The following is a 57671-nucleotide window of genomic DNA, read 5'->3' on the forward strand; positions in this document are numbered from 1 at the left end:
TTCGCAAGCGACCAAAGCATCCGGGAGGCAGCGTAAAGCCCAGAGTTCGCTGCCGACAAGATCGCTGTCAGAATGACGAAGTTCATCACGTCTGCCGCATACGGAATTCCGATTCGTTCGAACACCGCAACGAACGGACTTTCGAGCACGCCCTTCCCTTCCGTTGGCAATAAGACGGCTAATACGATGATCGTACCGACGAAAAAGAGGACGAGTCGCAAAATCGTTGTTCGGATCGCAAGCGGAATCGTCCGCTTCGGATCGACCGCTTCACCCGCTGCGACGCCGATCAATTCCGTTCCTGAGTAAGCAAAGTTCACAGCAAGCATCGTCATGAAGATCGCAAATGCTCCATTTGGAAACAATCCTCCTTCCGTTAAGGAAGAAAAGAATGGTGCTGGGCTACCATCTTGTAATGGGATGAAGCCAACGATGGCTCCCGCACCAAGTAAAATGAAAGCAATGATCGTTACGACCTTAATGGCGGAGAACCAAAACTCGACTTCAGCAAATACGCGGACCTTCAAGACGTTGATACCAAGGATCATCGCAGCGAATAATGCACTGAACACCCAGACTGGAATCGACGGGAACCAACGTTGCATTAAAATGCCTGCTGCCGTGAATTCTGAACCAAGGGCGACCGTCCACGTCAGCCAGTAGAGCCAGGCCACCGTATAACCGGTACCGGGTCCGATATACTTCGTTGCGTACTTATGGAATGATCCGGTTTCCGGCATGTGTACAGCGAGTTCGCCAAGACTTAGCATGACTAAGTAGACGACGACGGCTCCGATCAAATACGACAAAATCGTTCCGACACGTCCCGCTTGTTCCAACGTATAACCTGTACTTAAAAATAATCCTGTTCCAATGACGCCTCCTAACGACAGCATGATCAGATGACGTGATTCCATCTTGCGTCGAAAAGCTCCGCTCGTTTTCATGAATCCATTTCCTCCTCGTTCCACCTATTTCAAACAAAAAACGCATCCTCACGGATGCGTCGGTCGACAATTCGGAAATCTTATCGATCGGGTGCAACACCCGCAGGAATTAGCACAGTATCTTTCGACCTGTTGCTGAGGTTTCATAGGGCCAGTCCCTCCACCTCTCTGGATAAGTATGTAATTGTTCCTAACCCTATCAAGTCTTTTCCGAATTGTCAACGCAATTCAGAATACTCCTACCAAAAAACATTCCGTATCGTAATGATCCGGAATGTTAGAACGTTTTATTTTTTAGCAAATAAATCCGCTGTTTTTAAGGCTGCCCGAACCGCTTTCCGGTTCAATGTTCCTTGCTGATGCTTCATTTTCTTCGTTTGAGCAGCCAGTTGTGCTTTGAGCGCCGCAATTTCTTGATCTTTTTGAGTCGTCGTTGTCTGTTTCTGCAATGCTTTGATTTTCTTATCTTTTTCGGCCAATTGCGCTTTTGCCTGTTTTTGCGCATCCGCGATTTTTTTATCTTTTTCGGCTAATTTCTCTTTTGCCTTTATTTGTGTATCTGCGATTTTTTTCACTTGTTCTGGGAAGAAGCGTTCGAAACGAGCTACTGCTTCTTCGAGACTCACGCCAGAAATCGGTTGAACCGGTGGAAGTAGTTCCGCTTGCGCCATTTGACGGTCAAACGGTACATTCTCAGGATAGTTCGTCTCTTGATAAATGTGTTCAAGATCATTCACGTTCAAGAAATCAACGAAGTTGTCGAAGTTACGTGCTTGAACACGTACTGGACTTTGGAAATCAGCATTGGCTACGACGTCGGATAATTGTGTATCCGCTTTGATGTCGTTCGCCCAAATATGCGTCAACTGATGATAATCCGTTAGTTCGCGCATTCGTGCATCCTTTGGAATGAGGATACTCGGCGTACCCGCAAGCGTTGCTGTGATATTTCCATGCAAGCGCGCACCAAAACTGAGGTCTGCCTGCCCGATGAAATCGAACCATGTTTGTGCGTTCAAGAAGAAACGAACACGATCGTTCATGTAAGCAGGATCCGACATCTTCACCGGATAGTTCGTCACGGACAAATCTGCGATCGGATGCGTTCCTGTATACGTCAATTTCAGTTCCTTCATCCATTGGGGAATGAAGTAATGATTCGGATACTCTTCCATTCCGCGCGTAATGAAATCAAGAACATTTTGTGGTGCTAAACGTGACGAGTTGACCGTAATCATCGACTCGGGCGTAATGTTCGTTTCACGAATATGTAAGTCGCGACCAAACGCGTACATCGAAGGACATCCGATGACACGATGATCAATGCCTTCGCGAAAACCAAGACGCGTCAAGTATTTCGACGTGATTTCCCCACGAAGACCAAGCATGCTTGAGCGCTCGAGAACGGCACTGACGAATGCTTTAACATCTTCATCGAACGGGAATCCACCATCTAAGTCTGGTTCAAACGGTGCACGTAATCCTACACCAATGACGACGACTGGAATTTTTAATTTCTTGATAAGGCGGGTGTACTTCCGCAACGTCGGTACGAATTCTTTTCGGAATGCGTCCGCTAACGGAATGACATAAAGATCAAAGTTGGCATTGATTTCGTCCGCCCGTTCTTCATCGTAATAGTAATAGTCCGGTGTAATCGTCGTACCTTCTGTCATCAACGTCCGAAAGATACTGTATTGATAAATGAGATTTCCAACGTTTCCTCCAATGGAATTATGTTTCATCAAATAAGGAGCATCGAACTGTTCGAATGGTGTCATACCTGCACGAATAATAATACGTTTCATAATGGATAAACTTCCCCTCTCGTCTGCTTCATTCGTCCTTGCAAGAAAAAATGCGGAAAAATATATTATCACTTTTTTTCAATCTCATTAACAATAGATGAATTTTATTTCGGAAGTCAACGATTCCTAGGGGAAACAGGTCTTTCGTCATCAAAACGAAACATTTGTACTACTCCATTATTTTTCTAAAATAGAAAAATGTAACTATTTAATCGTTCCAAGATACATGCGTAAGTTTGCTTCGACTAATTTTAAAGCTCTGAACCGTTCTGTCGAAGTAGGTTTTAACAAGGCGCTGAAAAAATGTTCCACTTCGACTGGCTGACCTTTTTCCATATCGCGCAACATCGACGATTTCATCGTATCTTCCATCGCATGCATCTGCTTCAATAGCACCGTTTCTGTATCGTCATTGAAGACCGCGCCCTGTTCTTCCATCGCCTGTTTCGCTTCGTTCATGACGTCTACAATCATCTGACGCCCGACAGCTTCTTCCCGAATCGAACCAATCGCTGAACGAAATAGCGTCGTCACACCCGCAAATGTCGAAATGAAAAGATACTTTTGCCACATGTCATCCATGATATGCATCGAGTACGCCATCGGTGCCTTCGCTTTCGCAAAACGTGTTGCGATCTCCTGCAAACGAGCTGTTGGTTTGCCGGTTCGTGAGCCAAACAACAGTCGATGTGACGGACTCGTCTGTAAAATGCGTCCTTCTGCATCAAGCGTCGATTCAATGAAGCAAAGACCGCCCAGTACACGCTCTTCTCCGAAGACTTCTGTTAACCGACGAATATGTTGCATGCCATTCAATAAAGGAATGATATACGTCTCGTTCGAAACGAATGGCGTAAGATCCTTTAAGACATCATCTAAGTGATAGGCTTTCGTCGAAAGCAAAACGACATCAAATACGTGATCCGGTCGCATGTCTCGTGTCACTAACTGAGGCGTGATCGTGATATCGCCATGAGGACTAGTGATCTGTAGACCTGTTTTTTGTAATTGTTCATATCGCTTCGGACGGACGAGAAAGGTCACCTGTTCACCTTGCTCAGCAAGACGGCCCCCGAAATAACCTCCGACTGCTCCTGCACCTACAACTAAAATGTTCATATGTACTATCTCCTCCTTACCCGTTCTGGTTATTGATTACTCCTTCACCCTAACATATTTGGAACCGATTTCCTGATTGCCAGTTGATCTCTAAGATTTAAGTGAAGCGTTTGCATTTTAAAGAAAAACGTATATACTAACTTGTATACAAGTATACTCACTCTAGAAATCAGGTGATTTTATGTCAGAACTGTTATACCCCTTGAAGTGGTTGTCAAAAGCTTCTGCCGGAGATCGTGTCGCGCACGAACTACGAATGCGGATCATTTCAGGAAAAATTGAAAGCGGTACCATCTTATCCGAAAACAAAATAGCCTCTGATTTTTCAGTCAGTCGCTCACCTGTCCGTGACGCGTTAAAGGTGCTTGCAGCCGAACAGTTGATTCGTCTCGAACGAATGGGAGCGGTCGTCGTCGGTTTATCCGAGCGCGACATTCAAGAAATCTATGATGTCCGGTTACTCATCGAAACGTTCGTCTTCGAGCGACTTGTTAAGGTCGAACGGGCAGAACTCGTCCGTGAACTCAGCAAAATTCTCGAAATGATGAAGGTTGCCATCAAATATAAGGATGCTGATGAATTCTCTTTCCAAGACGTACTGTTTCATGAAACGATCATCCGCTCGATCGATCATGGGTATGTCAGCATGATTTGGCAAAATCTCAAACCAGTCATGGAAAGTTTCATCCTCCTATCAATGCGGGTACGATTCGAGGAAGACATCGAAGACTTTGAACGCATCCTCGCGAACCATGCCTTGTATATCGAAGCGATCGAGACAGGAGATCGTGAACGGATGGTTGCTTCCTTACATCAGAACTTTGATGATGTTCAGGAAGTCGAAGATCTCTGGAAAACGCAACAAATGATGTCGAAAGGAGTCGATTCACATGACTGAATACATGTTAGGCGTCGATATCGGAACGACGAGTACGAAAGCAGTCTTATTTACGACAAAAGGAGAGGTCATCGGACAAACGAACGTCGGTTACCCACTCCACACACCGAACCGTTCGACGGCGGAACAGGATCCGGAAGAAATTTTTGATGCCGTACTCGAATCCATCCGATTGATCACAAAACGTCATCCGAGCATGCCACCGAAGTTCGTCGCGTTCAGTAGTGCCATGCACAGTTTGATTGCGATGGACGCACAACATCAACCGTTGACTGCCTGCATCACATGGGCGGACAGTCGGAGTGAAGCATGGTCGAACAAGATTAAGGAACAATATGGTCTCTCGATCTATCACCGGACCGGGACACCGATTCATCCGATGTCACCGCTTAGCAAAATCAGTTGGCTCGTCGAAGATCGTCCGGAGCTCCACGCTCAAACGAAAAAATATGTCGGGATCAAGGAGTTCGTGTTCCAAAGACTGTTCGGAACATATGTCATCGACCACTCTCTCGCTTCAGCAACTGGTCTCTTTAATATTCATGAATTAGGTTGGGATACGGGCGCACTGCATGTCGCGGGTATCGATGCAAGCTATTTATCGGAACCCGTACCGACAACGACGTCATGTACCGGACTTAATACTGATTACGCACGACAAATGGAACTATCCGTCGATACGCCGTTCTTAGTCGGTGCCAGTGATGGTGTCCTCTCCAATTTAGGTGTTAACGCGATTCGCAAAGGGGAAATCGCGATCACGATCGGAACGAGCGGTGCCATCCGAACGATCATTGATCGTCCACAGACGGATGAAAAAGGACGAACGTTCTGTTACGCACTGACCGAGGACCACTGGGTCATCGGCGGCCCCGTCAATAACGGAGGAATGGTCTTACGGTGGATTCGTGACGAACTCGCTTCAGCAGAAGTCGAGACAGCAAAACGCCTCGGCATCGATCCGTATGCTGTCCTGACGAAGATTGCCGAACGCGTCCGCCCGGGGTCCGACGGTCTGTTGTTCCATCCTTACTTGTCCGGTGAACGAGCACCGCTATGGAATCCGGACGTCAGCGGTTCATTCTTCGGTTTGACGCTCTCACACAAAAAAGAGCACATGATCCGGGCAGCACTAGAAGGCGTCATCTACAATCTGTATACCGTCTTCCTCGCACTCGTCGAATGCATGGATGGTCCTGTGACGCGGATTCAGGCAACCGGTGGATTTGCCCGGTCTGAAGTCTGGCGCCAAATGATGGCGGACATCTTTGAGTCGGAAGTCGTCATTCCGGAAAGTTTCGAAAGTTCATGTCTTGGCGCTTGTATTCTCGGACTGTATGCGACAGGGGAAATCGATTCGTTCGAAGTCGTATCCAAGATGATTGGGGAAACACATCGCCATGTACCAAATGAAGAAGCGATGCATGAATATCGTCAGCTTTTACCGATTTTCATTAGTCTAGCGCGGACATTATCCGAAGACCACAAACGAATTGCTATGTATCAACGGAGCTTGATTCAAGAGGAAAACTAACTTAATCTTTTGGGGGAAGTCATCATGCCTTTAGTCATCGTAGGAATTGGGATCGTCGCATTGCTCGTTCTCATCATGGGGTTAAAATTAAATACGTTCGTTTCACTCATCATCGTTTCCTTTGGCGTTGCACTATTACTCGGTATGCCGCTCGATCAGATCGTCAAGACGATCGAAGCCGGTATCGGAGGAACACTCGGTCACCTAGCTCTGATCTTTGGTCTTGGTGCGATGCTTGGAAAGCTAATCGCTGACGCCGGGGGGGCGCAGCGAATCGCGATGACGCTTGTCGCACGATTCGGGGAAAAGAACATCCAATGGGCGGTCGTCGTTGCTTCGTTCATCATCGGAATCGCACTCTTCTTCGAAGTCGGACTCGTTCTGTTGATTCCAATCGTCTTTGCGATTTCACGCCAGCTCCGCGTCTCGATCTTATATCTTGGGATCCCAATGGTCGCAGCACTGTCTGTCACGCACGGCTTCTTACCACCTCACCCAGGTCCGACCGTCATCGCAGGGGAGTATAAAGCCAATATCGGGGAAGTCTTATTGTATGGTTTCATCGTTGCTGTTCCGACAGTCATCATTGCTGGTCCTGTTTTTACGAAGATCGCAAAACGACTCGTACCTGAATCGTTTACACGCACAGGAAACATCGCGTCACTCGGGGAACAAAAAGAATTTGATTTAGACGAGACGCCAGGTTTCGGTATTAGTGTCTTCACTGCGATGCTACCGGTCCTCTTGATGTCGGTCGCAACGATCTTCACGCTTTTACAAGAAACACTCGGCTTGGGTGAGAGTAGCGTCATCTCGGCGATCGAGTTCATCGGGAACGCCTCGACGGCGATGTTGATTTCGTTACTCGTCGCGGTCTACACGATGGGGATCGCCCGTAAGATTCCGATGCAAACGGTCATGGAATCTTGTACGACGGCCATCGCCCAAATCGGGATGATGCTATTGATCATCGGTGGTGGCGGTGCCTTCAAACAAGTCTTGATTGACGGCGGCGTCGGTACATTCGTCGCACAATTATTTGAAGGATCGGCGTTATCTCCGATTCTGCTCGCTTGGTTGATCGCTGCGATTCTGCGAATCTCACTTGGTTCTGCGACAGTCGCTGCCCTTTCGACAGCAGGTCTCGTCATTCCGTTACTGGAGCAATCTGACGTCAACTTAGCGCTCGTCGTCCTTGCGACTGGTGCGGGTAGTCTAATCGCTTCACACGTCAATGATGCGGGCTTCTGGATGTTTAAAGAATATTTCGGTTTATCATTAAAAGAAACGTTTGCGACATGGACTGTGCTTGAGACGATCATTTCCGTTTGTGGACTTGGGTTCGTTCTTCTCCTCAGCCTCGTCGTCTAAGAAAAGGAGTCGTTCTACTTATGCAACATTCTATCGGAGTCATCGGGCTTGGCGTCATGGGACGCAACTTAGCACTGAATATGGCAAGTCATCAAGAAGAAGTCGCCATCTATAACTACACACGTGATTTAACGGACGATCTCGTTGCACACGATGAGGGATTACCACTTCATCCGTACTACGATATCGAAGCATTCGTACAGTCACTCGCCCGTCCGCGTAAAATCTTCATGATGGTCACGGCCGGCAGCGCGATTGATTCAGTCATCGAATCGTTACTTCCACATCTCGAAACAGGCGACATCATCATGGATGGTGGGAATTCCCACTTCCTTGATACGGAACGTCGCTTCGACGAACTCCAACGACACGGCATCGAATACATCGGCGTCGGCGTATCGGGTGGTGAAGTCGGTGCACGGACCGGTCCTGCGATCATGCCGGGTGGATCGAAAGAAGCCTACGAACATGTCGCACCGATCTTGACGAAGATCGCCGCTCACGTTGAAGGCGATCCATGTTGTGTCTATATCGGTCCGAAGGGCGCTGGTCACTTCGTCAAGATGGTCCATAACGGGATCGAGTACGCTGACATGCAACTGATCGCTGAAGCTTACAGCTTCCTTCGTTTCCGCCTTGGACTCGACGTGACGGAAGTTGCAGACATCTTCGCCGAGTGGAACGCAGGCGAACTGAAAAGTTACCTGATTGAGATCACAGCGGACATTCTCCGGAAAACGGATGACGAGACAGGGCAACCGTTGATCGATGTCATTCTCGATCAAGCTGGTCAAAAAGGAACCGGAAAATGGACAAGCTTACAAGCAATTGATAATGGAATCGCCTCTTCGATCATCACGGAAGCCTTGTTCGCTCGTTACCTTTCAGCTGTTAAAGAAGAACGCGTCGCAGCGTCTGCTGTTCTGAAGGGACCAGAAGACTTGTCATCGCTTGAGCGGGACGCGTGGATCGAACGGATTCGTCAAGCGCTTTATATGGGGAAAGTCGCAGCTTACGCGCAAGGCTTTACCCAGTACCGGACATCGTCTGAACTATACGACTGGAACTTACGCCTTGAGGAGATCGCCTTGATTTTCCGTGGTGGATGTATCATCCGGGCAGACTTCTTGAATGTCATCAGTGAAGCGTTCAAAAACGACGCGAACCTCTCGAACTTAATGCTCGCCCCATTCTTCGCTGAGAAAGTACAGGCGTATCAAGAATCGTTACGCCACGTCGTTGCCGAGGGTGCGCTATCTGGTTTTGCGCTCCCATGTCTATCGACGTCGTTGACGTATTATGATAGCTACCGGACAGCAAACTCGAATGCCAACATGTTGCAAGCCCAACGCGATTATTTCGGTGCGCATACGTATGCTCGAACAGACCGCGAAGGGATCTTCCACACGGACTGGCAATAAAGAATACAGCTCCCGACTCCTGTTTCATTTAGGAGTCGGGATTTCTTTTTTTGTTCACACAATTTTTTCTGAAATAAGAAATTGCCGATTATACCTTGACAAAAGTGTTGGTCTATATGAAATTAGTATTAGATTAGAATTATTCTAGTGTGATAAATACAGATTATCTGTATGCACTAGAACAGATTCTAAATATAGAACCCTTGAGGAGGATTTTTATCATGTCTTTAATCGGAAGTGAAGTAAAACCATTCAGTGCATCAGCATTCCACAACGGAGAATTCGTTGACCTAACGGATGCCAACCTTCGCGGTAAATGGAGTGTCGTATGTTTCTACCCTGCAGACTTTACATTCGTTTGCCCGACAGAACTCGAAGATCTCCAAAACCAATACGCAACTCTCAAAGCGCTTGACGTTGAAGTTTACTCTGTTTCAACAGATACGCATTTCACACATAAAGCATGGCACGAAACGTCAGAAACAATCGGTAAAATCGAGTACGTTATGATCGGTGACCCATCACACGTCATCTCACGTAACTTCGAAGTCTTGAACGAACAAGATGGTCTTGCTGACCGCGGTACGTTCATCATTGATCCAGACGGCGTCATCCAAACAGTTGAAATCAACGCAGGCGGCATCGGTCGTGATGCGAGCACACTCGTCAACAAAATCAAAGCAGCACAATACGTACGTAACAATCCAGGCGAAGTCTGCCCAGCGAAATGGGAAGAAGGCTCTGCAACACTCACACCAAGCCTTGACCTCGTCGGAAAAATTTAAGGAGCGGATTCGCGATGGCTTTAGCACCAGACATTAAAGCACAACTCGCGCAATACCTCGAGCTTCTCGAAGGCGATCTCGTCCTAGCCGTTAGTGCTGGGACAGACGCCGTCTCGCTTGAGATGAGCGCACTCGTCGAAGAGATCGCAAGCATGACACCACGCATCTCCGTCGAGCAGGCAAGCCTTCCCCGGACACCAAGTTTCACAGTCAACCGTGTCGGTGAGACAAGCGGCATCACGTTCGCGGGAATCCCACTCGGTCATGAGTTCACGTCCCTCGTCCTCGCACTGCTTCAAGTCAGCGGTCGAGCACCGAAGGTCGACGCGGACGTCATCAAGCAGATTCAAGGCATTCAAGAAACGTACCACTTCGAGTCGTACATCAGCTTGAGCTGCCACAACTGTCCAGATGTCGTACAAGCGTTGAACGTTATGAGTGTCCTCAACCCGAACATCAGTCACACGATGATTGATGGTGCAGCATTTAAAGCAGATGTCGAACAAAAAGAGATCATGGCTGTTCCGACGGTCTTCGTCAACGGCGAAGCATTTGGTAACGGACGGATGTCACTCGAAGAAATCCTTGCGAAGCTTGGCACAGGTGCCGATGCTGCTGATTTCGCCGACAAAGATCCATACGACGTCCTCGTCGTCGGTGGTGGTCCTGCAGGATCGAGTGCTGCGATTTATGCAGCTCGTAAAGGGATCCGGACAGGAATCGTCGCAGAACGATTCGGTGGACAAGTCATGGATACGATGAGCATCGAAAACTTCATCAGCATGAAGTACACGGAAGGACCAAAACTCGTCGCAAGTCTTGAGGAGCACGTCAAGGAGTATGGCATCGACGTCATGAACCTGCAACGAGCAACTCGTCTTGAGAAGAAAGACCTCCTTGAGCTCGAGCTTGAGAATGGTGCTGTCTTGAAGACAAAGAGTTTGATCCTTTCAACAGGTGCACGCTGGCGTAACGTTGGTGTCCCAGGTGAACTCGAATTCAAGAACAAAGGCGTCGCCTACTGCCCACACTGTGATGGTCCATTGTTCGAAGGAAAACGTGTCGCAGTCATCGGTGGCGGAAACTCAGGGATCGAAGCAGCAATCGACCTCGCAGGAATCGTCAAGCATGTCACGGTCCTTGAATTCGCACCGGAACTAAAAGCCGATGCTGTTCTTCAAGAACGCCTCGCTTCTCTTCCGAACGTCACGGTCGTCGTCAACGCACAGACGAAGGAAATCACGGGAACGGATAAAGTGAACGGAATCACGTATATCGAGCGCGAAACGAACGTCGAACGTCACGTCGAGCTCGAAGGTGTCTTCGTCCAGATCGGTCTCGTACCGAACACGGACTGGCTCGGTGAAACGGTGAGCCGTAACAAGTTCGGTGAAGTCCAAGTCGATCGTCACGGCGCAACGAACGTACCAGGCGTTTTCGCTGCAGGCGACTGCACGGATAGCGCGTATAAACAGATCATCATCTCGATGGGATCTGGTGCAACAGCTGCACTCGGTGCTTTCGATCACTTGATCCGGAATTAATGCAAAAGAGCGGAACTCAAACGAGTTTCGCTCTTTTTCTATTTCAATAGTAGATTTCACCAACGGATGAACAATGAAATTCTTTTGTGATGTGGTGCTTTGTTAAGATGCCTTGCTTCGCGTATGTACCACTGACCGTTACGACCATCGTTTGTCCTGCATCGATTGGAGTACCAGAGAATCCGGTTTGCGTCCACTTTCCATCATCGACGGCAAGAGATGTCATCGAAAAGACATCGGATAATCGTTGTCGTTTACTCTGTTCCAAGAGTTCTGTCTCGAAATTTCCCATGATCCGGACTTCGTTTTCCCGTTGCGTACGTTCGAGCGTCCGTTCACTATCCCACTCTAGACTCGTTTGAACACGTAACGGCTTTAACCGTTTGACTACCCGTTCCTGAAAACGTTTCGGTGAAACCCAGTCCTCGTCTGCGAATTTATCTGCTGCAAGCAACGTAATGTCCGTATTTTCATTCGTCCGATTTATTTTCTGTACGATTTTCTCGTATGCTACGTAATAACGCTGATGTTGTGTCGTCTGATCCTTTGCCTCCGTTTTGACTGGTAACAATGAAGCAAGTATGACAATGGCTGTTGCGATCTGATATTTCATTGACTTCCCCTTCCCTTCTCTATTCATTGTATGAAAAAAATGACGGGTACATTCGAAAAGAGCGACTGTTTTATAGATTTTTTCATTCTGAACTGTATCAATAGATCGTATTCTTCTGGAATTAAAAACAGATGAGGATTTGTATTCAAATCTGACCCCTATAAATAATTCAAAGTTGACACTTTTGACTAGTCCAGTCATCTGATAGATTGAAGATATCTTAAAATCTATCATAAAGAAGGTTAGCCACATGCAAAAAGCAGCACCGTATTCTAGCACTCGTACCCGCCAACTCGTCATCACTGCGATGTCGATCGCACTTGTTCTCGTTGCGACGATGTTGATCAAGATTCAATTACCAATCGCACTAAACGGTGGTCTCATTCATATGGGAACAGCGATGCTCTTTCTCATCGCGATTTTATTCGGTCCACGGACAGCATTGATTGCCGGTGCTGTTGGAATGGGGTTATTCGATCTTCTAACGGGCTATGCGATTTGGGCACCTGGTACGATCATCGCACGTGGACTTCAAGGATTGATCGTCGGTTACATCGCGTGGTCAGGTGGTCGTAACGGAACGAATGTCACGTTCAACTTGATCGGGATGATCGCTTCCGTTCCTGTCATGCTACTCGTCTACTTCGTGCATGAAGGGATTATGTTCAGCAACTGGGTCGCACCAGCCACTTCAATTCCAGGAAACATCACACAAAACGTCATCGGCATCCTCGTTGCGATTCCAGTCGGGATTGCACTGAAGAAAACACGTTTCTTCCGTAACTTCCGCTAAATCAAAAAACCGTCCGGCTCCTCGTGGAGTCGGACGGTTTTCGTTTAGCGAATCGGTTGACCTTGTTCAAGCTCAAGCGTTTTAGCTGTTTCGGCATGGATCTGTTCGAACAGCTCCGGATGTTCGACGAGTGAGATCCCGTAAGACGGAATCATCTCCTTGATTTTTGCTTCCCACGTCGGTAATTCGGACGGGAAACACTTTCCGAGTACTTCGAGCATGACCGGTACCGCTGTTGAGGCACCTGGAGACGCCCCGAGTAAGGCAGCGACAGATCCGTCGGCTGCACTGACGACCTCTGTTCCGAATTGGAGTGTCCCTTTTCCTTGCGGTGTATCCTTGATGACCTGGACACGTTGACCAGCGACGACGACATCCCAGTCTTCCGTCTTCGCATTCGGGATGAACTCTCGTAATTCGTTCATCCGTTGCTCCGTCGACAAGAGGACTTGTTCGATCAGATACTTCGTCAATCCCATCTCTTTCGCTCCCGCAGCAAGCATCGTCAAGACGTTGTTTGGTTTGACGGATGCGATCAAATCAAGATTTGATCCTGTCTTGAGGAACTTCGGTGAAAAGCCAGCGAACGGTCCGAAGAGGAGCGATTTCTTTCCATCGATATACCGTGTATCCAAGTGCGGCACCGACATCGGTGGTGCTCCGACTTTTGCTTTTCCATAGACTTTCGCATGATGCTGTTCAATGATCTCAGGATTTTTACAAACGAGGAACAAGCCGCTGACCGGGAAACCACCGATTTGCTTCGATTCCTCGATACCAGTTTTTTGGAGCAACGGTAGACTACCACCGCCACCCCCGATGAAGACGAACTGCGCCGTATGATGCTCAATCCGGTGATCCCGTTCATTCTTCACTTTGACTTCCCAACCCCCGTCAACACGCTTCAAATCCTCGACACCGTGCTGGTAGTTGATCTCTACATCGTGCTGTGTGAGATATTCAAACAAGATTCGTGTCAACGCACCGAAGTTGACGTCCGTTCCTGAATCGATTTTTGTCGCGGCGATCGGCTCTGGTGACGTCCGACCGTTCATGATGAGTGGAATCCACTCGGCTAGTTTCGCTGGATCCTCTGAATATTCCATCCCTGCGAACAACGGATTCGCTGATAGCGCTTCCAATCGTTTTTTCAGGAATTCGACGTTTTCCGTTCCTTCGACCATACTCATATGTGGAATCGGCATGATGAATTCTTTTGGATTCGGCAAGACACCTTCCTTGACGAGATGCGACCAGAATTGACGCGACAGTTGGAACTGTTCGTTTACTTTGATCGCTTTACTGATATCGATTGAACCATCGGCGTTTTCCGTCGTATAGTTCAGTTCGCATAGTGCGGCGTGACCTGTTCCTGCATTGTTCCACTCATTCGAGCTCTCTTCCCCGGCACTCGCGAGTTTCTCGAATACCTTGATGTTCATCTCAGGCGCGAGTTCTTTTAACAAGACCCCTAACGTCGCGCTCATGACTCCGGCACCAATTAAAATAACGTCTGTTTTTTTAGGCATACTGCTCATGATATCCTTCCTATCCCCGTTGATATTATGGACTACCTGTCATGAAAAACTTCCCCCTCATGACGACAACTTACCTTTCCATTATAACCCTATCATAGCTTGTACAGAAAGGAACTTCTTTTACATTAAGAAATGTGCAAAAGCGATGATTCAGAATAAGAAGATGTTCGTCAGCCGGCACACAATCAGGCATGACTTTGACGAAAAACGGTAATCATATAACGAAAGTAAAAGGAGGAACACTCATGGCGACACGCTGGATATTCGGCAATCAATTGAATCACGATCTCCCTTTATTGAAGGAAGCAAACAAACAAGACGACGTCATCATGATGGTCGAAGCGACCTCGCGCTCCAAGTGGAAGACGTACCATAAACAAAAACTTGTCCTCGTCTTCTCAGCGATGCGACATTTTGCGGAAGAACTGCGCGAAAAAGGCTTCACCGTCGATTACCGGGAAGCGGATTCGTTTGATCAGGCATTTAAGGCGCACCGGAAAGATCATGATCCGGATCATGTATTTTATACGGCGATCACGGACGAACCGATGCGCAAGGCGATGCACAAGTGGCAAGACGCTTTACCGAAGAAGATCACGGTCGAGGTCTGTTCCGACGTGCCGTTGTTTTTACTGACACAGGAAGAAGCGGTCGAAGCAATTGGCGACAAGCCATACAAGATGGATCGGTTTTATCGCAAACTGCGCAAGGAACGAAACGTTCTCATGAACGGCTCTAAACCGATCGGTGGAAAGTGGTCGTTTGACGCCGAGAACCGGAAACCGGCGAAGTCGGGGACGACGTTTCCGGATCCAATTCAGTTTCGTCCCGATCGCATCACAAAGGACGTCATCGACAAGGTCGAGCGTGATTTTTCCGATCATCCAGGAGCACTTGATTCCTTTCATTGGCCGGTTACGCGAAAGGAAGCGATGCAGGCTCTCCATCGTTTCATCGAAGAGCGGCTTGAGACGTTCGGGACGTATCAAGACGCCATGCTGACCGGGGAAGATACGTTATCGCATTCGCTCTTGTCAGCAGTAATCAATCTCGGCTTACTGACACCGGAAGAGGTCATTCGTCAAGTCGAGGCAGCACTTGAAGAACAGGATGCTCCGCTCAATGCGGTCGAAGGTTTCATACGCCAAATCCTCGGCTGGCGCGAATACATGCGTGCCGTCTATCTAGCTGAGATGCCAGACTACGCTTCCGTCAATGCGCTGCGTCATGAAGCGGATCTACCGGACTTTTTCTGGACCGGGAAGACGAACATGAACTGTGTCGCTGAATCGTTACGTCCTGTCGTCGAACATGCCCATAATCACCACATCCAGCGCTTGATGGTGCTCGGGAACTTCGCCAATCTGTTTGCGATCTCGCCGCAACAGACAGCAGACTGGTTTAACGAGATGTACATCGATGCCTACGACTGGGTCGTTTTACCGAACGTCCTCGGAATGGCGCTACATGCCGACGGGGGAACGTTATCGACTAAACCGTACATCGCTTCGGCGAATTACATCCATAAGATGAGTGATTATTGCAAGGGATGTCCGTTTCATCAAAAGGACATGCTCGGAGAGGATGCCTGTCCGTTTAACGCCTTGTACTGGGACTTCATCGATCGGCATGAAAAACGCTTCGCTGATAATCAGCGGATGTCGATGATGTATCGGCAATGGGGAAAGCGCGATGCGGACAGCAAACGCGATATTCGAAAGAAAGCTAAAGCACTTCGGAAACAACTACAGGATGGTGCTTTCGATACACCATGAAACAAGCCGGTCGGATTAGGTCCGACCGGCTTGTTTTGGCTTACGCACTTTTTTGATTAGCTGCTTGTTGTTTCTTTTTCCGGAGGTGATATAGTCCAAATAGTCCGAGGAACCAGACCGGTGTCAGCAACAAGGCTGGACGTGTATCGTCAGCAAATAACATAACGACGAGAATGACGGCAAACAATCCGAGCACGAGGTAATTGACGAGTGGTGTCAATGGTGCTTTGAATGTCGATGCTGCATGTAATTCCGGATTTTGTTTCTTGTACCGGAGATGACAGACGAGGATGACACCCCAGACCCAGATGAAGCAGATTGCACTGATCGTCGTGACGATACTGAACGCTTGTCCCGGTAACAGCTTACTGAGCAAAGCACCGACTGAGACGACGATCGTCGAGACGAACAAGGCGTTTGCTGGAACATGATTTTTGTTCAACTTCGAGAACTTGTTCGACGCTTGCTGTTGATTTCCCAGGTTATACAGAATCCGGCTCGTCGAGAACATTCCGCTGTTACATGCAGAAGCAGCGGATGTCAGTACGACGAAGTTGATGATTCCTGCTGCGAGCGGAATCCCGATCAAACTGAACGTCTTCACGAACGGACTTTCTGTTGCACTTAATCCTGTCCATGGGTTGATCATCAAGAGAATCAGCAAGGCACCGACATAGAAGAACAGAATCCGGAGCGGAATCTTATTGATCGCGGACGGGATGTTCTTCTTCGGATCCGCTGTCTCCGCTGCGGATACCCCAACGAGCTCGACGCCGACATAGGCAAAGACGACCATTTGGAACGATAGCAGGAATCCAGAAATCCCGTTTGGCATCCATCCGCCATGCGACCAGAGATTCGAGACCGTCACGGGACCGGCGTCCGTTTTAAAACCGATTGCGAGCAAGACGATTCCGACACCAATCAAGGCAAGAATCGTCACGACTTTGATCAAGGCGAACCAAAACTCAAGTTCACCGAACAATTTAACGGTCAATAAGTTAAAGCCAAGTAAAATCAAGAGCGCGAGTACGGCTGGAATCCATTGCGGGATATCAAACCAATACTTGACGTACACACCGACAGCGATGATGTCCGCCATCGCTGTCATAATCCAACAGAACCAGTACGTCCAACCGGTCACGAATGCGGCACGTGGTCCGAGATAATCTTCTGCGATATCCGTAAGTGACTGATAACCTGCTTTTGACAATAACAATTCCCCAAGTGCCCGCATGACGAAGAAGATCGCGATCCCGACGAGTAAGTAGGCAAAAATGATCGATGGTCCGGCGAGTTGGATCGCTTTACCTGATCCTAAAAACAAACCCGTTCCGATCGTTCCACCAATGGCAATCAACTGTACATGACGATTCGATAAATCCCGTTTTAATCCTTGCTGTTCCAAACCTGAACTCCTCCTTGTGATGGTTTCTCTAAGCTTCAGACCGTTCTGTCGGTCCTGAAAAAGAAAAAAAGAGACTGGACGAATGTCCAATCTCAACAAAATCAAAGGAATAACCCATACACGCCACTACGACATTCCACGAATGCCCGTCGCTGCATGTGATTACTCTTCTGTCCGTTTGCCTGAGATTGTGAACCCTTCGGCGCCGTGTCGACACGGTCTCTCCAGAAGCTGCTCCTGCCATAGTGTGACCCATGACAATCATAGCTTTCTCTTTATTTGATTATCCGATGCGTCGCTGCATCGATGAATTGTTTCTAATTCTAGTAATCTCGACAGCATTTGTCAACGCCTTTTTCAAAATGATTTTTCAATCTATGAAAAGGACTTTACCATCTTTTCCAGAAATCATACAGCACCACTTGATCACGAAAGGATGAAACATTCATGTCGACGATTTACTTGATTCGCCACTGTGAAACGACTGGTCAAGCACCGGATGCCCCGTTAACACCTCGTGGAGAAGAACAGGCGCAACGACTGTGTACGCAGTTATTTGAGCTTCCAATCACACATCTTATTTCGAGTCCGTATCGCCGAGCGCTCGACTCGATTCAACCACTTGCGACTGCTCTGAAACTACCCGTTACACAAGAAGAGGACTTAAAAGAACGACGGTTAAGTGCTATTCCACTTGACGATTGGCAGGACCATCTTCGTCGAACGTTCATCGATCCAGACTATACGTGTCCTGGTGGTGAATCTAGCCGGATAGCAACTAAGCGCATCACGCGTGTCGTCGATGAAGCGTTGCAACAGCATGATGGATCCATTCTCGTGACACACGGGAATTTGTTGTCTTTATATTTGCATTCGATCGATCCAACATTTGGATTCGAAGAAAGTTTACAGCTTAAAAATCCGGATATTTTTAAGGTGACGCAAGTAGATGATGTAATATCCTTTCAACCAATCGATCTACATTAACGGAGCCTGACTAAAATATGCATAACGCTTCAATTCTAATACGGTTTGTTCAAAATTAATTTTTTGATCATCAAAGACTTGTATGTAATCGGGGCGTTGTGCAATCGTCATCGTTTTTCCACTACGAACACTTTTTGGTCGACTTAAATTCAACTCATTTTTTTGAGAATACTTCAACAATGCTTGCATGCACTGATCCCGATACTCTCTTATATTTTGACTATCAGCAGCTTCTACCTTTGCTTTTAACATTGATTCTTCTAACTGCCAATAGTGCGGTTGACTATCGTCTCCTTTCCACCAGAATGCCCAAAATCCTCCACGTGCATTTACAACGCGTCCCCATTTTCCGTTCTTCAATTCTTTTTGTAAATCTCTATAGAATCCTTGCCAAGAGAAGGTATTCCATTCGGTAATTGGTAGTGATTTATACGATTCGATCGAGGTGTCGATCTGCTTGAGATAATGAAGATAATCATTCAAAATATCATTGGTCGTCGAAGTATGAGAGCCGCTCAGTACTTCGATCATCTTCGCTCGCGTAAATACTTGATATCCTGCTCCTGTAACGCCGGAGTAGTCGCCTTGTTCTACGATTTTGTAATAAATCGGTATTGGCTTTAAATGTTTGGTTTCTGGGTGAGTTTGGACCATTTTAAGATATCGACTTAGTTGATCTGAATGATGACTTGTAAATACTTTGTCCTCAATCATAATGGCATATGTCTCATTGATGATCGCTAATATATCTAGACTGTTAAATTGTCTTTTAATATATACACTTTGAATCAATTCGTTTAATTGACAGTTATGAAGGTCAAAAATTTCTTTAACAAATACATTCGCAATCGCATGGAGTTGTGGATCTTGACTTCGTGCTTCTTCTTCCGCCCATTTCAATAACCAACATAGAAAGGCATCTTGCGATAACTCACTGGTAGCATAATCAAAAATATTAGGTTTCAAACGAATACCTCCTTTTATACAATATAACCATTTAAATTCCTATCATTATTTAATTGAAGAATAATAATTAACTTTACTCATTCAATTTACTTATAGATTTCATAAGAACTATCTATTTACTTCCCTTCGAAACGGCTTTATATTAAACGAATTGATAACAAACATTAAGTAGTTTTTGATTTATGTATGAAGCGAAACTTCGAAAAATCTGCTCAATCAATCAACAAGCCCTTCCAGTGATCTGAAAGGGCTTATTTTTATACTTCATTATGTGCGCCGTAGCTATGACGAAGGGCAAATAACAGTCGAATCAATGATTCATGATAACCGATGAACCAGCCTTCTTCGATCCCGTTGACAATGGCTTCTTCTGTCATCCAAGCGACACGCTGAACTTCTTCTTCCTGTAACGTCAAAGTCGTCAGATCCACTTCCCGTTCGACGAGATAATAATCATCAAAACCGATTTCAAATGGAATCGTCAGATGGGGGCGGACACCCGTGAAATCAATATCGAGTCCAAGCTCTTCCGACAGTTCCCGTTGCGCTGCCATCTGACTCGTATCCCCGCTGATCGCACTGCCCCCGACCGTCAGATCCCACATGTTCGACCAACCAGATTTGAACGGTTGCCGTTGTTGGACGAGCATCTCTCCCTTGGCGTTAAAGACACAGACGTGAATCGTCATATGATAATCGCCGGCTGTATGTGGCGTTCCCCGTGTCCAGAGCCGTCCTGTTTTCTTACGATCTGCTGTGTATACATCCCACTGTTCCATCTTGCATCATTCCCCTTTTTAATTGATGAAAGACGAGTTATTCGAGCTTTCCTCCGCTTTGACGCAATCAATCGCGACGACGAGGGCGATCAATAATTCTTCCATCGCTTCATCTTCGACTTCGATCATGTACTGATCGGTCCAAGAAATCCACTTTTTCTGCACGCGACCAATCCGTTGTCCCTGTTGCAGGACTTCAAAATCGACATCCCACCAGTCGCCTGTGACTTCGAACTGATCCGAGTTGATTGTATAACGATCCTTGAAGAACGTGAACTCTTTGATGATTTCGAATGATTGTCCCACTGCTTCGACATAAAAGACCGGACGGAAACTAAACGTTTTTTTCTCGATTTCAGCAACGACTTCTCCGTTTCGGTTCGTTACGGTGAAGGTCTTCGGTAATTTCATAAAACTTCCCTCAATGTGATACGCATCGTGTCCTTCTTCGTCCTGAATCGCAAATCGTCCACGCAAACTGAAGGCTTTTTGTTTCATATAAAGTGTATGCATACCGGTCTCCTCCTTTAATGTATAGTCTTATTTACGACATTACTGACAGAAAAGATTCAAAATCTGGAAATAGCCAGTTGGTGCAGTTTGTAACAGAAGCTTCAGTGGTATCAACTTACATAACACGAATCTACGGGAAAGAAGGAATTTTGATGTCTATCGATACGATTGTGCTCTTCATTTTACTCGCCATCGCCCTGTTGATCATCCTTGTTCCCCCCCTCCTCTTTTGGCACGTCTGGCGCGCCGATCGTCGCCAACAAGAACATGCGGTCCTGCGCAACTTCCCCGTCCTCGGAAAGATGCGCTATATCCTCGAAAACATGGGACCGGAACTCCGCCAATACTTATTTCTCAACAATAACGAAGGCAAACCCTTCTCTCGCAATGAATATAAGACAGCCGTCCTTTCTGGCAAATACCAAAGTCGGATTCTTGGTTTTGGCTCGGAACGTAATTTTGAAGAAGCTGGTTTTTATGTACAAAACGCCCTCTTTCCAACGAATCGACAGGAATTACGGATCGATCAATCAGAACGTGTCGATACGCACATCTATCAGATTGATCGCGATGAACTGTTTACGCGGAAAGAACATCTCGTTGCCAAGCAAATCTCACCCTATCTCTTGAAAATGGAGGATGCACCAGTCATCGGGGCGACGACGTGTCGGCACCCTTATCAAATCCAAGGGCTGATCGGTCAATCGGCGATGAGTTTTGGTGCACTCGGTGACCGGGCCATCACCGCTCTATCGATTGGACTCGGTCGCGCTAAAGGAAGCTGGATGAATACTGGTGAAGGCGGGCTATCCGACTTTCATCTCAAAGGTGACGTCGACATCATCTGTCAGATTGGTCCCGGTCTGTTCGGTGTCCGGACGGAGGACGGCGACTTTTCGTTCGACGAGTTTCAGAAAAAAAGTGAGTTACCACAAGTCAAAGCCTTCGAACTCAAACTTGCCCAAGGGGCTAAAACGCGTGGTGGACATTTAGAAGGCGCAAAGGTCACGGAAGAGATTGCCGCTGTCCGGAAGGTCAAAGTCGGTGTCGGCATCGATAGTCCGAACCGGTTTAACGAATTCACGACACCAGAGACGATGCTCGACTGGGTCGAACGTCTACGTGAGATTGGCGGAAAACCAGTCGGGATCAAAGTCGTCGTCGGTAATCTTGAAGACATGCGTCAGTTGATTGCTTATATGAAAGAATCCGGTCGTCATCCAGACTTCATGACGGTAGACGGTGGCGAAGGAGGGACAGGCGCGACGTTCCAAGAACTTGCGGATGCTGCCGGCCTACCACTCTTTTCCGCATTACCTTTCGTCCATCAACTTTTGACAGAAGCCGGTTTACGCGACAAGGTCAAAGTGTTCGCATCTGGTAAGCTGATCAGTGCTGATAAGATTGCGATCGCTCTCGCCCTCGGCGCTGACTTCGTTAACATCGCGCGTGGTTTAATGTTTAATGTCGGCTGTATTCAAGCCCAAGTCTGTCATACGAATCACTGTCCAGTCGGCGTCGCGACGACTGATCCGAAACTGCAGAAGGCGCTGATCGTCGACGAAAAAAGTTTCCGCGTGACGAACTACATCATCTCGTTACGAGAAGGACTCTACAATCTGACGGCGGCAGCAGGACTCGTCTCACCGACGGAACTTCGCCCAGAACACGTCATCTATAAGGACGAAGCCGGACACCTGATTCCGGGTCCGGACTGGATGAAGCAGCATATGGTACACCAATCTCTTTCCTCACGGTAACGAATAGCACTCACTTGCACTTTTTAACGAGAGCGCTTAAAGTGTATAGTTGATGAAATTCTTTAACCACACATGTGCATTACCTTAAGGAAAGGGTTTAATATACTATGAAAAAGAACTTTTGGCAGGACCTACCACGACCATTTTTCGTCTTAGCACCGATGGAAGACGTCACCGATGTCGTCTTCCGCCACGTCGTCGCAAAAGCGGCGCGTCCGGACGTCTTCTTCACGGAATTCACGAATACAGAAAGCTATTGTCATCCGAAAGGCAAGCAGAGCGTCCGCGGACGTCTTGAGTTCACGGAGGATGAACAACCAATGGTTGCTCATATCTGGGGCGACAAACCGGAATATTTCCGCGAAATGAGCATCGGCATGGCAGAGATGGGCTTTAGCGGAATCGACATCAACATGGGCTGTCCCGTCCATAACGTTGCTGTTAACGGTAAAGGCTCCGGCTTGATCAATCGTCCGGAAGTCGCAGCTGAACTGATCCAAGCTGCAAAAGCGGGCGGTCTCCCAGTCAGCGTCAAAACGCGTCTCGGCTATACGAAGGTTGAAGAGTGGCACGATTGGTTGCGCCACATCCTCGAGCAAGATATCGCGAACCTCTCGATTCACCTCCGGACACGTAAAGAGATGAGTGCCGTTCCAGCACACTTCGAATTGATTCCGGAAATCAAGAAGTTACGTGATGAGATTGCACCACAGACGTTACTGACGATCAATGGGGATATCAACGATCGCCAACACGGTCTTGAACTCGTTGAGAAATACGGTGTCGACGGCGTCATGATCGGTCGCGGGATCTTCCACAACCCGTTTGCGTTCGAAGTCGAGAAAAAAGAACATTCTAGCCAAGAATTACTCGATTTGTTACGTCTACAACTCGATCTACACGATCATTACTCGGCTCAATTCGAGCCACGTCTCTTCAAGCCATTACGTCGGTTCTTCAAGATTTACGTCCGCGGATTCCGCGGCGCGAGTGAACTTCGGGTCAAATTGATGGAGACGAACTCAACGGACGAAGTCCGTGCTTTACTCGACGCCTTCGTTGAAGAAGAAGGCATTCACGAGGTCAACTCGTTTTCAATCTAACAGCAAAGCACGCCTCCTCGGCTTGAGGAAGCGTGCTTTTTCGTGTCACCAGCGTTCGACGGTTTGCCGCGTATCTGCACACCATTGTTCAAAATCAGACTGATGCGTCAGCGATAGGAAACGTCGTTTGCCGAGTCGCCGATCGAGCCGTGCGATACCACGGATGAAAGGATGTGGATGAACGAGTGCTTGTTCAAACGCAAGATTCGGATACTCTAACAAATCTTGTTGCATCTCATAGTTCTCTAGATACCCGTCTTGTTTGACTTGTCGTTCGATCTCAGCCGATAACGCATGCGACTGTTCCAACCAGTCGGACTGCCATAACGCTCCGTCAGGTTTTTCCGGTAACTGTGCAGCCCGGAACGCGTAACGCCGATCGACTTCCCGTTCGAAGCGAAAATCGTCTGCTCCAAGAATCTCTTCTCCGTCAAACGTCACCCAGACACGACTAGGACTGTCTTGAATCCGGTAGACAGCTGCATGAAAAGCAATCCGTCCCTGTAACGACGGGGAAAGCAGTTGCTCGACCCGTTTTTTGATGATGGAAAACTGCACACAATCCGTCCTTTCCGTCCGGCTAATCTAATCAGCCGTTCTTCATATGAAACGATTCCGCAAGCGTAAACGTCAACTCTTTTAACTCGAGACCACCGAGTGCAAAGTAGAGTTTTAAATAGTTGTGTGGGTTGAAGACGAAGACGTCCTTCGTCTGGCTGACCCACTCGCCGTTCGTCCCGTTGAAGGTAAAGGTCGCGACCGGCATGTTGTTCGCAAACAACGTCACTGGCATCTGCGCCAGTTCACCGGCATTCGAACGTGCCGTCAACGTGACCTGATACATCCCTGTCTCTTCTGCTGTGACAGCGAAGACGTGACTACTGCCCGTCGTCGTCGCAACATCCGTTAACGAGAACGCATTACCACTGACGAGACGCTGGTGCGAGACAGCTTGATCTTCGAGTGCCTCTTCTTCAACCGGTGCCCCGAGGACCTCGACGGGTGACGCCGTTCCCATCACACGATCCATGACCGGTGACCGCAGTAGAAACTGACAGATGTTCGCCGCACTCCGCAATAACTCGGAGCGTCGAAGTGTTCCGTCTGCGAGAGCCGTCAATGTATCATCCTCGAACGGATTCGTTCCCGGTTCGCCGACGACCATATAGAGATCGTTTTGCGAACGGACCATCGTCGCCGTTTGCTGCCGGTTTGCTTCCGTTCCTTCGGCGTTGATTTTCGCCCACCAGTCGGTCATGACGATTCCGTCAAAGCCCCACTCATCGCGCAAGATGCGTGTGTTCTGATCGTATAAGCCGGCAGTCCAGATGCCATTGACGGCACCGTACGTCGTCATGATCGAGTATGCTTTCCCTTCCTTAACTGCCATCTCGAACCCTTTCAAGTACAACTCACGTAACGCCCGTTCAGACACGATCGAATCCAGATCATGCCGGTGGAACTCTTGGTTGTTGGCACTGAAGTGCTTCAACGTTCCCGTCACACCAACCCGGTGCATCCCGTCGAGCTGTGCCACGGCCATTTTTCCAGTCAGATACGAATCTTCCGAGAAATACTCGAAGTTCCGTCCGTTGAGTGGATGACGGTGGAGGTTCATCCCGGGTCCAAGCAACGTATCAATCTCGTTCTTCCGTAACTCAAGACCTGTCATCTCAAATAGATCGACAATCAATGTTGTGTTGAACGTCGAGGCAAGCAATGTTCCGTTCGGTAACGAGAAGGCTTTCGTCCCGATGTCCATCCGAATCCCAGACGGACCATCCGCGCAGCAGCCTGCTGGAATGCCGAGTGCTTCGAGTTCTGTCGTCACGCCACCGAAGGCGCCCGCCGTTCCCGGTGTGACGCGCGGTGAGTTCATCCCTTCCCCCCGGACGATTGCCGCGAGATCTGCATCCGTCAATTGATCGAGGAACGTCTCAAGCGTGACACGCTCTTCTTTGACGTCGCGTAACTTCCAACCGGCATCTTCCGTCTGCGTCCGTTCAACAGGACGCTCCTGTTGACGGCGCTGTTCCGGATCGATCGTCCGCAGTGGTGTCGCTTCATACGTCACCGTATATCCCGTTTCGGTCGCTTGCGGTTTGATGCGTTCAAACGCCGTCACCGGTGCCATGTTCTCCGTTAAGACGTCCGTGACGTCAAGCGTCTCGACAGAATGGCTTGCGACTGGAACCGCCGACCGGACGTCCGTTCCGAGATAGAGCTGATACGTGCCAGGTTCGACGACATAAGACGACTTATGCCCGGTAACGCCACTATCGTCATAACTCGCGAACGAGGCGAACGGTACGACGAGTGTGAGAGATTCTTGCTCGCCTGGTGCGAGTTCTTTTGTCTTGCCGAACGTAACGAGTTGACGCGTCGGGTTTCCAAGTTGTCCTTGTGGTTTCTCGAGATAACCTTGTACGACTTCCTTCCCGCTCGTCTGACCGGTATTCGTCACCGTCGCCGTCACCGTCCAGGCGTCAGCTGACGTCGTCACGTCTGTCGTCAGGTCGAACGACGTGTACGATAATCCGTACCCGAACGGATACAAGACCGCTTCCGGTGCGAACGTCTCGAAGTAACGGTACCCGACATAGATGTCTTCTTGATACAACGCGCGATCAGCATGACCGAAGTATGGTGTCGACGGATAATCATCGAGTGAACGAACAATCGTATCCGGTAGTTTCCCAGACGGCGAGACGCGGCCGAGCAAAAGATCACTCAGTCCAGTTCCGCCTTCCATTCCTCCTTGCCACGCGTAGAGGGCAGCACTTGGCGTCGTCTCTTCGACCCAGCGCATATCGATGATATTCCCGACGTTCAAGACGACGACGGTCTGTTTGAAGTGTGTCGTCACGAGTCGGAGCATCTCCTGTTCCGTCTCCGTTAAAAAATAACTCCCTGGATCCGCTGTATTGTCGCGGTCTTCCCCAGCCGTACGACCAATCATGATCAAGGCAACATCGGAGTCAAGCGCTGCTTGCTGAACGAGTGTCGCGTCAAGCGGCATCTCTTCTTGCGACCACGGTTCGGCTGCCCAGCCTTCACCTTGGTCAAACGGATGGTCTTCAAGCCATGTCTCGTACGCCTTGAGGACGTCTGCATTCAGCGTCACGTCTTCGCGTAGCATATCGAGCGGACTGACGACGTTCGTAACGTTGACCATTCCGCCTGATCCTGTACCACTTTTATAGTAGTTGAACTGATTACGTCCGAAGACAGCGACCGTCGATGCAGGTTGCAACGGGAGCACACCATCATTGTGTAAGAGGACCGCCCCTTCCGCGACGGTTTGTCGTGCGAGTTTTGTATAGGCTTGCCAATCGAGTGTGTATGTCATGCGTCATCCACCTTTGTTAGTTAGTTTGAGAAAAGAGTCGTTTTAAGTCCTTCGCGATTTCGTCTAAGCTGTCTTCGGCTTGCGGATACAGACCGAGTTTATCAAGAAAGGCATGTTCCATCCCGCGGTAGTGGAGATAACGGGTCTTGACGCCAGCGCGCGCGAGCTTTTTCGCGTACGCTTCTCCTTCGAGACGTAAGTAATCAAACTCTCCCGTAATGACGAGTGCCTCTGGTAGATCGTCGAGCGTCGCGAACAACGGTGAGATTCGTCGATCCGTCGAATCACTTGCTTGAACGTACCATTGCTCGAGGATACCTTCTTCATCTTGAAGTGAGAGAATGATCCTTTCGAGTAACTGCGATTCCGTTTGTCGATCATACGCTTCAAGCGTCCAGTCATATTCCGGATTCGGATGTTCCCCGACATTGACGACTGGATAATATAAAACTTGATAGTGGATATACGGCGTCGGACGCTCGCGGTCGAGCAAACAACAGACCGTCGCCAAGTTCCCACCGGCACTATCACCGGCGACAGCGATCGCACCTGGATCAATCCCAAGTCGATCAGCGTGTTCGACTGCCCAATCGATCGATGCATGACAATCCTCAAGTCCTGTCGGAAACGGATGCTCGGGTGCCAATCGGTAGCCGACCGACAAGACGGCGACGTTCCCTTTATCGGCTAATGCCTTACATGGATTCTCGACCGTCTCGAGCGTGCCACCGAAAAAACCACCGCCATGGAAATAGACGACGAGCGGGAGCGGACGCGCCGCTTCCGGACGATACAGCCGTGCTTCGATCGTGGTATCGGGTCTTGGGATCGCGAGGACATCCGTTGAGATTTGCCGAGTCGTCACGTCTTCGTTGTCCCACCCCATGCCGGCACGTGCCAGTTCGACTGGCGACGCCCCTTCTGGAATCGAGACCGATGGACGCTGCGTGAGGACGACCTCACGGACACGCGGATCGAGTGTTCCCGGAGTCGAGACGTCAGGAATCGGCTTATCGACGATTTCGAGTCCGTCTTGATGGATAGATGAACGATTTCGTAACGTCCGCAGTAAATCTTGCATCGAGGCGGTAGACAAATGGATCGCTTCCTTTCTGGTTAAACCGTTATCGAAAGCGCTTTCGATAACTACTAAAAAAATTTCGAATGCCTCTTTTTCAAAAAAAGAGACCGCTTACATCACAATATACCTGTCTTTGACAGGAGAAGCAAATGTTTCACCTAAAAAAATCAGCGCAGTCGCCTGCGCTGATCCTTATCGTAATTGTTCTTGTGAAACGATTGTAAAACCATCAATGACCGTGTCTTCCTCGACCTCGATCAACAAGCAGCGTTTTCCTTGATAGTTGACTTGTTTGACGTACTTCAAGTCTTGCGGACTGATCGCGATGTTTGCGACCTTCGTATTGATTTTAATCGATTTCGCTTCATAGTTCGGGACGATGTTACTCGCTTTCATCTCGTATGTCGGATCGTCAACGACCGTCTTGAACGCCCGTTCGACCTGCTCCGTGCTGACGTCTTCGACACCGCTTGCCTTGAGGACACGTTCGACTTCCTGAACGTCGAGCATTGGCACTTCTTCCTCATCTTGATCCTCTTCGACGACGATCAACTGATTGATGTTTTCATAGACACCGGCTAACGTCTTCGTATCCATCGATTCACCAACGACCGATTTGACGATTTCCTCGAAGATCGCTTTATCCTCATCTGCCGTGACGATCGGTTGACCGTTCAAGACATTTTCAAGGAAGCCGAAATCCGGTTTATTCGGCTTGCCCGCCGCATACAAGACATGATTGACGTCTGCAGCATTGTCGGTGAAGGTCGGGAAGAGGAATCCACCGATTGGCGACGCCAGTTTGATGACCGGATTGATGAATAAGTTCGACTTGAATTCCCGTTCAACGAAATCAAAGACGAGTGATTGTTTTGGTAGCTCCGTTAAATTAAGGCTACCGAGGATGAACGGCGTCGTATAAACGTCGTCATTTGGATCGATCTCTGTCTCGTCCGCTTGGCGCTTCGTCGTTTTATAGTATTGACCGCGAATGAACGTGACGACGAGATCATTCTCGTACTGGACGTCCTGGACCATCTTCAACGCCATCGTCTGCATCTGCTCGACCCAGTCCTCCGGCTCTTCCGCATACAGTCCTTCGTAGAGCAGCTGTTGCGTATGACCCGTCTCCCCTTCTTCCGGATGCGTGAACTTGACCTCGAACAGCTTGACGTCGAGTTTTCCACCTAGTACCTTCTTGAAGTTCGCAAGGAACAGCTCCTGTTGTTCCGGATCAAGCAATGGAAATGGTCGGGCTTCCTCATGATAGATTTCGCTCGTCTCTTTTCGAATATAGACGTTGTAGATTTCATGGATTTTTAGTAAATCGGCATCCATCTTAAAGTGACGACGGATGTCGGCGATGTCTTTTTTATTCATGCATACCAGCTCCTCGAATCATTAAAATCCTGCTTCCTGAAAAGCGTACCATATGCGAGATGACCCGACATCTTTTAGAAAATCAATGCGCACGGAATGAATACGCGCGTGTGACAGGATTAACGATTTCATATTCATATTCTTGGTGGGCAGCGCGAGCTTGCGCGATGCAATTATCTAGTTCTTTTGTGTTGAAATAACGTTGCGCTTCCGTCAACGCGCCACTTACGACTAAAAATACGCCGAACACGATCAACCATCCTCTAATTCGTTCGTTCATGATGTAGTCTCCTTTCTTCTACACCTAAATCCTAACATCAGACCCTTCAATATAATGACAAAAGTTTAATTTTAATAACATTTACACGATATTCATTTTCTCCTAAATAAGTGATGCCATACTAAAAATTGTGAAGGGTGTCTTCACATCATCTCGTCTCATACATAGGAGGAATGACACGTGTTCAAAGCCATCAAGTCCATCGTCATCACTACGCTCGTCTGCCTGACCGCTTTCCAATTCGATACGACGTCTGTTTCCGCATTACCATCGGGCATCTCGTCGAAAGCGACGGCCCAGTCTCAACTCGATGCCTTAACGGTTAAAACAGAAGGCAGCATGACCGGTTATTCGCGTGATTTGTTCCCGCACTGGAGCAGTCAAGGAGGCGGCTGTGATACACGACAAGTCGTCTTAAAACGTGACGCCGATTCATATGTCGGATCGTGCCCCGTCACATCCGGTTCTTGGTATAGTTACTATGACGGACTGACATTCACGAACCCGTCTGACCTCGACATCGATCATGTCGTTCCGCTTGCGGAAGCATGGCGTTCAGGAGCAAGCAGTTGGACGACGACAACACGTCAAGCGTTCGCAAACGATTTGACAGGTCCACAATTGATTGCTGTCTCTGCAAGCTCGAACCGTTCAAAAGGGGATCAGGATCCGTCGACATGGAAGCCGACACGGGCAGGTGCGAGCTGTGCCTACTCGAAGATGTGGATCAATACGAAGAGTCGTTGGAACCTCAGCTTACAATCAAGTGAAAAAACTGCCTTACAGACGATGTTGAACACATGTACATACTAAAAAGGAGTCGATTCGATGGAAACGAAAACCTCTACTTTTACCGCCACACATGGTGTCATGACGCAAGAAGTCGGTGTCATCAGCGGTGAACTCGAACTCCGGACGACCTGTCAGGAGGACGGAAGGTTGGAACTGAAGATTGCTTACGTCGGGGCGATAGACGTCTATACGTTACCCGGCAGTTATCGTGTCCATGACGTCCGGGATCATGACGTCATCCATCAGATGCTCGTCAATATACTAGAGCGAACATAATGAAAAACAGACGCTGTCCAAGTAATGGACGGCGTCTGTTTTCGTTCTACATATTCAAAATCAGATTGTCATTATTTACTAAAGCATGCGTTTTATCTGACGTTCTATCCGGTATAGTGAGAACAACGCCATCATCCGTTTAGGGGGTATAGCTCATGCGAAACGTTTTGATCCCAACCGGTGTCATCTTAAGTGGTGCAGGTCTCTACATGGCACTAGAAAGTCACGTGCCGGCGTTACTCGTTACCGGTATCATCATGCTATTTGGTTGTGGTATCGGTATCATCACGAAAGCAAAGTCAGAGTAATCCATAAATCTAGTTAGGAGGACAACTATGATTCAACAGTTCATCAAGGAACAGCAGTCACACTCCATTATTGGAGGTTTTATCGCCAAGTCTGCCGACCCGATCCTAGCCCACGTCAATCCATCGCGTTTACAAGAAAAAGACCTCGTGGTATTGATTCAAGCTGATCAATCGATTATTGTCTCTTTCACTAATTCACAAGATCAATCAGATTGGACGCCACTATCACGAGAGCAGATTCATCGATCGAAAAGTCTACTCGCACCTAGGACATGCTATTTCAAAATTAAGCACGGTGAATATGCCGGAACCTATTTGATTTCACCAGATTTGATTGTGAATGATCAATTCAAGAGTGAGAAAGATTATTTAGAATTTCTAACATCAACAACGAATAAGTGACTCATAAATGTTTTATCAAGACGATTTCGTCTTTAATCGAAACTCCCTTTTCATTGTACAACGGAATTTCCGGTTTTATTTTGCGTGCAAGTTCTACAGCATTCGGAATCACCTGCGATATTGTATATCCCCGATGTTGATAGAAACGTATCGCACGTTCATTGTCGTTTGTCGTAACGAGCGTCAGCAAGTTGCATTGTTGCTGTGTTGCCTTTTCTTCTACCATTTGCATCAATTGCGAACCGATTCCTTTGCCTTCTTCAAGACTATCCAGTGAAATGATTTCGCATGTCTGCGAAGTCATATGATAGGTGATCAGTCCAATGATTTCATGATCATCGTTTATGGCATAAAACCCGTCTAACAGACTGCAATCATGAACACCTGTTGACGTTACCATTTGTGAACTGCCCCAGTGCACAGTAAAAAAGTCTTTAATCTGACTACGTGTTTTCTGTTCTATAATCTGAATAACCATTATGTATACCTTTCATTTATATTTATTATGTTAATTGTGATATAAGGGTTAATCTTATTATTTAAAAAAGACCACCTCGAGTATCAGTTACTACACTTAAGGCGGTCATCTAAATACTGTTTATTTATGATAAGGCTCATTCCGATTAATCCGGTACGCCCGATAAATCTGTTCACAAAGGATCATCTTCATCAATTGATGCGGGAATGTCATCTTCGAGAACGAGATTGTATCATTCGCACGTTGCATCACTTCTGGTGCAAGACCGAGCGAGCCACCGATGACGAAGGCAATCTTGCTCTTGCCATATGTCGCGAGTTGATCGAGTTCTTTTGCAAACTGTTCACTCGTCCGTTGTTTTCCTTCGATAGCAAGTGCGAGGACATGAACATCCGGTCCGATCTTCGCTAAAATCCGTTCGCCCTCTTTTTTCTTCACTTGCGCCATCTCCGCTTCACTCAACTGCTCTGGTGCCTTTTCGTCCGCGACCTCGATTTCTTGGATCGAACAGTAGGCGCCGAGACGCTTCGTATATTCGGCGATACCTTGCTTCAAATACTTCTCTTTTAGCTTTCCGACCGTAATGATGGTAATTTGCATCTTTTTTCTCGCTTTCTGACAGAAAATTCAGGAGTTATCCACAGAGTTATCCACAAATCCACATGTTGATATTTATTTTTTGCTTGACACAAGATATGTTGCCGGTGCGTCACAGTATTCACACGTGATGTTTTTTTCTGGATTTAGCTGATCAAGAATCGGGTATTGTTCTGTTTCATCTACGATTTCGTCAAGCGCGAGCTCGACATGTTCTAAACAAACGTACTTATCCACAGGTGGTCTCCTCCTTTCACTTATCCACATTTATCCGCTTCCAGTATAACAAATATCAACCTTCCTGACCGGAAAAGCCGCAGGTTTCCTCACTCAAAAAAACCATCCACAGGTGGATGGTTTTTCAGGTTATGCCTTATTGAACAGTTGGTGACTGAGCCGACAACTTCACATCTGCTGTCTGTTTTTCACCGCCACGATAGAACGTGACTTTGACTGTTTCGCCGACTTTTGCATCCCGGTAGAGGACACTTTTTAGATCGGCGAACGATGCGATCGCTTTTCCGTTGATCTCGACGATGACATCGTTTGCCTTCATTCCCGCTTTTTCGGCGCCGCTGTTACGGGTTAGACCGACGACGACGATTCCTTTCGTGACATCATTCGGTAATTTCAAACGATCTTCGCGATATCCGCTTGGGAATTCCTGCACATCACGAATCTGAATCCCGAGCTGTGGACGAACGACTTCACCATTTTGCTCAAGGTCACGCATGATTGGTAACGCTTCGTTGATCGGAATCGCAAATCCGACTCCTTCAACACTTGCTTCCGCAATCTTCATCGAGTTGATCCCGATCAATTGACCGGCTGTATTGATGAGCGCTCCCCCCGAGTTCCCCGGGTTGATCGCTGCATCGGTTTGGATGACTTCCGTATTGAAGTCTTGCTGTCCATCCTTGTTCGTATCAACTGGAACCGTCCGTTCCTGCGCACTGATGACACCGCGCGTGACGGAGTTCGCGAAGATTCCGAGTGGGTTTCCGATCGCAAGCACCGTTTCACCGGCACGTAACGTATCCGAATCCCCCAGTTTTGCGACTTGTGTCACTTTCGATGAATCAATCGACAGGACCGCTAAATCGTACGTCGGATCTTCGCCGAGGACTTTTGCCTCGAGTGCTGTTCCGTCGGATAACGTGACAGACAAGCGACTTGCCCCTTCAACGACATGGTAGTTCGTGACGACGTAGGCTTTATTGCCGTCTTTTTTATAGATGACGCCGGACCCTGCACCCGTTTCCTGATCGGTTCCTTGGAACGAGCTCTGAAGGTTCGTTACGCTCACGACGGCTTCCTTCGTCTTACCGACCGCACCGACGATGTCGGCTTCATCCTCTGTCGTCTGTGTCGCGGTCTGTTCCGTTGCCGTCGACGAAACCGGAGTCGGACTCGTCATCTCATCACGGACGAACGGCCACGCGATGAGGGCAATCAACAAGGCTCCGACGATTCCACCGATCAGACCGACGAAAAAGGCTTTTCCGGCACCGCGACGACGCGGCGGTTCTGGTTGTTCTTCATATGGTTCACGATAAGGGCTGACCGGTTCGCTCGTTGCCGGCTGACGGGGCGGGAAGCCGCTCTCATCGGATGACTGTTCGTATCGTTCGAATTCGTTCCGTGGTTCTTCCGGTCGATCCATCGACATACGCCTCCTTTATGACTCTCTTTACACAAGTATACCCCCATCACGTGGCAAGTGAGCCAAATGTGGGGGTCTTTTGAGCATATTCAGTAATTTCCCATAATCAAAGCTTCAGGAGCGGCGTCGGAATGACCGGGTCCGTGTCGAGGAGCTGAATCTTACTCAGATCGACGTCACGGCTCGCGAGCGTCTGGGAGACGCTCATCCGGGCGAGTTCCTTCATGTTGTTATCCTTGCTCAAGTGGGCCATGTGGATCCGTTTCGTCCGGTCGTCAAGGACCTCGCTCATCGCGATCGCAGCGTCCTCATTCGAGACGTGTCCGTAGTCGCCGAGGATCCGCCGCTTGACGCTCCACGGGTAATGTCCCATCTGGAGCATACCGATATCGTGGTTCGCTTCGAAGATATAGGCATCGGCGCCCCGAATGACACCTTTCATCCGGTCCGAGACGTATCCGGTATCGGTGATGTGTGCCAATCGTTTTCCTTCATGCGCGAACTGGAAGAACATCGGATCCGCTGCATCATGACTGACGTTGAATGATTCGACTTCGATGTCACCGAACTGCTTGACCTCTCCGACTTCCCAGAGGAACTTCAGCGCCGGATCAATCTTGCCGATTTTCGCTTCCATCGCCGCCCATGTCTTTTCATTGGCATAGAGCGGGATGTTGTACTTGCGTGCCATGATGCCGACGCCTTTGATATGGTCGGAGTGTTCATGGGTGACGAACAGACCATCGATGCCTTGCGGCGACCGGTCGATCTGGTCGAACAAGGCGAGCATCGCCTTGCCGGTCAGTCCGGCGTCGACGAGCAAACGGGTCTGTTCACTTTCGATATAGAGGGCGTTCCCCGTCGAGCCACTGGCCATGACGCTGTAGTGTAGGCTCATCGTGCATTCCTCATTTCTCTGAGACTGTATCCAATCGTTCAACGGTTTGGACACCGCCATCAATTGCATTGACAAAGTAGACTTCCTCGTTGTCGAGTTCGATTTGCCACGTCGGCGGCAGGATTTGAACGGATTCCGTGCCTTCCGTGACGAGACAGAAATACCCGAGTTTATGACTCGTCAATCGCTTCGATGCCGGGAACAAACCTTGCTCCGACAACTGGACGATTGCTTCACTTGCCGATAACAACGTCACGTCCTGTGCTTGCCGGACGACCTTGTTCAAGTGGCGTTGTTTGTAGCTGACGATTTCCTTTGCATCGTTGAGTTGCAAGACGAGCAGGGACGGTCCGATCATCGCATCGTCCTCACGCGACTGCTGTGGTGTCGAATAGAGCGGCTGTCCCTTATACGTCTGAACGAATGTCATCTCCTGATACTTACTATCATACTTCCAAAATGTATATTCGGCACCATACCGAACGGACGCTTGAACGAACGATGAAGCGGAATCCCGCATCGTCTTCGTTTCGAGTCGATACGGTTTCGTCAACCGGACCGACCACTCGACATTATTCTTGACGGAGGCGACTGCATCCTGAATCGGTGAACTTGCAAGTGGCGCCAGCGTCCGCGCATCGACTTCGGCCGTCAAATAACCAATGTCCCGCGTGACCGGTTGCAGTTTCTTCTCGTCGATGTGACGATCCTTCAAGATCGACTTCCCGGTCGCACTCGTCGCGACGATCCGCGGCTCGACCATCCGGTCCATCAATTGAATGGCAAGGTAGACGTTCAGGATCAAAAAGGTCAGCATCAATAAGGTCTTCGCTTTACTCCAGTCCATTCGTCCTCACCCCTCATTCCCGACAGCTTGATTGATCGATTGCCAAACCCCATCGACCTTGATGAACCACGTCGGCTCAAAGACAGCGTAGCGGCTCGTTGAAATTTTATACGTCATCTCATATCCGACCCGGATCCCACTGATTTCTTTTAAGAGATCGGCGCGTCTTAGACGTTCAAGAACCGTTTCGACAGCCGGCACCGTCTCTTCCCGAAGGATCAACTTCCGCTTTGCTCGAAGCATGCTGCGGCTGAGCGACCGGACTTGATTTTCTTCATACATGATTTTCAGTGTCGCGAGATCGAACTTCGTCTGTTCGAGCAACGGACCGCTCTCCCCGAACACCGGATACCGGTTCAAGTACAACCGGAACGTCGCCGTCTGTTCCTCGCCCTTCTTACTCATCTGATCGAAGTAATAGCGGAAACCACTCCGTTGTGTCTCTTGATCAAGCCAGCCTCCATGAATGTTGACGTAGCTAACGAGCGTGCTGTAATCAACGGTCGAGCTTTGGGTGTTCGGCGATAACGTGTTGAAGCGATAGACATTGTAGTTTCGGTCGTACGTCGAGACGCTGACGCCATCCGTCAAGACGTCGAGATCATCGCGACTCTTGATTTGCTGGACGTTCGAATTTTCGGCAAAGAAGGCACTCCGGATGCGATCGAGTGGTTGCGGCGATTGCCCGACCTCGTCATAGACGAAGACTTGTTCCAGCCGTGTCGTACCACTCGCGACATACGTATAATCGCCCCCTTTGAGTTCGACGCGCGTCATCGGTTTTTTCTTATCGTACGCGAACAGTCGTTTCAGAACCGTCTCATCGCCGACGAGTTTAAAGTCCTTTAGGCGCCCCGTCGCCGACTCAAGACGGAGAATCGGACCATCGTAATCGAGGAGATAGAGCCGTTTGATCGGTTCTGAGAACGCGATCTGTTTTTCTCCGAGTAACTCCTCAAGCATCGTCGCGCTGATCGGTGTCGGAAAAATCATCTCGACGCTCCGCTCGCCGATCGGTATGTTCTTTGCTTTATCCGTCAGGACAAGGACCCCGATATTGAACGATGCACCGATCCGGTTGAGGAAGGTCCGCCCGATGATTTGTGTTTGGTACGTCCCTTCCTGATCCGAATAGACAAGTAGTTCCGGATTAATCAGCTGGTTGCTTTCAATCGTCTTTGAGGCATCGATCTCGTTGAACGAGACTTGTTCCCGCTCGATCGATTCACTGCTTGGATGATAGGTCCAGAGCATCGCTGTCTGAGCGATCGAACCGGCGACGAGCAGGACGAGTAACAGCGAACTCCAGTGTTGTTTCTTCATCCGGCATCCACCTCTTCGATCACCTCATACGGAAGCGTGAAGTAAATCGTCGTACCGCGTCCCCATTCGCTTTCTGCCCAGATGTCGCCACCGTGAGCCGAAACGACATCTTTCGCGATCGACAGACCAAGACCGGTGCCGCCGATTTTACGGGCACGGGCTTTATCGACACGATAGAAGCGTTCGAAGATTTTTTGGAGATTCGCTTTCGGGATTCCGACACCTTCATCCTTGATGCTGATGACGATCCGTTTTGCCCGGAGCATCGTCCGGACGGTGATTGTTCCGCCTTCCGGTGAGTATTTGATCGCGTTCGTCAGGATGTTATCTGCGACCTGAATCAATTTATCCTGATCCCCACGGATATAGACTTTCCGCTTCATGATCTTACGACGGAAACGAATCCGTTCCGGCTTCGTCATGTCATGGCGATCGAGAATCTCATTCAAGAACTGAATGTAATCGAAGCGGACCTTGTTCATCTTGTATTCCTTACTGTCCATCTTCGACAGCTGTAAAAGATCGGTGACGAGGCGAATCATCCGCTCCGTCTCGTTTTGTGTCGTCTCAAGGAAACGCGGTGCGAGTTCCTCATCCTGATAGGCGCCTTCTGCCAAGGCTTCGAGGTAGCTGCGCATCGTCGTCAGCGGTGTCCGGAGCTCGTGACTGACGTTCGCGACGAATTCACGTCGATCCTGTTCGACCTGCTCCTGTTCCGTGACGTCATGTAGGACGACGATCATCCCGGTAATCGGTCCACTGTGTTTCTTGACGGGCGAGAAGAATGCCCGGACGAGGAACAGTTCGTCCTCACTACTGAAATCGAGCAGACGCGGTGGCATCGTGCCGTCTTCCGGAATCATGAAATCGTCACCGAGTGCCAGTAGGTCCTTCAAGTTCGTTCCGACGACACTCGCATCGTCAGCGCCGACGATATCCTTCGCTTGATCATTCATCAAGATGACGCGCAGCGTCCGGTCCGTCGCAATCACGCCGTCGGTCATGTTCTCGAGGACACTCGTCAACTTCCGCCGTTCGGCTTCCGTCGTCGCGTTCGCTTCGAGCAGCTCATCCGTCAATTCATTGAACGAACGAGCAAGTTGCCCGATCTCATCATCCGAATAGACCTTAACCTTCCGCGAGAAGTTCCCGCGTCGCATCTCGATCGCTTGACGCCGCATATCCGAAATCGGACGCGTGATCGTCCGCGACAGCAAGACTCCGAGAATCGACGTGATGACGAGGGCGATGACTGTTCCGGTCGCCAAAATCCGCGTGACCTGTTGCATCTGCGAATAGATCGACTCCATCGAGGCACGGACATAAATCATCCCGGTCGTCACACCGTCTCGTTCCGAGGTGACGGGTACGGCAAAGATCCGGATCTTATCTTCTGATTCCGGATCGAGTACGGTGTCCGTCCGGGTCGAGCTCGTTGCCTGCGCTTTTTTAATCAGTGAATTCGTCGCCCGTTGACCGACCGCCGACTGGTTCTCGTCATCCGATGTCGCTTGGATGATCGAGTCCTGATCGATAATCTGGACTTCGAGGATGTCGTTCCTTGAGGTGGAGCCATTACTAAACTCAGACAGCAGTTGCCCTAATGATTGGGACAACTGCCGTTTGGAGGCTTCATCATCGCCTGTTTTATCGAATTCCTTCCCGACGTTATAGGCGACAAGACCTGCCCGGTCCTCGACCGACTTCGAGAAGTTCGTAATGTACTGCTTTTCAAGGGAACGAACGAAGTAGACACCAATGACCTGCATCGCCACTAAAATCAATAAGGCATAGATGACGACAAGCTTCCATTGGATGGATTTAAAGAAGTTCGTTCCTTTTAACATCGTTATTCATTCTCCCCGTCTTGGAGATAGTAGCCGACTCCACGACGCGTCATGATATAGACCGGCGTACTTGGGTTATCTTCGACTTTTTCACGAAGACGGCGCACTGTCACGTCGACTGTCCGGACGTCACCAAAGTAGTCATAGCCCCAGACCGTCTGCAACAAATGCTCACGCGTCATGACTTGACCGATGTTTTTCGCGAGGTAATGCAACAATTCGAACTCACGCTGCGTCAGCTCGATCTTTTGATCCTTACGTGTCACTGTATGCGAATTCGTATCGATATACAGTTCTCCGACTTTGAGTGGACCTGGTCCAACCGGTTGTGGTGTAGCTTCCGGACTCGTATTGCGCAAGTGGACTTTAACGCGGGCGAGTAACTCACGTGAGCTGAATGGCTTCGTCACGTAATCATTCGCACCAAGCTCAAGACCAAGTACCGTATCAATTTCAGAATCCTTTGCTGTCAGCATGATGATTGGAATCTTCGACGTCTTCCGGACTTCCCGGCAGACCTCCATCCCGTCCATCAACGGGAGCATGATATCAAGTAACATCAAATCCGGTTTGAACTCCTCGAATTTTTCTAATGCCTCCACGCCGTCGTTTGCGATCGCGACCTGGTAGCCTTCTTTTTCTAATTTAAACTTGAGTATATCTGCAATCGGTAACTCGTCATCGACGACTAGAATTTTACGTTCCGTCACTGGGTGTGCCCCCTTAAAAATTTCTATTCAATCTATTTTACCTGTTTTTTCGGCATATAGAAAGGTGGCGACGGAAACTCCCGGCGCCACTCGCTCTACTGTTCGTCGTCTCACGGGAGAGGTTCCACGTGAAACACTGTATTCAGTATACCTGTTTTTGCTTCCGTTTGTGAACCATTTCGCACAAAAAACAGCCTCTTGCAGGAGGCAAGAGGCTATTGAGACTTATGCTTCTTCGTAGAGATCACGCAAGACGACGGTCTGTTCACGACCCGGTCCGACCGAGAACGTGACGAGCGAGATACCTGTCAGATCCGCGATCCGCTTGACGTAGTTCTGTGCGTTCAACGGTAGATCTTCAAAGCGACGGACACCTGTGATGTCCTCTTTCCAGCCTGGAAGCTCTTCGTAAACTGGGACACATGCTTCAAGATCACGGAAGCTTGCTGGGTACTCATCGATCTGTTTACCATTGAATTCGTACGATGTACAAATCTTCAACGTTTCGAGTCCTGTCAGAACGTCGATCGAGTTGAGCGAAAGATCCGTCAACCCACTTGTACGGCGCGAGTGGCGAACGACGACAGAGTCGAACCAACCAACACGACGCGGACGTCCTGTCGTCGTCCCGTATTCACGACCGACTTCACGGATTTGATGACCGATGTCATCGAACAATTCCGTTGGGAACGGACCGTCACCGACACGTGACGTGTACGCTTTACAAACACCAACGACGTGATCGATCCGAGCTGGACCGACACCGACACCTGATGCGACACCACCGGCAGATGCGTTCGACGATGTAACGAACGGGTACGTTCCGTGGTCAAGGTCGAGTAAGACACCTTGTGCGCCTTCAAACAACACTTTTTCACCGTGATCAAGGCTATCGTTGACGACGACGGATGTATCGCAGACGTATTTCGCGAATTCTTGTCCATACGCATAGTACTCTTCGAAGATATCGTCGAACGCGATTGGTTCTGCGTCATACATCTTCGTGAACATGCGGTTCTTTTGGTCGAGAACGATCTTTAACTTCTCAGCGAACGTTTCTTTGTCGAGTAAGTCTGCCATCCGGATTCCGATTCGTGCGGCTTTATCCATGTAGCACGGTCCGATTCCTTTTAGCGTCGTTCCGACTTTTGCGTCGCCTTTCGCTTCTTCTTCTAACTGATCCTGCAACTGATGATACGGCAAGATGACATGCGCCCGATTCGAAATTAACAAGTTATCCGTTGAAACACCACGATCGTGCAGATACTTCAATTCCTTGACGAGTGATTTCGGGTTGACGACAAGACCGTTCCCGATGACACATTTCTTATCCGAGTAAAAAATACCTGATGGGATCAAGTGCAATTTGTACGTCTCGTTATTGAATACGATCGTATGTCCTGCATTGTCTCCACCTTGATAACGTGCTACGACGTCAGCTTGTTTTGAAAGAAAATCGGTGATTTTCCCTTTTCCTTCGTCGCCCCACTGTGTTCCGACTACTACTACTGATGACATCTTATCATCCACCTCCACGTACGATTCAAAACCACGACTAAGTGTAACGCGATAAAAAAAAGAAGTCAACCAAATACCGAACAATTAATTGTTACAATTCTCTTTCGTTCGTTTAATTATCGTTTTTAGTGAATAAACTGAGAATCTTTAGGTGAAAATAAAAAAAAGCTACGTTTTGCCTCCGATTCATCGAGGGCAAGACGCAGCTTGGATTAAGCAGGTGGCGCGTACGAGTTGCTTGGCTCGAGATCCACGAACTTGTTGAATTCTTTTCGGAAGGCGAGCTTGACGGTACCGGTTGGACCATTCCGCTGTTTCGCGATGATGATCTCAATCGTATTCGCATCTTCCGTTTCTTTATTGTAGTAATCATCACGGTACAAGAAGGCGACGATATCGGCATCTTGCTCGATCGCTCCCGATTCCCGGATATCCGACATCATCGGTCGCTTATCTTGACGACTCTCCACCCCACGCGAGAGCTGCGATAAGGCGATGACGGGGACTTCAAGTTCACGCGCGAGTGATTTCAAGGAACGGGAAATTTCCGAAACCTCTTGTTGACGATTGTCGCTAGAGCGACCATTCCCTTGAATCAACTGCAAGTAATCGATCATGATCATCCCAAGACCATGCTCCTGCTTCAAACGACGGCATTTCGCCCGGATATCATTGACCCGAATACCTGGTGTATCGTCGATGTAGATACCGGCTTGAGACAAGTTACTCATCGCAAGCGATAACTTCCCCCAGTCCTCTTCTTCGAGTTGACCCGTCCGCAGACGCTGCGCGTCGACGTTTCCTTCGGCACAGAGCATCCGCATGACGAGCTGTTCGGCACCCATCTCAAGACTGAAGATGGCGACGTTCTCGTCAGCGCGTGTTGCGACGTTTTGCGAGATGTTCAAGGCGAACGCGGTCTTCCCGACCGACGGACGTGCTGCGACGATGATTAAATCGTTGCGCTGGAAGCCGGCCGTCATCTTATCGAGATCTTGGAAACCGGTCGGAATCCCCGTCGTCTCGCCGCTCTGCTTATGCAATTTATCAATCGTTGCATAGGCACTCGTCAAGACGTCCGAGATCGGGATGAAGCTCGCGCTTCCTTTTCCTTGTGATACTTCGAGAATCTTCCGTTCTGCCTCATTCAGCAGGACATCGACCTCATTTTGCCGTTCGTATCCATCAGTGACGATCTCGCCTGCCGTCCGAATGAGACGCCGGAGCGTCGACTTCTGGTCAACGACGTTGACGTAATAATTGATGTTGGCTGCAGTTGGTACCCCTTCTGCCAGTTCCGCTAGATAGGGTAGACCACCAATCTCATCTAGAATCCCGAGCGTACTGAGCTCGGCTGTCACCGTAACGAGGTCGATCGCTTCGCCTCGGTCGGACAGCACGAGCATCGCTTCAAAGATCCGTTGGTGAGAGGCACGGTAAAAGTCCTGCGGTAACAGACGTTCCGATGCACTGATCAAACGATCCGCATCAATCATGATCGCCCCTAGGACGGCTTGTTCTGCCTCGATGCTTTGGGGAGGCATATTTTGCATGACTTCACTCATCACCGGTCCCCTTTTCTACTCACGCCTCTTTGACCTGAACGTTCAGTGTCGCTGTCACTTCGTTGTGTAACTTCAATGGTACCTTCGTAAAGCCAAGTGCCTTGATCGGGTGCTCGAGCTCGATTTTGCGTTTATCGATCTTGTAACCCATGCTTTTAAGTGCTTCTGCGATCTGTTTACTTGTGACTGATCCGAAGACACGACCGCCTTCACCGGCTTTCGTCGAGACGACGATCGTCTCTTTTTCGATTTTTTCTTTTAACGCTTGCGCGTCAAGCAAGTTCTGTTTCGCTTCTTCTGCTGCTTTACGTTCGTGTGCTTCATGTTGCTTCAAGTTGCCAGTCGTCGCAGGGCGCGCCAACTTTTTCTTGAAGAGTACATTATTTGCATAAGCATCGGCCACGTCTTTGACGTCTCCTGCTTTCCCTTGTCCTTTTACATCCTGTAAGAAAATAACCTTCATTCTGATTCCTCTCCTTTTGTCTCATCTTCTAAATATTGATCGATTGCTTTACGCAACGCATCCGCCACGGTGACGACTGATTCTGACATCTGTGTCGCCGCGTTCGTCAAGTGACCGCCGCCACCGAGCGTCTCCATGATCAACTGAACGTTGACATCCCCAAGCGAACGGGCGCTAATCGCCGTTCGTCCGTCTTGAAGTTCCGCGATGACGAAAGCGGCGCGAATGCCTCGAAGCGATAACAATTGATCGGCTGCTTGCGCAATCAATACTTGATCGTGAATGACGCCTGGCTCTGCTGTCGCAATCGCCATCCCTTCCGTATAGACTTCGGATCGCTCGAGGATATGTGACTGCTCGACGTACGTCTCAAGATCCTGACTGAGAAACTCTTGTACGAGCACTGTGTCAGCACCTTGTGAGCGTAAATAGGATGCAGCATCGAACGTCCGAGAACCGGTCCGCAGGGCAAAGCCTTTCGTATCGACGATGATCCCAGCGAGTAACGCCGTCGCTTCAAGCATCGCCAGTTTCTGATTCGTCGGTTGGTACTCGATCAGCTCGGTGACGAGCTCTGATGTCGAAGAAGCATACGGCTCAAGATACACGAGAACCGCATCTTCGATGAAATCTTCGCCCCGACGATGATGATCAATCACGACCATATGCTCGAATCGATCGAGCAAGGCCGGTACGACAACAAGCGATGGTTTGTGTGTATCGACGACGACGAGTAACGTCTGATCGTCGATCAATTGATCAGCTTGAAACGCATTGACGAATCGTGTCTCGAGTTGTGGTACTTCGGCAATCTCATCCATCATCCGGCGAATCCCGCGTCCGATTTCTTCCGGTGGTAAGACGATATGTGCTTCCTTATCGTTCATTTCCGCAAGCTTCAAAATGCCAATTGCTGATCCGAGTGCATCCATGTCTGGATTTTTGTGACCCATGATCAGGACACGGCTCGATTCCTGCATTAAGTCACGAAGCGAATTAGCGATGACCCGGGCCCGGACGCGCGTCCGTTTTTCCGTCGGATTCGTCTTGCCGCCGTAAAAGCGGACCTTCCCATCACGTTTGATGACGACTTGGTCGCCTCCTCGTCCCAGCGCAAGATCGAGACTCGACTGAGCCATCTGACCAAGCGCCGGAATCGGGTCACTTCCGCAACCAATTCCGATGGATAACGTCAACTGGACGCCGCGTTGACTCGTCTCTTCCCGAACCGTATCCAGAATCGTAAACTTCGATCGTTCGAGAATCCGTAGATTCTCTTCTGTCGTAACGATGAAATACCGATCGGACGCGGTCCGCTTGATATACGTCCCGTGTTCCGCTGCCCAGTGATTCAACAACTGCGTGACCCGGCTGTTCAGTTCACTGCGTAACTGATCCTCGATGCCTTGTGTCATCTCATCGTAGTTATCGAGATAGATGACACCGATGACCGTCTGATTATCGACGAGTTGTTGTTCAACTTGTGCTTCTTCCGTCATATCGAACAGGTAAAAGGTCCGGTTCTCATGATTCGAAAAGACACGATACACGGCATCGCCGATTTCAAGCGTCGCTTGATCCTCATTCGTCGCGACCATTTCGATGAATAAGGGATCGAGCTCATTGAGCGTCTGTCCCATTGCTACATCATCAAAGATATCCCGCATCGGATCATTGAACCAGGTGACAAGCGTTTCCTCATCGTATAACAAAATCCCGATTGGCATGTTCGTCAACGCATCTTGTCCCGTCTCCTCGACTTGCATCGAGATTCCGGCGACGTACGTCTCCCATGCCCTGCGTGCACGACGTTCTTCGAATAGGTGCAATCCGAAGAGGAGGGCAGTCACGACGGCTCCGATGGCAGAGATGACCGGTTCGCGGACAGCGACGACGAGAAGCAGACCGACGATTAATAGATACGGAATGAAGCGAACGATACGTCGTTCGCGTTCCGGTGATACTTGTTGACCTGACTCCATCGTGTCCTCCTTATATGCTCTATAGGGTTAATTAAAATTTTTAGTAACTTGTTTATTATAACCGAAAAGCAGGAGGGGATGAAAGAGAAGCGAAAAAAAGCACCACCCTCACGCTTGAGGATGGTGCTACGAAATCAGTCAGCCACGTATGGAATTAAAGCCATTTGACGTGCGCGTTTGATTGCGATTGTAAGTGGACGTTGGTATTTCGCTGAAGTACCAGTCACACGACGTGGAAGAATCTTACCGCGTTCCGAAATGAAACGTTTGAGAAGTTCTACGTCTTTATAATCGATATGAGTGATGTGGTTCGACGTGAAGTAACATACTTTACGACGACGTTTTCCACCTGGACGACGTGCCATGTGATTAACCTCCTTTTTAACTTGGATTTTTCAGGACGATTTCCTTAGAACGGGAGATCGTCGTCTGAAAGGTCGATCGAACTACCGCCGCTGAACGGATCAGCGCCGAAGCCCGAATTCGATGAAGCGGGTGCTGGCGAGGAAGAGTTGTTCTGCTGTTGCTGTGAACCCCATCCTGCAGCATTCCCGTTTCCACCAGTTGATGAAGCGTAGCCTTCGCTACCATCCGAAGAACGGCTCGCGTTACGTGATTCAAGGAAGCGGACGCTATCAGCGACGACTTCCGCACGGTAACGGCGTTGCCCTTCTTTATCGTCGTAGCTGCTAATCTGGAGGCGACCCTCTACACCAGCAAGACTACCTTTCTTCAAATACTGAGCAACGTTCTCTGCTTGCTTGCGCCAAACGACGCAATCGATGAAATCAGCTTCTCGCTTCCCATCTTGCCCTGTGAAAGGACGGTCACATGCGAGTGTGAATCGCGTTACCGCAATCCCGCTCTGCGTATAACGCATTTCCGGGTCACGAGTTAACCGACCGACTAAAACGACGCGGTTAATCATCAGAATCACTCTCCTGTTTCAGCTTATTTCTCGTCTTTTGTGATCATTAAGCGAACGATATCGTCACTGATCTTCATGAGACGGTCAAGTTCTTTTGTAGCTGCTGGTTCAGCAGTAACGTTAAGAAGAACGTAGAACCCTTCACGCATATCATTGATTTCGTAAGCGAAACGACGTTTACCCATTTCAGTTGTTTTATCAACTGTACCACCGTTATCAGTGAGGACTTTGTTAAAACGCTCCACTGTTGCTTTGCGTGTTTCCTCATCAAGTTCCGGACGGATGATGTAAAGTACTTCGTATTTACGCATATCTGTCACCTCCTCTTGGACTGGCGGCTCGAATGTTCGAGCAAGGAGCAATAATTCATTACTCACATTCGTTAATACTACCAAAGTATTTTGCTTTATGCAATAACGATTCGTTTTCGATTAGACGTTGAAGCGGAACGTGACGACATCGCCGTCTTGGAAGACATATTCCTTACCTTCTGAACGGTAACGACCTTGTTCCTTGACTGTCGCCATGTTACCTGCAGCTGCTAGATCTTCGTACGAAACGACTTCTGCACGGATGAATCCGCGTTCGAAGTCCGAGTGGATGACACCCGCACATTGTGGAGCTTTCATGCCTTTTTTAAACGTCCAAGCGCGTACTTCTTTTTCACCTGCTGTGAAGTATGTCGCAAGACCAAGCGTGCTGTACGCCGCATGGATCAATTGATCAAGACCCGACTCTTCGATTCCGAGATCGACGAGGAACTCTTGACGCTCTTCCGGCTCAAGCTCTGCAATTTCTTCTTCGATCCGAGCACAGATGACGATGACTTCTGCGCCTTCTTTTGCTGCGAATTCACGGACGAGACGCACGTTCTCATTGCTGTCTGCATCTGCGACTTCATCTTCGCCGACATTCGCGACGTAAAGCATCGGTTTCATCGTCAACAATTGGAAGTGTTTGACGAGTGCTGCTTGATCTTCGTTCAATTCAGCGAGACGTGCTGGTTTCTCATCTTCGAGCAACGCTTGCACGATTTCAAGTGCTTCAAGCTCAGCCGCTGCGTTTTTATCGCGCGACTTGACTTGTTTTTGGACACGCTGAATCCGTTTTTCGACCTGCTCAAGATCTGCGAGGATCAATTCGAGGTTGATCGTCTCGATATCATCGATCGGTGAGACTTTTCCGGCCACGTGTGTGATGTTTTCATCTACGAAACAACGCACGACCTGACAGATCGCATCTACTTCACGAATGTTCGCGAGGAATTTATTTCCGAGCCCTTCCCCTTTAGACGCACCTTTTACGATACCGGCGATATCCGTGAATTCGAATGCTGTCGGGATCGTCTTTTTCGGGTTGACGAGTTCTGTCAATTTCCGAAGACGTGCATCTGGTACTTCAACGACACCGACGTTCGGGTCGATCGTTGCGAACGGATAGTTCGCTGCCTCGACACCTGCTTGTGTGATGGCGTTAAAAAGTGTTGATTTTCCTACGTTTGGTAAGCCAACGATTCCTGCTGTTAATCCCACTTGGAATTCCTCCTTTTCGGTATTTCCTAGGAAATCCGTGCTAGCGGCCGCAGTGGGTAGAATGATTACACCACGTCAGCACATCTTTCACAATTATAGATAGTTCATTTTTTTTAAGCAAGGAGCTCGACCGTCTTTTTTAATCACGCTCTAATCGAACACAATCACTTCGCTTATGAAAGACAACGAAAAAGCGGATGTGATCACGAGAATCACATCCGCTTTTTCGTCACTCTGGTAAGACTTTTTTCAATCGTTTATCAAAATCACGACGTGGCATTAAAATGCTCGCCCCGCAACCTTGGCATTTGATTCGGATATCCATGCCGACCCGAATGATCTGCCATCGGTTCGTTCCACATGGATGCTGCTTCTTCATCTCAACATAATCATGGAGTTGATACGTTTTTGGAATCATCCGTCTGTCCACCATTCTTTTGTTCTGGATTCATCATGACCATCCGTGGATACGGGATCTTGATGTTTTCTTCTTCGAGTCCTTGCTTCAATTCCTTCCGGATCAGACGACCAGCTTGGAAATGTTGCATCGGTGGTACTTCTGCCATCAAACGATAGACGACTTCTGAAGGACCAAGTGTCTGAACACCGAGCATCTGAATCGGCTCGACGAACATATCGACATACTTCTTCGTCGTCCGGTCTGCAATCTCATGCAGAACTTGTTCGACGCGTTCAAGATCCTCATCATAGGAGACTTGGACATCGACGAGTGCGAAACTGTTGTCGACCGAATAGTTCGTGACTTGCAAAATCTGACCGTTCGGGATGATGTGGATTTCCCCGTTGAGTCCTTTGAGTTTTGTCGTCCGGATACCAAGTTCCGTCACGACGCCTTCGATTACACCGACGCGTACATAATCTCCGACTTTAAACTGACGTTCGAAGATGATGAACGCTCCTGTAATGATATCTTGCACCAAGTTCTTCGCACCAAACGAAATCGCGAGACCAGCGATTCCGGCACTGGCGACGAGACCGGTGATGTTGATTCCGAACTGACTAAGCACTGTCAACAACATGATGATTCCAAGTACGTAACGAATCGCATTTTGGAGCAACTTCAACAGCGTCTCGTTCTGTCGTTGCGCCAAGTAGTCCTGTTCATTGATTTTCCTGATCGTAAAGAGACGTGAGACTGCCCCAGTCAAAACGCGCGTCAACACGTAGAACGCCGCGATAATGATGAGCGCAATCAGTAGTTTCATCCCAAAACGAATCCACATATCCGCATCCATTACTTGATTGATCAATTTATCGACTTGGGCGACGGATTCTTGTACATCTTGATTGGTAGCCATTCTCTCATCCTTTCTTATTCTCTCTATTACGACAGTATACGTGATTTTAATCGAGTTTCAACCAAAGAGCCGATTTTGACGTTAGATTTCTGGAAAAACCGGGAAAGGAAAATCATCTAAGAACCCTTCACTCTTGCCAATCCACCACGACACCGACATCAAGAGAAGAAAGGATGATTTCGATGAACTTCCGCTTTCATTCGCACGAGCCCAAGCCCTATTCTTTCTTTTTAGAATATACGGAACCGTTCGCGAAAGAACGCTTAGCTGAACAATTATTCGAACAAGTCTCTGCCGTCCAAGAAAAACGTCCGATCGTACTCGTCTGCATTGGTTCTGATCGTTCGACAGGTGACTCACTCGGTCCACTCGTTGGGACATTCCTCGAGAAACAAGCGCCTGCTCATCTTCACGTCTACGGTACACTCGCTAAACCCGTCCATGCACTGAATCTCGCAGAAACCATTCACTCGATCCAAACGACACATTACCGTCCACTCGTCATCGCGATCGATGCGTGTCTCGGTCGCCTTTCAAGTGTCGGACATGTCTTTTTCTCGGAAGGTCCACTCGCACCCGGCGCCGGCGTCCAAAAAGAATTGCCTGCGGTCGGTGACTTCAACATTAAGGCTGTCGTCAACGTCAGTGGATTCATGGAGATGATGATTCTCCAGAACACACGGTTACACCTTGTTTATGAACTAGCGGAACTCGTCGCGAACAGCTTCCACTTACTTGATGCGAAACTCTCCGCTGAATCCACACGGACGACGATTTCTTTCACGCCGCGTTCAATGTAAGCAAAAAGAAGCGAACCGTCGCCCGGATCGCTTCTTTTTAGTGATCCGATTCAGGTAACAACAAGTCGAGCAACCGATTGAGGTCATCTTCGTCTATAAAATCGATCTCGAGTTTCCCTGCTTGTTTTCCTTGTTTAATCCGAACGGTCGCCCCGTATTTTTCGCGAAGTGATTCCTCGACGAATTGAACAGCGGTCGCTTGTTGCGGACGGGCGGCTTCCTTACGTTCCCGAAGCGCCTGCTCTAACCGACGGACGTTCCAGTTCTCCGCCATGACCCGTTCTGCCATCTGTTCGATCTTCTTTGGATGTTTCAGCGACAGGAGCGCGCGGGCATGTCCCATTGACAACCGTTCGTCCATGACCGCTTGTTGAACAAGCAATGGCAACTGTAACAGTCGAAGGCTGTTCGTAATGTGCGAACGACTTTTCCCGACACGCTGTGCAAGCTCTGCTTGCGTAATGCCGAATTCCTCGATCATCTCCGCATATGCCATCGCTTCTTCAATTGCAGATAAGTCTGCTCGTTGGATGTTTTCGATCAAGGCGAGCTCCATGACGCGTGTCTCGTCTGCTTCAATCACAAGGACCGGTACACGTTCGAATCCTGCGCGACTCGCCGCCTGATAGCGCCGTTCACCGGCGATGATTTCGTAATAGCCATCTCGTGGTCGGACGACGATCGGTTGGATCATCCCGTGACGAACGAGCGATTGGGCTAACTCTTCTAATGCTTTTTCATTGAATCGTTTCCGAGGTTGAGTCGGATTCGGGCGAATCGCCCGAACAGGTAATTCATTCACGTGCTTTCTCTCCTAAACGTAGCGGAAGGCACGACCGCTTATTCCGGACGTGCCTTCACGATGCGAATTCGCACCTCTACATATTCTTCGCAATCGACTTCTTCTTTTTCGATCGTCAATCCAGTCTGCTCGATCATATCGACGGAATCCCGCAAGGTGTTTAACGCGATTCGTGTATCTCGTGCAAAGCTTTTATGACGTTTTTTCTTCGGTGGCTGTGGTGTCATCAATCGTTCCACCCGGCGCTCCGTCTCCTTGACGTTCCATTCCCGTTCCAGAATTTCAGCGAGTACCGTTACTTGTAACGCTTCATCCTTAAGCGGCAATAACGCTCGGGCGTGACGTTCCGTGATTGTCCGTTGCTTCAATGCTTCCCGGACATCCGTTGGCAATCGGAGCAAACGTAATTTGTTGGCAATCGTCGACTGACTACGTCCGAGCTTACGGGCTAACACTTCTTGCGTGATGTCTTGTAATGCAAGCAAACGCTCATAAGCTTCCGCTTCTTCGATTGGTGTCAAGTCTTCGCGTTGCAGATTTTCAATCAATGCCAGGGAAGCAGTCGTCTCGTCCGTCATCTCTTTGACGATGGCAGGAATCGTTTCCCAGCCAAGCGAGCGCACTGCTCGGTACCGTCGTTCTCCGGCAATGATTTCGTACCCTGTTCCTTGTTTTCGAACGACGATCGGCTGGAGTAACCCGTGCTCTTCGATCGTAACCGCTAGTTCTTCAATTCGGTCCCCGTCAAACACAGTCCGTGGTTGGAACTGATTCGCGACAAGTTCTGTCAATGGTAATTCCTGAACCGTCTCTTGTGGGTCAAGCTCGATCGTAGCAGGTTTACCGAGCAGTTTGGCAATTGCATTTCTCACGTTGGCGCACCTCACCTTTATCAGTCACCGTTTCACGTGAAACGGTGTTTAGCTTAATGGATCTTTCGCAGGCGTTCCCGCTTTACGCGGATATTTCCCGGGTGTTGTTCGTTTTTTATCTACAATAACGATATTACGCTCACTTTCCTCGCCTGGCAATTGGAACTGGAAACTTTCCCGTAAATTCCCACCGAGTACTTTCAAGGCAATCGCACCATCCTCAAGCTCTTCACTGACTTTCGCCGCCTTCAAGGCAACGAATTGTCCTCCGACTTTCGCAAGTGGTAGGCAATATTCCGCGAGAACGGACATCCGGGCAACCGCACGTGCGGTCACGACGTCAAATCGTTCGCGGAATTGTTTATTTTTACCGAACTCTTCTGCGCGTCCATGATGGAACGCGACACCTTCGAGTCCAAGTTCCGTCGCTAAATGATTCAGGAAGCCAATTCGTTTGTTCAGTGAATCGACGATCGTCACTTGAAGGTGCGGGAACATGATTTTGATCGGCAGACTCGGGAACCCGGCACCTGCTCCGACATCACAAACCGTCGTGACTGTCGTGAAATCAAAATAGAACGCTGCTGTGATCGAGTCATAGAAGTGCTTTAAATAGACACCTTCTTCATCGGTAATCGCCGTCAGGTTCATCTTTTCATTCCACTCGACGAGCAGTTCATAATACCGCTTGAATTGATGCAACTGATGTTCTGAGACCTCAAGTCCCTGTGCTGCCAATGCTGTTACGAATTGCTGTTGGTTCATCTCGTTCACTCCGCAGTCAATGCGTATTGGCCTTGTTCGATATAGACAAGCAGGATCGAGATATCAGACGGGTTAACCCCTGAAATCCGGGATGCTTGTCCGATCGAGAGCGGACGCACTTGGTTTAGTTTTTGTTTCGCTTCAATCGCTAATCCACTGATCGCATCGTAATCGAGACGATCCGGAATCCGTTTTTGCTCCATCCGCATCATTTTTTCGACTTGATCGAGTTGTTTATCGATGTAGCCAGCATATTTGACTTGGATTTCGACTTGTTCTGCTGCTTCTGCAGACAATGGTGTTTCCGGTGGTGTCATCTGCGCGATCATCGCATACGTGATTTCCGGGCGTTTCAGCAACGTGATCGCATGCAGAGCTTCCTTAAGTGGCGATGCACCAATCGCTTCTAGCTGTGCATTCACGTCCGGTGTCGCTTTGATGACGACCTTCTCAAGACGTTTCATCTCAAGACGGATTTGCTCTTGTTTGTCGAGCAACTTCGCTTGGCGTTCTTCCGAGATCAAACCGAGTTCATGTCCGATTTCCGACAGACGAAGATCCGCATTATCATGACGGAGCAACAAGCGGTACTCGGCACGTGACGTCAAGAGGCGGTACGGTTCGTTCGTACCTTTCGTGACGAGATCATCGATCATGACACCGATGTAGCCTTGTGAACGTGACAAGATGAGTGGTTCTTTGCCTTGAACTTGTAGTCCAGCATTGATTCCTGCCATGATCCCTTGTCCCGCTGCTTCCTCATAACCACTTGTTCCGTTGATTTGACCCGCTGTGAATAAACCAGGAACACGTTTTGTTTCGAGCGTTGGCCAGAGTTGTGTCGGAACGACAGCATCGTATTCAATCGCATAACCAGGACGCATCATTTCTGAATTCTCAAGCCCAGGAATCGAGCGGAGAATATCGTGTTGAACGTCTTCCGGTAAACTTGTCGATAACCCTTGCACGTAGACTTCTTCCGTATCGCGACCTTCTGGCTCAAGGAAGATTTGGTGACGCGGTTTATCGTTGAACCGGACGACCTTATCTTCGATCGATGGGCAATAACGGGGACCTGTCCCTTTAATCATCCCAGAGAACATCGGTGAACGGTGTAGATTCGCATCGATCAATTGATGCGTATACTCCGTCGTATACGTCAACCAGCATGGAATTTGTTCCGTGATCATCTGTGTCGTTTCATGACTAAACGGAAGCGCTACTTCGTCACCTGGTTGGATCTCCGTCTTCGAGTAATCGATCGTTTTCCCGTCGATGCGCGGTGGTGTACCTGTCTTGAAACGTGCGAGCTCAAATCCAAGTTCTTCAAGATGTTTCGATAGATTGATCGATGGCATCTGATTGTTCGGACCACTCTCGTACGACAATTCACCGATGATGATTTTCCCGCGCATGAAAGTTCCTGTCGTGATGACGACCGCTTTTGCCCGGTATTCCGCTCCAGTATTCGTGACGACACCAACGCAGCGTCCTTCGTCGTCAATCAACAACCGTTCGACGAGCGCTTGACGTAAGAGCAAATTCGGCTCATCCTCAAGCGCTTTTTTCATCCGGTTTTGGTATTCGAATTTATCTGCCTGTGCGCGTAATGCTCGCACGGCAGGTCCTTTTGACGTGTTTAACATTTTCATTTGAATATACGTTGCATCGATCGCGCGTGCCATTTCACCACCGAGCGCATCGATTTCCCGGACGACGATCCCTTTTGCAGGACCACCGATCGACGGGTTGCAATACATGGATCCGACCATATCGGGATTCATTGTCAACATGACCGTTTTCGAGCCCATTCGTGCCGCAGCAAGAGAGGCTTCGATGCCGGCATGTCCGGCTCCGACGACGATGACGTCGAATTCACCTGCTTGATAAGCCATAGTACTGGTTCCTCCTTCTTATTCCACACGCAGTCGTCTCGAATTATTTCCCGAGACAGAACTGCGAAAACAACTGATCCAATAAACTATCCTGTGCTGTATCTCCATTGATTTCGCCGAGCGTGTCCCATGCCCGTCGTAAATCGATCTGTACCATGTCAATCGGCATCGCTGCTTCTGCTGCACCGAGGGCATCTTCAATCATTTGACTCGCGCGTTTGATCAGTTGGATATGTCGTGCATTCGAGACGTACGTCATATCTTGACTCTCGACACCCTGTTCAAAGAACAGACTCGCAATCGCCGCTTCAAGATCGTTGACCCCTGCTTCTTCGAGCAAGGACGTCGTAACGATTGGTCGACCATCGGCAAGTTCCGTGACACGTACCAAATCAATCTGTTGCGCCAAGTCACTCTTGTTGACGATGATGATTGCGTTCATCCCTTTAATCGCTTCAAACAGCAAAACGTCCTCATCCGTTAGGACATCGTTCCCGTTTAGGACGAGTAAGATCAAATCGGCCGTCTTTAAAGCCTGACGCGACTTTTCGACACCCATCCGTTCGACGATATCTTCCGTCTCTCGAATCCCTGCCGTATCAATCAACTTTAGTGGTACACCACGAACATTGACGTACTCCTCGATCGTATCGCGTGTCGTTCCCGCGATATCCGTGACGATGGCCTTCGCTTCTTGCACCAATGTGTTGAGCAAAGACGATTTACCGACGTTCGGACGACCGATGATCGCTGTGGATAACCCTTCACGAAGGATTTTTCCTTGGCGTGCCGTTGTTAATAACTCTGCCAGAATCGCGCGGACAGCTCCAGCGTCACGTTCGACGATCTGTTGTGTCATCTCTTCTGCGTCATATTCCGGGTAATCGATGTTGACTTCGATCGCAGCAATCGTCTGCAACAGTTGTTGACGTAAGTCTTGGACGAGTTTTGAGAGACGTCCTTCAATTTGACTGACGGCGACATGCATCGCTCGATCCGTCTTCGCGCGGATGAGATCCATGACAGCTTCCGCCTGCGACAAATCGATTCGTCCGTTCAAGAACGCACGTTTCGTGAATTCACCCGGTTCCGCTAATCGGACTTCCGGTTGTGCGAGGATGAGTTCGAGGACACGATTGACCGCGACGACTCCCCCATGACAATTCAATTCGATGACATCTTCACGTGTGAACGTCTTTGGTGCGCGCATGACACTCACCATTACTTCATCAACAACACGATCCGCCTCGTGATCGACCAATTTCCCGTAATGAATCGTATGGGTTGGTACTTCCGTCAAGCGGTTGGTTCCTTTATAGACGCGGTCGGCTACAGCGACTGCATCAGGACCCGATAAGCGCACGATTGCAATCGCCCCTTCTCCCATCGGCGTCGAAATCGCGGCAATCGTATCAAATTCCATCATCCGTTCTTCCACCTCGTTTTTCTTCTGTCTTTTTATACGTGTTCAATCCTTAATCGTTGCAATGGGTATAACGAAACAACTATACACGAAATGACGCAAAAGAAAAAGAGCGACACTCTGTCAAAACAAAGCGTCGCTCTTCACGTATTAGCGTTTCTTTTTCGATTTTTTAGGAGCCGGAGCTGCTTGCGCCGCTTCCTTATCGCGTTTTGCTGCAAGTGTTGCCTCTGTCTGCACTTTGATCTTTTCACGCATTGGCTTCATGATGACGACCGTGACGATGATCGAGAAGATGTAACCGACGACCCAGTAAAGAGAAAGGGCAGATGGGAGTGTGACCCCCATGATGAAGATCATGATCGGGAAGACGTAGAGCATGATTTTCATTTGTGGATTGTCTTCTTGACCTGCCATCGAGATTTTTTGCTGTAGATACGTTAGTACCGCAGACATGATCGGCAAGATGAAGAATGGATCCGGTTTTCCGAGGTTAAACCAAAGGAATGTGTGTTGGAAAATAGCCGGCGTATAAATAATGGCGTTATAGAACGCAATCAAGATCGGCATTTGGATCAAGATCGGTAAACAGCCAGCAAGCGGATTGACGTTATGCTCTTGGTAAAGCTTCATCATTTCCTGTTGCAATTTCTGTTGCGTCTCTTGGTCTTTCGAGCTGTATTTCTCACGAAGTTTCACCATTTCAGGCTGAATGACTTGCATTCCACCCATACTCTTCGTTTGTTTGATCATCAACGGAAGGATGACAAGACGAACGAGAAGTGTCGTGATGATGATTCCGATTCCGAAATCATTTCCGACAAGATGCGAAATTTCGCGAATCAACCACGCCATCGGCCAAACAAAATAATGTTTCCAAAAACCATCAGTATTTGCTGTGATCTCTTCGTGTGCGCCATAGTTCGTCGGTGCACAACCTGATAACACGATCGCGAGCACAGACATGAGCCCGAGAGTTAACCAAATCTTAGTTCTCTTGTTCATAATTCCTCCTAGAAATTGTTTACGCTTTGTCGAACGCCATCTTCTTCTATAGTAAGGCAAGGAAAGGGAGCGCCGTACAAATCAACAGGATGCATTGCTACGATTCATTTTTTTGATCGCATCCAGACACCGGAACGTTTGAGGACGTGACGGAGACTGTCAGCCACTTCTTGCGCGGTCATCTTAGCGGCCGGATTACGCGCGATGATCACCAAATCATAATTCGGGGCAATCGAGGCTTCATGCTGCTGGCATGCTTCCCGAAGATACCGTTTCACCTGATTCCGGACGACGGCATTCCCGATTTTCTTGCTGACGGATAAACCAACCCGAAAGTGAGTCTGTTGCTCCTTTTTCAAGGCATACACGACAAATTGCCGATTTGCGACAGAGGCTCCTTTAGTAAACACCGCTTGGAACTCCTTGTCTTTCTTGACGCGGTATTCCTTCTTCACCTTATTCACACTCCATCCTGACACTACGAAAATTCGTCGTCTCTCATCATATCATAGAATAAACATGCGACGCGATAGGGCGCATGTGACAAAAGCACGAACACACTAAAAAACATAAAAAAAAATCACCTCGGATCATGCCCGAAGTGATGGATGCATCAATGCATTAGACAGTCAAGGCTTTGCGGCCCTTAAGACGGCGAGCAGCCAAGATACGGCGGCCACTCTTCGTAGCCATACGCGCACGGAATCCGTGAACTTTTTTACGCTTACGGTTGTTTGGGTTGAAAGTTGGTTTCATTCGTCTGCACCTCCTTTAAAAGATCTTTATAACCAATTGTTATTTTCTACTTTAAGGCAGTCTTGTACATTATATAAACTGATTGTGGCATTGTCAATGAAAGTTCGGAAGATTTCTCGCCTTGCGTAAAGGTTTGTTTCTTAAAAACAGGCG

57 protein-coding genes and 2 riboswitches (1 of these 59 running past the window's edge) are annotated in these 57671 nt (G+C 48.8%); of the genes, 16 read left to right on the forward strand and 41 right to left on the reverse strand.

Annotated features, from left to right (window positions below; genetic code table 11):
• The 3 genes from B3S86_RS13615 to B3S86_RS13625 form a co-directional block, all read right to left on the reverse strand.
• A protein-coding gene (locus B3S86_RS13615) for an amino acid permease (RefSeq protein ID WP_290753703.1) crosses the window boundary here: on the reverse strand, positions 1–947 show its 5' portion. Its footprint begins 457 nt before the window's first position; only the first 947 of its 1404 coding nucleotides appear in the window; the start codon lies at positions 945–947; its stop codon lies off the left edge, out of view.
• A 77-nt stretch (positions 948–1024) separates the two neighbouring features.
• A riboswitch (SAM riboswitch) is annotated at positions 1025–1126 on the reverse strand.
• 108 nt (positions 1127–1234) lie between these two features.
• Positions 1235–2755 (reverse strand): polysaccharide pyruvyl transferase family protein, encoded by a 1521-nt coding sequence (locus tag B3S86_RS13620; RefSeq protein WP_290753706.1) that lies wholly within the window; start codon positions 2753–2755, stop codon positions 1235–1237.
• 204 nt (positions 2756–2959) lie between these two features.
• A complete protein-coding gene (locus tag B3S86_RS13625) occupies positions 2960–3874 on the reverse strand; it encodes a ketopantoate reductase family protein (RefSeq protein WP_035411800.1) in 915 nt (304 codons plus the stop codon).
• A gap of 181 nt (positions 3875–4055) precedes the next feature.
• Between B3S86_RS13625 and B3S86_RS13630 the strand changes: the two genes are divergently transcribed.
• The 6 genes from B3S86_RS13630 (at position 4056) to ahpF (ending at position 11427) form a co-directional block, all read left to right on the forward strand.
• Entirely contained in the window at positions 4056–4772 is a 717-nt protein-coding gene (locus B3S86_RS13630) for a GntR family transcriptional regulator (RefSeq protein ID WP_035411797.1), read from the forward strand.
• Positions 4765–6306 (forward strand): gluconokinase, encoded by a 1542-nt coding sequence (gntK, locus tag B3S86_RS13635; protein ID WP_290753714.1) that lies wholly within the window; start codon positions 4765–4767, stop codon positions 6304–6306. Before B3S86_RS13630 ends, gntK begins: the two co-directional genes overlap by 8 nt.
• A 24-nt stretch (positions 6307–6330) precedes the next feature.
• Positions 6331–7677 (forward strand): GntP family permease, encoded by a 1347-nt coding sequence (locus tag B3S86_RS13640; RefSeq protein ID WP_035411791.1) that lies wholly within the window; start codon positions 6331–6333, stop codon positions 7675–7677.
• A gap of 20 nt (positions 7678–7697) precedes the next feature.
• Positions 7698–9098 (forward strand): decarboxylating NADP(+)-dependent phosphogluconate dehydrogenase, encoded by a 1401-nt coding sequence (gene gnd / locus B3S86_RS13645; RefSeq protein WP_290753718.1) that lies wholly within the window; start codon positions 7698–7700, stop codon positions 9096–9098.
• Positions 9099–9319: 221 nt separating this feature from the next.
• On the forward strand, positions 9320–9883 hold the full coding sequence (gene ahpC / locus B3S86_RS13650) for an alkyl hydroperoxide reductase subunit C (RefSeq protein WP_012371860.1): 564 nt from the start codon (positions 9320–9322) through the stop codon (positions 9881–9883).
• 14 nt (positions 9884–9897) lie between these two features.
• Entirely contained in the window at positions 9898–11427 is a 1530-nt protein-coding gene (gene ahpF, locus B3S86_RS13655) for an alkyl hydroperoxide reductase subunit F (RefSeq protein ID WP_290753726.1), read from the forward strand.
• A 43-nt stretch (positions 11428–11470) separates the two neighbouring features.
• Here the strand turns inward: ahpF and B3S86_RS13660 are convergent, their stop codons facing one another.
• Positions 11471–12040, reverse strand: a complete 570-nt coding sequence (locus B3S86_RS13660) for a hypothetical protein (protein ID WP_290753729.1) — start codon at positions 12038–12040, stop codon at positions 11471–11473.
• 250 nt (positions 12041–12290) lie between these two features.
• Here B3S86_RS13660 and B3S86_RS13665 point away from each other — a divergent pair, with 250 nt between their 5' ends.
• On the forward strand, positions 12291–12833 hold the full coding sequence (locus tag B3S86_RS13665) for an ECF transporter S component (protein ID WP_050678560.1): 543 nt from the start codon (positions 12291–12293) through the stop codon (positions 12831–12833).
• Positions 12834–12877: 44 nt separating this feature from the next.
• Here B3S86_RS13665 and B3S86_RS13670 read toward each other — a convergent pair whose 3' ends face one another.
• Complete coding sequence (locus tag B3S86_RS13670; protein ID WP_290753734.1) at positions 12878–14371, reverse strand: malate:quinone oxidoreductase; 1494 nt, start codon at positions 14369–14371, stop codon at positions 12878–12880.
• A gap of 245 nt (positions 14372–14616) precedes the next feature.
• On the opposite strand from B3S86_RS13670, the gene B3S86_RS13675 reads away from it, so the two are divergent.
• Positions 14617–16146: a cryptochrome/photolyase family protein gene (locus B3S86_RS13675; protein WP_290753737.1), complete on the forward strand. Its 1530-nt coding sequence runs from the start codon at positions 14617–14619 to the stop codon at positions 16144–16146.
• A gap of 40 nt (positions 16147–16186) precedes the next feature.
• Here B3S86_RS13675 and B3S86_RS13680 read toward each other — a convergent pair whose 3' ends face one another.
• Positions 16187–17554 (reverse strand): amino acid permease, encoded by a 1368-nt coding sequence (locus B3S86_RS13680; RefSeq protein ID WP_290753740.1) that lies wholly within the window; start codon positions 17552–17554, stop codon positions 16187–16189.
• A gap of 160 nt (positions 17555–17714) precedes the next feature.
• Positions 17715–17792: riboswitch (glycine riboswitch) on the reverse strand.
• Between the two features lie 209 nt (positions 17793–18001).
• On the opposite strand from B3S86_RS13680, the gene B3S86_RS13685 reads away from it, so the two are divergent.
• Positions 18002–18541 carry a histidine phosphatase family protein gene (locus B3S86_RS13685; RefSeq protein ID WP_290753746.1) on the forward strand — a complete coding sequence of 180 codons (540 nt, stop codon included), beginning with the start codon at positions 18002–18004 and terminating at the stop codon, positions 18539–18541.
• On the opposite strand, the gene B3S86_RS13690 is transcribed toward B3S86_RS13685, so the two are convergent.
• The 3 genes from B3S86_RS13690 to B3S86_RS13700 form a co-directional block, all read right to left on the reverse strand.
• Positions 18533–19507, reverse strand: a complete 975-nt coding sequence (locus B3S86_RS13690) for a PD-(D/E)XK nuclease family protein (RefSeq protein ID WP_290753750.1) — start codon at positions 19505–19507, stop codon at positions 18533–18535. The two genes, B3S86_RS13685 and B3S86_RS13690, sit on opposite strands and share 9 nt — an antisense overlap.
• A 257-nt stretch (positions 19508–19764) precedes the next feature.
• Positions 19765–20286: an NUDIX hydrolase gene (locus tag B3S86_RS13695; RefSeq protein WP_290753753.1), complete on the reverse strand. Its 522-nt coding sequence runs from the start codon at positions 20284–20286 to the stop codon at positions 19765–19767.
• Between the two features lie 18 nt (positions 20287–20304).
• Positions 20305–20799, reverse strand: a complete 495-nt coding sequence (locus B3S86_RS13700) for an LURP-one-related/scramblase family protein (protein WP_290753756.1) — start codon at positions 20797–20799, stop codon at positions 20305–20307.
• 152 nt (positions 20800–20951) lie between these two features.
• On the opposite strand from B3S86_RS13700, the gene B3S86_RS13705 reads away from it, so the two are divergent.
• The gene (locus tag B3S86_RS13705; protein ID WP_290753760.1) at positions 20952–22559 is read left to right on the forward strand and encodes an FMN-binding glutamate synthase family protein; all 1608 of its coding nucleotides are present in this window, start codon (positions 20952–20954) and stop codon (positions 22557–22559) included.
• A gap of 107 nt (positions 22560–22666) precedes the next feature.
• A complete protein-coding gene (locus tag B3S86_RS13710) occupies positions 22667–23662 on the forward strand; it encodes a tRNA dihydrouridine synthase (RefSeq protein ID WP_029343007.1) in 996 nt (331 codons plus the stop codon).
• A gap of 45 nt (positions 23663–23707) precedes the next feature.
• Here B3S86_RS13710 and B3S86_RS13715 read toward each other — a convergent pair whose 3' ends face one another.
• From B3S86_RS13715 to B3S86_RS13735, 5 genes are all read right to left on the reverse strand, one after another.
• Positions 23708–24220, reverse strand: a complete 513-nt coding sequence (locus B3S86_RS13715; RefSeq protein ID WP_290753763.1) for an SF0329 family protein — start codon at positions 24218–24220, stop codon at positions 23708–23710.
• A gap of 31 nt (positions 24221–24251) precedes the next feature.
• Positions 24252–27011: a glycoside hydrolase family 3 protein gene (locus tag B3S86_RS13720; protein WP_290753766.1), complete on the reverse strand. Its 2760-nt coding sequence runs from the start codon at positions 27009–27011 to the stop codon at positions 24252–24254.
• 16 nt (positions 27012–27027) lie between these two features.
• Positions 27028–28107, reverse strand: a complete 1080-nt coding sequence (locus B3S86_RS13725; protein ID WP_290753769.1) for an alpha/beta hydrolase — start codon at positions 28105–28107, stop codon at positions 27028–27030.
• A gap of 177 nt (positions 28108–28284) precedes the next feature.
• Positions 28285–29472, reverse strand: coding sequence for a DUF4317 domain-containing protein (locus B3S86_RS13730; protein WP_035395462.1), 1188 nt, complete (start codon positions 29470–29472; stop codon positions 28285–28287).
• An 82-nt stretch (positions 29473–29554) separates the two neighbouring features.
• Entirely contained in the window at positions 29555–29752 is a 198-nt protein-coding gene (locus B3S86_RS13735; protein WP_290753772.1) for a hypothetical protein, read from the reverse strand.
• 192 nt (positions 29753–29944) lie between these two features.
• Here B3S86_RS13735 and B3S86_RS13740 point away from each other — a divergent pair, with 192 nt between their 5' ends.
• From B3S86_RS13740 to B3S86_RS13755, 4 genes are all read left to right on the forward strand, one after another.
• Positions 29945–30565: an HNH endonuclease family protein gene (locus B3S86_RS13740; RefSeq protein ID WP_029343013.1), complete on the forward strand. Its 621-nt coding sequence runs from the start codon at positions 29945–29947 to the stop codon at positions 30563–30565.
• Between the two features lie 15 nt (positions 30566–30580).
• The gene (locus tag B3S86_RS13745; protein ID WP_290753775.1) at positions 30581–30820 is read left to right on the forward strand and encodes a hypothetical protein; all 240 of its coding nucleotides are present in this window, start codon (positions 30581–30583) and stop codon (positions 30818–30820) included.
• A 155-nt stretch (positions 30821–30975) separates the two neighbouring features.
• Positions 30976–31128, forward strand: a complete 153-nt coding sequence (locus B3S86_RS13750; protein ID WP_290753778.1) for a hypothetical protein — start codon at positions 30976–30978, stop codon at positions 31126–31128.
• A gap of 27 nt (positions 31129–31155) precedes the next feature.
• A complete protein-coding gene (locus B3S86_RS13755) occupies positions 31156–31530 on the forward strand; it encodes a hypothetical protein (protein ID WP_290753781.1) in 375 nt (124 codons plus the stop codon).
• A gap of 1 nt (position 31531) precedes the next feature.
• Here B3S86_RS13755 and B3S86_RS13760 read toward each other — a convergent pair whose 3' ends face one another.
• The 19 genes from B3S86_RS13760 to B3S86_RS13850 all read right to left on the reverse strand — a co-directional run bounded on the left by B3S86_RS13760 (position 31532) and on the right by B3S86_RS13850 (position 49200).
• Positions 31532–31930, reverse strand: coding sequence for a GNAT family N-acetyltransferase (locus tag B3S86_RS13760; protein ID WP_396215990.1), 399 nt, complete (start codon positions 31928–31930; stop codon positions 31532–31534).
• Positions 31931–32128: 198 nt separating this feature from the next.
• A complete protein-coding gene (gene rlmH / locus B3S86_RS13765; RefSeq protein WP_023469837.1) occupies positions 32129–32608 on the reverse strand; it encodes a 23S rRNA (pseudouridine(1915)-N(3))-methyltransferase RlmH in 480 nt (159 codons plus the stop codon).
• 72 nt (positions 32609–32680) lie between these two features.
• Positions 32681–32842 carry a CxxH/CxxC protein gene (locus B3S86_RS13770; protein WP_023469838.1) on the reverse strand — a complete coding sequence of 54 codons (162 nt, stop codon included), beginning with the start codon at positions 32840–32842 and terminating at the stop codon, positions 32681–32683.
• 136 nt (positions 32843–32978) lie between these two features.
• Complete coding sequence (locus tag B3S86_RS13775) at positions 32979–34268, reverse strand: S1C family serine protease (protein WP_290753789.1); 1290 nt, start codon at positions 34266–34268, stop codon at positions 32979–32981.
• A 106-nt stretch (positions 34269–34374) separates the two neighbouring features.
• Positions 34375–35166 carry an MBL fold metallo-hydrolase gene (locus tag B3S86_RS13780; RefSeq protein ID WP_290753792.1) on the reverse strand — a complete coding sequence of 264 codons (792 nt, stop codon included), beginning with the start codon at positions 35164–35166 and terminating at the stop codon, positions 34375–34377.
• A gap of 10 nt (positions 35167–35176) precedes the next feature.
• Positions 35177–36013, reverse strand: coding sequence for a two-component system regulatory protein YycI (locus B3S86_RS13785; RefSeq protein WP_290753795.1), 837 nt, complete (start codon positions 36011–36013; stop codon positions 35177–35179).
• 6 nt (positions 36014–36019) lie between these two features.
• Positions 36020–37336 carry a two-component system activity regulator YycH gene (gene yycH / locus B3S86_RS13790; protein WP_290753798.1) on the reverse strand — a complete coding sequence of 439 codons (1317 nt, stop codon included), beginning with the start codon at positions 37334–37336 and terminating at the stop codon, positions 36020–36022.
• The gene (gene walK / locus B3S86_RS13795) at positions 37333–39183 is read right to left on the reverse strand and encodes a cell wall metabolism sensor histidine kinase WalK (protein WP_035411745.1); all 1851 of its coding nucleotides are present in this window, start codon (positions 39181–39183) and stop codon (positions 37333–37335) included. Before walK ends, yycH begins: the two co-directional genes overlap by 4 nt.
• A gap of 2 nt (positions 39184–39185) precedes the next feature.
• Positions 39186–39893: a response regulator YycF gene (gene yycF, locus B3S86_RS13800; RefSeq protein WP_023469844.1), complete on the reverse strand. Its 708-nt coding sequence runs from the start codon at positions 39891–39893 to the stop codon at positions 39186–39188.
• A 225-nt stretch (positions 39894–40118) separates the two neighbouring features.
• Complete coding sequence (locus B3S86_RS13805; RefSeq protein ID WP_056064628.1) at positions 40119–41411, reverse strand: adenylosuccinate synthase; 1293 nt, start codon at positions 41409–41411, stop codon at positions 40119–40121.
• 212 nt (positions 41412–41623) lie between these two features.
• Positions 41624–42976, reverse strand: a complete 1353-nt coding sequence (gene dnaB / locus B3S86_RS13810) for a replicative DNA helicase (RefSeq protein ID WP_023469846.1) — start codon at positions 42974–42976, stop codon at positions 41624–41626.
• Positions 42977–42995: 19 nt separating this feature from the next.
• The gene (gene rplI / locus B3S86_RS13815) at positions 42996–43439 is read right to left on the reverse strand and encodes a 50S ribosomal protein L9 (RefSeq protein ID WP_023469847.1); all 444 of its coding nucleotides are present in this window, start codon (positions 43437–43439) and stop codon (positions 42996–42998) included.
• Positions 43436–45421 (reverse strand): DHH family phosphoesterase, encoded by a 1986-nt coding sequence (locus B3S86_RS13820; protein ID WP_035411741.1) that lies wholly within the window; start codon positions 45419–45421, stop codon positions 43436–43438. Before B3S86_RS13820 ends, rplI begins: the two co-directional genes overlap by 4 nt.
• Positions 45422–45555: 134 nt before the next feature.
• Positions 45556–45786, reverse strand: a complete 231-nt coding sequence (rpsR, locus tag B3S86_RS13825; protein WP_023469849.1) for a 30S ribosomal protein S18 — start codon at positions 45784–45786, stop codon at positions 45556–45558.
• Between the two features lie 44 nt (positions 45787–45830).
• Positions 45831–46349 carry a single-stranded DNA-binding protein gene (gene ssb, locus B3S86_RS13830; RefSeq protein WP_023469850.1) on the reverse strand — a complete coding sequence of 173 codons (519 nt, stop codon included), beginning with the start codon at positions 46347–46349 and terminating at the stop codon, positions 45831–45833.
• Positions 46350–46372: 23 nt separating this feature from the next.
• Positions 46373–46660, reverse strand: coding sequence for a 30S ribosomal protein S6 (rpsF, locus tag B3S86_RS13835; RefSeq protein ID WP_035411738.1), 288 nt, complete (start codon positions 46658–46660; stop codon positions 46373–46375).
• A 120-nt stretch (positions 46661–46780) separates the two neighbouring features.
• On the reverse strand, positions 46781–47881 hold the full coding sequence (gene ychF / locus B3S86_RS13840; protein WP_035411737.1) for a redox-regulated ATPase YchF: 1101 nt from the start codon (positions 47879–47881) through the stop codon (positions 46781–46783).
• Between the two features lie 229 nt (positions 47882–48110).
• Positions 48111–48299, reverse strand: a complete 189-nt coding sequence (locus tag B3S86_RS13845) for a DUF951 domain-containing protein (protein WP_023469853.1) — start codon at positions 48297–48299, stop codon at positions 48111–48113.
• Positions 48271–49200 carry a mechanosensitive ion channel family protein gene (locus B3S86_RS13850; protein ID WP_214856536.1) on the reverse strand — a complete coding sequence of 310 codons (930 nt, stop codon included), beginning with the start codon at positions 49198–49200 and terminating at the stop codon, positions 48271–48273. Before B3S86_RS13850 ends, B3S86_RS13845 begins: the two co-directional genes overlap by 29 nt.
• A gap of 182 nt (positions 49201–49382) precedes the next feature.
• Here B3S86_RS13850 and yyaC point away from each other — a divergent pair, with 182 nt between their 5' ends.
• On the forward strand, positions 49383–50000 hold the full coding sequence (gene yyaC, locus B3S86_RS13855) for a spore protease YyaC (RefSeq protein WP_035412220.1): 618 nt from the start codon (positions 49383–49385) through the stop codon (positions 49998–50000).
• 37 nt (positions 50001–50037) lie between these two features.
• On the opposite strand, the gene B3S86_RS13860 is transcribed toward yyaC, so the two are convergent.
• The 8 genes from B3S86_RS13860 to rpmH all read right to left on the reverse strand — a co-directional run bounded on the left by B3S86_RS13860 (position 50038) and on the right by rpmH (position 57518).
• Complete coding sequence (locus B3S86_RS13860; RefSeq protein WP_035411733.1) at positions 50038–50802, reverse strand: ParB/RepB/Spo0J family partition protein; 765 nt, start codon at positions 50800–50802, stop codon at positions 50038–50040.
• A gap of 38 nt (positions 50803–50840) precedes the next feature.
• On the reverse strand, positions 50841–51674 hold the full coding sequence (gene noc, locus B3S86_RS13865) for a nucleoid occlusion protein (RefSeq protein ID WP_214856534.1): 834 nt from the start codon (positions 51672–51674) through the stop codon (positions 50841–50843).
• Positions 51675–51722: 48 nt separating this feature from the next.
• Complete coding sequence (rsmG, locus tag B3S86_RS13870) at positions 51723–52439, reverse strand: 16S rRNA (guanine(527)-N(7))-methyltransferase RsmG (protein ID WP_290753819.1); 717 nt, start codon at positions 52437–52439, stop codon at positions 51723–51725.
• Positions 52440–52444: 5 nt separating this feature from the next.
• Positions 52445–54334: a tRNA uridine-5-carboxymethylaminomethyl(34) synthesis enzyme MnmG gene (mnmG, locus tag B3S86_RS13875; RefSeq protein WP_290753823.1), complete on the reverse strand. Its 1890-nt coding sequence runs from the start codon at positions 54332–54334 to the stop codon at positions 52445–52447.
• 43 nt (positions 54335–54377) lie between these two features.
• Positions 54378–55760 (reverse strand): tRNA uridine-5-carboxymethylaminomethyl(34) synthesis GTPase MnmE, encoded by a 1383-nt coding sequence (gene mnmE, locus B3S86_RS13880; RefSeq protein WP_056064613.1) that lies wholly within the window; start codon positions 55758–55760, stop codon positions 54378–54380.
• 147 nt (positions 55761–55907) lie between these two features.
• The gene (yidC, locus tag B3S86_RS13885; protein ID WP_035411724.1) at positions 55908–56762 is read right to left on the reverse strand and encodes a membrane protein insertase YidC; all 855 of its coding nucleotides are present in this window, start codon (positions 56760–56762) and stop codon (positions 55908–55910) included.
• A gap of 104 nt (positions 56763–56866) precedes the next feature.
• Entirely contained in the window at positions 56867–57217 is a 351-nt protein-coding gene (gene rnpA, locus B3S86_RS13890) for a ribonuclease P protein component (protein ID WP_023469862.1), read from the reverse strand.
• A 166-nt stretch (positions 57218–57383) separates the two neighbouring features.
• The gene (gene rpmH / locus B3S86_RS13895; protein WP_012371910.1) at positions 57384–57518 is read right to left on the reverse strand and encodes a 50S ribosomal protein L34; all 135 of its coding nucleotides are present in this window, start codon (positions 57516–57518) and stop codon (positions 57384–57386) included.
• Positions 57519–57671: the final 153 nt, after the last annotated feature.

It is taken from the genome of Exiguobacterium sp. UBA3968, from assembly GCF_002385115.1.
Lineage (GTDB): Bacteria > Bacillota > Bacilli > Exiguobacteriales > Exiguobacteriaceae > Exiguobacterium_A.

Coding starts and splice junctions, on each gene's coding strand:
- B3S86_RS13620 (WP_290753706.1), bottom strand. CDS start 2,755: ATGAAACGTATTATTATTCGTGCAGGTATGACACCATTCGAACAGTTC.
- B3S86_RS13625 (WP_035411800.1), bottom strand. CDS start 3,874: ATGAACATTTTAGTTGTAGGTGCAGGAGCAGTCGGAGGTTATTTCGGG.
- B3S86_RS13630 (WP_035411797.1), top strand. CDS start 4,056: ATGTCAGAACTGTTATACCCCTTGAAGTGGTTGTCAAAAGCTTCTGCC.
- gntK (WP_290753714.1), top strand. CDS start 4,765: ATGACTGAATACATGTTAGGCGTCGATATCGGAACGACGAGTACGAAA.
- B3S86_RS13640 (WP_035411791.1), top strand. CDS start 6,331: ATGCCTTTAGTCATCGTAGGAATTGGGATCGTCGCATTGCTCGTTCTC.
- gnd (WP_290753718.1), top strand. CDS start 7,698: ATGCAACATTCTATCGGAGTCATCGGGCTTGGCGTCATGGGACGCAAC.
- ahpC (WP_012371860.1), top strand. CDS start 9,320: ATGTCTTTAATCGGAAGTGAAGTAAAACCATTCAGTGCATCAGCATTC.
- ahpF (WP_290753726.1), top strand. CDS start 9,898: ATGGCTTTAGCACCAGACATTAAAGCACAACTCGCGCAATACCTCGAG.
- B3S86_RS13660 (WP_290753729.1), bottom strand. CDS start 12,040: ATGAAATATCAGATCGCAACAGCCATTGTCATACTTGCTTCATTGTTA.
- B3S86_RS13665 (WP_050678560.1), top strand. CDS start 12,291: ATGCAAAAAGCAGCACCGTATTCTAGCACTCGTACCCGCCAACTCGTC.
- B3S86_RS13670 (WP_290753734.1), bottom strand. CDS start 14,371: ATGAGCAGTATGCCTAAAAAAACAGACGTTATTTTAATTGGTGCCGGA.
- B3S86_RS13675 (WP_290753737.1), top strand. CDS start 14,617: ATGGCGACACGCTGGATATTCGGCAATCAATTGAATCACGATCTCCCT.
- B3S86_RS13685 (WP_290753746.1), top strand. CDS start 18,002: ATGTCGACGATTTACTTGATTCGCCACTGTGAAACGACTGGTCAAGCA.
- B3S86_RS13695 (WP_290753753.1), bottom strand. CDS start 20,286: ATGGAACAGTGGGATGTATACACAGCAGATCGTAAGAAAACAGGACGG.
- B3S86_RS13700 (WP_290753756.1), bottom strand. CDS start 20,799: ATGCATACACTTTATATGAAACAAAAAGCCTTCAGTTTGCGTGGACGA.
- B3S86_RS13705 (WP_290753760.1), top strand. CDS start 20,952: ATGTCTATCGATACGATTGTGCTCTTCATTTTACTCGCCATCGCCCTG.
- B3S86_RS13710 (WP_029343007.1), top strand. CDS start 22,667: ATGAAAAAGAACTTTTGGCAGGACCTACCACGACCATTTTTCGTCTTA.
- B3S86_RS13720 (WP_290753766.1), bottom strand. CDS start 27,011: ATGACATACACACTCGATTGGCAAGCCTATACAAAACTCGCACGACAA.
- B3S86_RS13730 (WP_035395462.1), bottom strand. CDS start 29,472: ATGAATAAAAAAGACATCGCCGACATCCGTCGTCACTTTAAGATGGAT.
- B3S86_RS13735 (WP_290753772.1), bottom strand. CDS start 29,752: ATGAACGAACGAATTAGAGGATGGTTGATCGTGTTCGGCGTATTTTTA.
- B3S86_RS13745 (WP_290753775.1), top strand. CDS start 30,581: ATGGAAACGAAAACCTCTACTTTTACCGCCACACATGGTGTCATGACG.
- B3S86_RS13750 (WP_290753778.1), top strand. CDS start 30,976: ATGCGAAACGTTTTGATCCCAACCGGTGTCATCTTAAGTGGTGCAGGT.
- B3S86_RS13755 (WP_290753781.1), top strand. CDS start 31,156: ATGATTCAACAGTTCATCAAGGAACAGCAGTCACACTCCATTATTGGA.
- B3S86_RS13760 (WP_396215990.1), bottom strand. CDS start 31,930: ATGGTAACGTCAACAGGTGTTCATGATTGCAGTCTGTTAGACGGGTTT.
- rlmH (WP_023469837.1), bottom strand. CDS start 32,608: ATGCAAATTACCATCATTACGGTCGGAAAGCTAAAAGAGAAGTATTTG.
- B3S86_RS13775 (WP_290753789.1), bottom strand. CDS start 34,268: ATGGATCGACCGGAAGAACCACGGAACGAATTCGAACGATACGAACAG.
- B3S86_RS13780 (WP_290753792.1), bottom strand. CDS start 35,166: ATGAGCCTACACTACAGCGTCATGGCCAGTGGCTCGACGGGGAACGCC.
- B3S86_RS13785 (WP_290753795.1), bottom strand. CDS start 36,013: ATGGACTGGAGTAAAGCGAAGACCTTATTGATGCTGACCTTTTTGATC.
- yycH (WP_290753798.1), bottom strand. CDS start 37,336: ATGAAGAAACAACACTGGAGTTCGCTGTTACTCGTCCTGCTCGTCGCC.
- walK (WP_035411745.1), bottom strand. CDS start 39,183: ATGTTAAAAGGAACGAACTTCTTTAAATCCATCCAATGGAAGCTTGTC.
- B3S86_RS13805 (WP_056064628.1), bottom strand. CDS start 41,411: ATGTCATCAGTAGTAGTAGTCGGAACACAGTGGGGCGACGAAGGAAAA.
- dnaB (WP_023469846.1), bottom strand. CDS start 42,976: ATGAGTGAAGTCATGCAAAATATGCCTCCCCAAAGCATCGAGGCAGAA.
- rplI (WP_023469847.1), bottom strand. CDS start 43,439: ATGAAGGTTATTTTCTTACAGGATGTAAAAGGACAAGGGAAAGCAGGA.
- B3S86_RS13820 (WP_035411741.1), bottom strand. CDS start 45,421: ATGGAGTCAGGTCAACAAGTATCACCGGAACGCGAACGACGTATCGTT.
- rpsR (WP_023469849.1), bottom strand. CDS start 45,786: ATGGCACGTCGTCCAGGTGGAAAACGTCGTCGTAAAGTATGTTACTTC.
- ssb (WP_023469850.1), bottom strand. CDS start 46,349: ATGATTAACCGCGTCGTTTTAGTCGGTCGGTTAACTCGTGACCCGGAA.
- rpsF (WP_035411738.1), bottom strand. CDS start 46,660: ATGCGTAAATACGAAGTACTTTACATCATCCGTCCGGAACTTGATGAG.
- B3S86_RS13845 (WP_023469853.1), bottom strand. CDS start 48,299: ATGATTCCAAAAACGTATCAACTCCATGATTATGTTGAGATGAAGAAG.
- B3S86_RS13850 (WP_214856536.1), bottom strand. CDS start 49,200: ATGGCTACCAATCAAGATGTACAAGAATCCGTCGCCCAAGTCGATAAA.
- yyaC (WP_035412220.1), top strand. CDS start 49,383: ATGAACTTCCGCTTTCATTCGCACGAGCCCAAGCCCTATTCTTTCTTT.
- rsmG (WP_290753819.1), bottom strand. CDS start 52,439: ATGAACCAACAGCAATTCGTAACAGCATTGGCAGCACAGGGACTTGAG.
- mnmG (WP_290753823.1), bottom strand. CDS start 54,334: ATGGCTTATCAAGCAGGTGAATTCGACGTCATCGTCGTCGGAGCCGGA.
- mnmE (WP_056064613.1), bottom strand. CDS start 55,760: ATGATGGAATTTGATACGATTGCCGCGATTTCGACGCCGATGGGAGAA.
- yidC (WP_035411724.1), bottom strand. CDS start 56,762: ATGAACAAGAGAACTAAGATTTGGTTAACTCTCGGGCTCATGTCTGTG.
- rpmH (WP_012371910.1), bottom strand. CDS start 57,518: ATGAAACCAACTTTCAACCCAAACAACCGTAAGCGTAAAAAAGTTCAC.